Origin of the sequence: Streptomyces sp. PTY087I2, assembly GCF_001687325.1 — a bacterium.
Taxonomy (GTDB): domain Bacteria; phylum Actinomycetota; class Actinomycetes; order Streptomycetales; family Streptomycetaceae; genus Streptomyces.
This window is the reverse complement of sequence record NZ_LZRD01000020.1, coordinates 56,852-111,099: the sequence shown is the minus strand read 5'-3', so window position 1 is coordinate 111,099 and position 54,248 is coordinate 56,852. Positions and strand designations below refer to the sequence as shown.

Sequence of the window (54,248 nt, the reverse complement as noted above, 5' to 3'; positions counted from 1 at the left end):
TCCTCAAACTGCTCGCCGACACCGACCACGGCCTGACCGTCACCGAACTGTCCAACAAGCTCGGGGTCAACCGGACCGTCGTCTACCGGCTGCTCGCCACCCTGGAGCAGCACGCCCTGGTACGCCGTGACCTGGGCGGCCGCGCCCGGGTCGGCCTCGGTGTGCTGCGGCTCGGCAGACAGGTGCACCCGCTCGTCCGGGAAGCGGCGCTGCCCGCGCTGCGCTCCCTGGCCGAGGACATAGGGGCCACCGCCCACCTCACCCTCGTCGACGGCAGCGACGCCCTCGCGGTCGCCGTGGTCGAGCCCACCTGGACCGACTACCACGTCGCCTACCGGGCCGGCTTCCGCCATCCCCTGGACCGGGGCGCCGCGGGCCGGGCCATCCTGTCCGCCCGGCAAGCCACCGAGTCCGGCCACCCCGGGTACACCCTCACCCACGGCGAACTCGAAGCCGGCGCCAGCGGGGCGGCCGCACCGCTGGTCGGGGTCTCGGGCGTCGAGGGCAGCGTCGGTGTCGTCATGCTCGCCGACGCCGTACCGGAACGGGTCGGGCCCCGCGTACTCGACGCCGCCCGGGAAGTGGCGGACGCGCTGCGGTAGGCGGGGGCGGGTGCCCGCCCGTGTGCCCGCGCCTGCGTCCCCGCGCTTGCGTGCCCGTACGCCCGTACGCCCGTACGCCCGTGCCCGCACGCCCGTGCCCGTGCCTGCGCGCCCGTACGGCCTGTGCCCGCGCCTGCCGTGCCCGTACGGCCCGTATGCCTCCAGGGCGTGCGCGGTCCGGAGCGTGCCCGGCGGCGTACGCCTGGCGCGTTTCCGTTGTGGTGCGGCGGTTAGATTGGGTGCGTGCTCTCTCGTCTCTCGCGCCCCCGCGTCCTCGCCCTCTGCGCACTCCCCGTCCTCGCCCTGTTCGGTACGGCCGCCTTCGCGCCGCTGCCGTTCACCCTGGCGCGGCCCGGGGTGACCGCGGACGTGCTCGGCAAGGACGACGGGCGGCCGGTGATCACCATCACCGGCGCCGAGACCCGGCCCACCGACGGGCAGCTGCGGATGACGACGATCCTCGCCACCGGGCCGAAGGCCGACGTCCGCATCGGTGACGTCTTCGACAGCTGGTTCCGGACCGACCGGGCCGTCATGCCGCGCGACTCCGTCTACCCCACCGGCGGCTCCGAGAAGGAGATCGAGAAGCACAATCTCGACGACATGAAGGAGTCGCAGAACGTCGCCGTCGACGCCGCCCTGAACTACCTGGACCGCGAGCCCGGGTCGATGCGGGTGGAAGTCGACCTCGGCGACATCGGCGGCCCGAGCGCCGGGCTCTTCCTCTCCCTCGGCATCATCGACAAGCTCGACGGCAACGGCTCCGGCGGCGGTCTCACCGGCGGCCGCACCATCGCCGGTACGGGGACGATCACCGCGGACGGCAAGGTCGGCGCGGTCGGCGGCGTGTCCATGAAGGTCCAGGGCGCCCATCGCGACGGGGCCAGCGTCTTCCTCGTACCGAAGGCCGAGTGCCGTCAGGCGGAGGCCGAGCGGCCCGACGGGCTGCGGATCGTGCCCGTCTCCACGCTGAAGGACGCGGTCGGCTCGCTCAAGGCCCTGGAGTCGGGCGGGAAGGTCCCGAGCTGCTGACCCCCGGCGGCACCTGCGCCGGTACCTCCGCCTGCGCCTGCGGTACGGGCTCCGCCCCCGCGCCCGGCGCGTCCCGTACGGGCTCCGCCCCCGCGCCCGGCGCGTCCTGCACGGGCTCCGCCGCCTTGTCGTCCAGCGTCCGCCAGGACGGGAACACCAGCGGGCTCAGCGTCGCCAGGAAGTAGACCCCGCCCATCGCCAGCAGCGCCCCCGTCGCCCCCGCGCCCTCCACCAGCAGCCCGGCCGCGAGCCCGCCCAGCGGCATCGCGAACTCGCAGCCCGCCGTCAGCGCCCCCGACACCCGGCTGCGCAGCCGGTCCGGCACGCGCTCGTAGATCACCGTCGTCAGGATCGGGTTCAGCACGCCGCCCGCGATCCCGCCGAGCAGCATCGTCACCGCGAGCGGCAGCGTCGTCCCGGTCACCGCGGCGACCAGGAACCTCGGCGCGCCGCACAGGATCACGCACACCGTGAACACCGCCCGGCGCGGGAAACGGTGCCCCACCGCCCCGTACAGCAGCGCCCCGGCCAGCCCGCCCGCGCCGAACAGCGCGGTGAGCAGTCCGATGGCGGGCGCGCCGCTCAATTCTCCCTCGGCGTGCACCGGGAGCAGGACCGCGTTCCAGCCCTGGTCGGTGCCGTTCATGAACATCACCATGACCACGACCGACAGCAGCAGCCGGTTGCTCAGCAAGTGGGCGTAACCCTCGCGGAGTTCGGTGCCGTAGGCGCGTACGGAGACCGGGGCCTCCGCCTTCCGCGGCTCGGCCGCGCGGATGCCCCGTACCCCTGCGGCGACCAGCAGGGCGGACAGCCCGAACGTCGCCGCGTCCAGCAGCAGGACCGACTCCGCGCCGACGAAGGCGATGAGCACCCCGGCGAGCGCCGCGCCGACCATCCTGGCCCCGCGCGAGACCGCGTCGAAGAGGCTGGCGGCCCGGGCGAGCGTGGTCCCGGCGTGCTCGGCGAGGTCCGGGATGAGGACGTAGCGCGCGGTGTTGCCCGGGGTGTGGGCGAAGCCGTTCAGCGCCATCAGCGCGCACAGCATCCAGAAGTCGAGGACGCCGGCGTAGTGCAGCAGCGGGATGGCGGCGATGGCGGCCGCGCAGACGGTGTCGGACACGACGGCCGTCCGGCGGCGGCCGAACCGGTCGATGACCGGCCCGCCGATCAGCGCGGCGACGACGATCGGCAGGGTCGCGCAGAAGGCCACGACGCCGGCCCGGCCCGCACTGCCCGTGGTCTCCAGGACGAACCAGGGGACGCCGATCAGGGTCAGTGAAGTGCCTGCGGTGGAAATGGAGTTGGCCGCGAGCGTGGCGCGGTGAGCGGGGTGCGGTGCCCCATGGTTGTTCTCTCCCCCCGAGTCGTTGGTTACGCCGGATGGAAGGCGGTGGCGCGAGGCGTGGCCGCGGTCGCTTCCCGGCTCTGCGTTGTCAGTCGCAGGCCGACCTCGACCAGGGTCCAGCCGACCCGGGTGCGCAGACTGGTGCGGGGGAGGCGGAACTCGCCTGCTGCGGCGTGGAGTTCGGCGGATGTGACCGTGTGCAGGAGGTGGTGGACGTCGGCGTGCATAACGGGCTTCCCTTCAGGCGGTGGGGAGTTACGGTGTGCGGCGCGGTCATTCGGAGGGGCGCGGGAACGTGTGCAGATGGGTGCGGACGACGGCCGAGCCCTCGGTGCCCTCGGGGACGGTGCCCCGGTAGCTCTCCACGAGCTCGTGCATCTTCCGGGAGAGTTCCAGGGCGAGTTCCGGGGTGAGGCGGATCTTGAAGTCGCTCAGATCCCAGCTCTCCTGCCATTCCTCCGGCCATTCGTCCATCGTGCCCAGCCAGGTGTTGAGCTCCTGGGCGTGGGTGGTGGCCGTCTCGTGCAGGACGACGTCGATGGCTCCGCGGACCTCCGGGTCGTCGTGCGTCCGGAAGAGGGCGCTGTCGAAGGTCGAGCCGTCGTGGATCGCCCGCCACCACCGCTCCCGCCCCTTGCCCAGCTCCGGCGCGTCCTCGACCAGTCCGGACTCGGCCAGTTGGCGCAGGTGGTAGCTGGTCGCCCCGCTCGACTCGCCCAGCCGCTCGCCCAGCTTCGAGGCAGTCGCCGGGCCGAACTCGCGCAGCGCGTTCAGCAGGCGGATCCGCAGCGGGTGCGCGATGGCGCGCAGGGTGCGGGCGTCGACCGTGTGCAGCTTTCGGTCGTCGCCGCCCAGGTGGTAGGGGCGAGGGGCGGTCTCGCCCTGAGAGGCGTTCTCGTTCTCCGGCATGCCTCAACCGTAGAGATGCAAAGGGAACTTTGCAACACTTTTTTGCAACGAGATCTTTGCAGCGATCCTTTGCAACTCATCCCTCCTCGATGAACCCCTCCTCCACCAGCCACTCCTTCGCCACCTCGTGCGGATCCTCGCCGTCCACGTCCACCTTGGCGTTCAGCGTCTGCGCGACCTCGGTCGTCAGCTTCTTCGCGAGCGGATCCAGCAGCTCCGCGATCACCGGGTACTTCTCGAAGGTGGCCTCGTGGATGACCGGGGAGGCGTTGTAGTTGGGGAAGAAGTGCTTGTCGTCCTCCAGCACGTCCAGGTTCATCGCCTTGATCCGGCCGTCCGTGGTGAACACCTCGCCCAGCAGGCAGGAGCTGGACTCGGACACCTGGGTGTAGATGATTCCGGCGTCCATCTTCTGGATGTTGCCCGCCGGGATCTTCATCCCGTACTTCTTCTCCATGCCCGGCAGTCCGTCGTCGCGCGAGGCGAACTCGTTCTCCACGCAGATCGTCACCGCGCCCGGGTCCTTCTTCGCGAGGGCGGCCACGTCCGAGAGGGTCTTCAGCCGGTACTTCGCGTTGTTCTTCTTGCTGATCGCCAGCGCGTACGTGTTGTCGAGCGGGGCGGGCGGCAGCCAGATCACCCCGTTGCCCTTGTCCTCGTCCCGTACCGCCTCGTACTGCTTCTTCGGGTCGACGATCGGGTCCGCGTGGCCCAGGAAGGTGATCCAGCCCGTGCCCGTGTAGTCCCACTGGGCGTCGGCGTCGCCGTTGATGATGGCCTCGCGCGCGCTGATCGAACCCGGCAGGTTCGTCCGGTCCAGGACCTCCGCCCCGGCCGCCTTGAAGACCAGGCCGGTCATCTGGCCCAGGATGATGTTCTCGCTGAAGTTCTTCGACGTCACCGTCAGTGTCGCGCCCTTCAGCGGCTCGCCCTGCCCGACCGACCCCGGCGACACGTCGTCCACCATCGGGGAACCGCTCTTGAGCCCGCAGCCGCCCACCAGCAGCACCAAGGACGCGGCAACCAGGACCCGTACGCCGTACGTCGTCATCCTCACCGCTCCTCCAGCCCGCGCGGGGTCAGCGCCAGTTCGGCCAGCGAGGCCAGCCAGTCCACCAGCAGCGCCAGTACCACCGTCAGCACCGAGCCGATGACCAGCACCGGCATCCGCTGCGTCTGGATCCCCGAGGTGATCAGGTCGCCGAGCCCGCCGCCCCCGCCGAACGTGGCCAGCGTCGCCGTGCCCACGTTCAGGACCAGGGCCGTACGGACGCCCGCCAGGATCAGCGGCACCGCGAGCGGCAGCTCCACCTTCAGCAGGACGCCCCGGCCGGACATCCCCATGCCACGCGCCGCCTCGATCATGTTCGGCTCGATCGCGCGCAGGCCCGCCACCGTGTTGGAGAGCACCGGCAGCACCGCGTAGATCACGATGCCGATGATCGCCGTACGCGGGCCGATGCCCAGCCAGATCACCAGCAGCGCCAGCAGACCGATCGCCGGGGTCGCCTGCCCGATGTTGGCCAGCGCCGTGAACGCCGGGGCCGCCTTCCGCAGCCGCCGCCGGGTCAGCGCGATACCGAGCGGGATCGCGATGATCAGCACCCAGAACGTCGAGATCGCCGTCAGCCGTACGTGCTGCCACCAGCGCAGCTGGACGTTCCCGCCGGAGAGGGAGTTCTCCGCGATCGAATCCAGATGGATGTTGGTGATCCAGACGTACGTGATGACCAGGACGACGGCCAGCACCGCCGGCAGGACCACCAGTTTCCGCCAGGTGATCCGGCGCTGCGGCGTGGCCGGGGCGGGGGAGGGGTCGCTCTCCTCGTCGTGGAACGCGTGGCCCTTGACGTCGTGTTCGCCCGGCGGCCGGGTCGGGGCGGCCGGGCCCTTGCCGGAGCCTGACTGATGGCTGGGGCTCATACTCCGCCGCCACCCCCCTCCAGCTCCTGCTCCGTCTGGTGGACGCGCTGCTCCTCCAGCTCGTGCTGGTGCTCCATCGCGGTCAGCCGGTCCGCCTCCAGCAGCTCCTGCACGTTGTCCATCAGCGTCTTCATGTCCACGACCCCGATGAACTCGCCGCGCCGCCCGGTCACCGCCACCCGGCCCCCGCTGTCCGTGAGCACCGCCTCCAGCGCGTCGTGCAGCGTGGCGTCCCGGGTCACCGTGTCGTGCACCAGCTGCCCGGCCCGCGCCAGCGAACCGCGCGCCCGCATCAGATCGCCGCGCCGCAGCCACTTGTACGGGCGGTTCCTGCGGTCCAGCATCAGCAGCTCGTTGTGCGGGCCGTTGCGCAGCTTGTTGAAGATCGTCTGGAGCGGATCCTCGACCGTCACCGTCGGGAAGTCCGCGATGCCCACATCCCGTACGCGCGTGAGATTGAGGCGCTTGAGGGCCGCGCCCGCGCCGACGAAACCCGAGACGAAGTCGTCCGTCGGGTTGGTCAGGATCGCCTCGGGGGTGTCGAACTGCGCGATGTGCGACCGCTCCCGCAGCACGGCGATCCGGTCGCCCAGCTTGATCGCCTCGTCGAAGTCATGGGTGACGAACACGATCGTCTTGTGCAGCTCGTGCTGGAGCCGGATCAGCTCGTCCTGGAGGTGGTCGCGGGTGATCGGGTCGACCGCCCCGAACGGCTCGTCCATCAGGAGTACGGGAGGGTCGGCGGCCAGCGCCCGCGCCACGCCCACCCGCTGCTGCTGGCCCCCGGAGAGCTGGCGCGGATAGCGGCCGTGGAACTCGCGCGGGTCCAGGCCCACCAGGTCGAGCATCTCCTCCACCCGGTCCTTCACCCGGGACTTGGACCAGCCGACCATCTTCGGGACCAGGGCGATGTTGTCCGCGACCGTCATGTGCGGGAAGAGCCCGGAGGACTGGATCGCGTAACCGATCTTGCGGCGCAGCTTCACCGGGTCGATGTCCGTGACGTCCTCGTCGTCGATCCGGATCCGGCCCGAGGTCGGCTCGATCAGCCGGTTGATCATCTTCAGGGTGGTGGACTTCCCGCAGCCGGACGGGCCGACGAAGATCACGGTCTCGCCCGCCTTGATCTCCATCGAGACGTTCTCGACGGCCGGGTTCGGGTTCCCCGGATAGCTCTTGGTGAGGTTCTCCAGCTGGATCGTGGCCCCGGAGGTGGCCGCGGTCCCCTCCGCCGTCACGGCCTCGGTCTCGGTCTCAGGCACGGATCCCCCTCGGGATGGTCAGCCGTCCCAGCAGGACGTACGCGGCGTCGAAGAGCAGGGCGAGGATGACGATGCCGAGCGTGCCCGCGAGAACCTGGTTGATCGCGTTGGCGCTGCCCAGCGAGGCGATGCCCCGGAAGATCTCGTTGCCGAGACCGGGCCCGGAGGCGTACGCGGCGATGGCGGCGATGCCCATCAGCATCTGCGTGGAGACCCGGATCCCGGTCAGGATCGGCGGCCAGGCGAGCGGCAGCTCCACCCGGAGCAGCCGCGCCGTGCGCGACATCCCGATGCCCGTCGCCGCGTCGACCAGCGACGGATCGACGCCCCGCAGCCCCACGATCGAGTTACGGACGATCGGCAGCAGCCCGTACAGCGTCAGGGTGATCACGGTCGGGGCGACACCCAGGCCGACCAGCGGGATCAGCAGACCGATCGCGGCGAGGGACGGAATGGTCAGGATCGTCGCCGTGGAGGTGATGGCCAGCGAACCGCCCCAGCCGCTGCGGTAGCTCACCACCCCGATGACCACACCCAGCAGGGTGGCGATGACCATGCACTGGAAGACCGCGCTGACGTGCTGGAACGCGTCCGTCAGGAGCTGCTGGTGGCGGGTGTTCAGATACTCCCAGAAGCTCACACGGCACTCCCTCGGCTCCGTCGATGTCGCCGAGCCCGAGGGCTCAGCCGGTGTCCTCGGCCGCCTGCTCCACCAGCGGGATGATCCGCAGCGGAACCGGGTTCTCCATGACGATCGCCGTGGAGGCCCGGACAATGCCATCAAATCCGACAACCCGGTCGATCACCCGCTGAAGATCGGCGTTGGAACGGGCGACGAGCCGGCACAGCATGTCGCCGTGGCCGGTGGTCGTGTGCAGCTCCAGCACCTCCGGTACGCCGCCCAAATGCGCTCGTACGACGGCCCCTTGGCCCTGTTTGATCTCCAGCGTGGCGAACGCGGTGACCGGGTAGCCGAGCGCCGCCGGGTCCACGTCCGGGCCGAACCCCCGGATGACGCCATTCGACTGAAGGCGGTCCAGTCGCGCCTGCACGGTCCCGCGCGCCACCCCCAGCCGCCGGGATGCTTCGAGGACGCCTATGCGCGGCTCACGCGCGAGCAGCACGATGAGCCGGCCGTCCAGATGATCGATCGCCATGGGCCCGCCTCCGATGGTCAGCCTGTACAGATAGCCCGGCCATCATGGCCATCCACTGCACATATTGACCAGTGATTGCGCGAACTATTGCGCACCTTGCGATGCGGGGAGAGTCTTCGAACATGACTGAGACTCTGCACACCAGCCCCGACACCGCAGCGCAGGCCGACCGCTTCCCGGTCAAGGGAATGGACGCGGTCGTCTTCGCCGTGGGCAACGCCAAGCAGGCCGCGCACTACTACTCGACCGCCTTCGGCATGAAACTCGTGGCCTACTCCGGACCGGAGAACGGCAGCCGCGAGACCGCGAGTTACGTCCTCACCAACGGCGCCGCCCGCTTCGTCTTCACCTCCGTGATCAAGGCTTCCACCGAGTGGGGCACCTTCCTCGCCGACCACGTCGCCGCGCACGGCGACGGTGTCGTCGACCTCGCCATCGAGGTCCCGGACGCCCGGGCCGCGTACGCGTACGCCGTCGAGCACGGCGCGCGCGGCATCACCGAGCCGCACGAGGTCAAGGACGAGCACGGCACGGTCGTCCTCGCCGCCATCGCCACGTACGGCAAGACCCGCCACACCCTGGTGGAGCGCTCCGGCTACGACGGCCCCTACCTCCCCGGCTTCGCCGCGGCCAAGCCGATCGTCGAGCCGCCCGCCAAGCGGACCTTCCAGGCCATCGACCACTGCGTCGGCAACGTCGAGCTCGGCCGGATGAACGAGTGGGTCGGCTTCTACAACGAGGTCATGGGCTTCACCAACATGAAGGAGTTCGTGGGCGACGACATCGCCACCGAGTACTCCGCCCTCATGTCGAAGGTCGTCGCCGACGGCACGCTCAAGGTCAAGTTCCCGATCAACGAGCCGGCGATCGCGAAGAAGAAGTCGCAGATCGACGAGTACCTGGAGTTCTACGGCGGCGCGGGCGTCCAGCACATCGCGCTCGCCACCAACGACATCGTCTCCACGGTCCGCTCGATGCGCGCCGCCGGTGTGCAGTTCCTGGACACCCCCGACTCGTACTACGACACCCTCGGCGAGTGGGCCGGCGAGACCCGGGTGCCGGTCGAGACCCTGCGCGAGCTGAAGATCCTCGTCGACCGCGACGAGGACGGCTACCTGCTCCAGATCTTCACCAAGCCGGTCCAGGACCGCCCGACCGTCTTCTTCGAGATGATCGAGCGCCACGGCTCCATGGGCTTCGGCAAGGGCAACTTCAAGGCCCTGTTCGAGGCGATCGAGCGCGAGCAGGAGAAGCGCGGCAACCTCTGACCTGCGCGGACGGGGGCAGAACGCCGCCGCGGCCCGGGGCAGTACCCCGGACCGCGGCGGCGTTCGCCGTTCACGGCTTCCGCTTCACGGACTCTTCGACTCGGAGGGCGCTGTGGAGGGTGACCCGGTGGGCGACGGGGACGTCTCGGCGGCCGTACGGGACGGAGCCGGGGCCGGGGCCTCGGGCTTCTTCTCCTGCTCCGGCTTCGGCTCCCGCGTCGGCTCCTGTTCCGGCTTCGGCTCCGGGGCCGACGGCGGAGGCGGCGGCTGCATATCGCCCGGTCCGCCCGGCGGCGGCTCGCCCAGCGCGTCCAGCGCCTCCCGCGCCAGCGGCGCGGCGAGCGGCGAGAAGGCCGGGTTGGTGCGCACGGCCTGCTCCAGATTCCGGCGCGCCGGACCGTAGTCCGCCAGCTCCCGCTGGATCGCGCCGAGGTGGTACGCGTACGAGGCGTTCCGCACGCCCGTGTCGGCGGCCCGCTGCGCGTACTCCAGGCCCTCCTCCGACTTGCCCGCCCGGTGCAGCGCCCAGCCCAGCGCGTCCGCCACCGCCGCGCTGCGGTGCTGCCCCCGCCACTGGGCCCGCAGCAGCTCCACCGCCGCCTCCGGGTCCCCGTGGTCGGCCTCGAACCGGGCCAGCACCAGGGACTCGTCGACCCCGTCCTTCTTCGCCGCGGCCACCATCTCCCGCAGCTTCGCGTACTGGGTGCGGGCGTCCCCGTCCAGCCCCAGCGACGCGTACAGCTCGCCCAGCTCCAGCGCGTACTGCGGGCGCGGAAGCTGTTCCAGCGCCCGCTGGTACGCGGCCACCGCCTCGTCGGTGCGGTCCAGTGCCGCCAGGGCCCGGGCCCGGCCCGCCAGCGAGGCGTGCTGACCGGCGTCCGTGCGCAGCGCCGCGTCGAACTGCGCCACCGCCTCCTCCGGCTCGCCCCGCTCCCAGGCCAGCTCGCCGAGCCGGTGCAGCGCCTCGGCCTTCTCGGCGGGCTGCGTCGCCCGGTCCGCCGCCTCCCGGGCGGCGGCCAGCGCGTCCTCGCGCCAGCCGTTGCCCCGGTAGAGGTCGGCGGTGCGGGCCAGCGCGGGAACGCCCTTGCGCAGCTCGGCGAACTTCTCCGTCGCCGCGGTCGCCGCCTTCCGGTCGCCGAGCCCGGTGTAGGCGTCGATGAGGACCGGGTACACGCTCCAGGTACTCGGCTGCTGCTTCTTCACCGTCTCGCCCCACCGCTTCCCCGCGAGGAAGTCGTGCCGGGCGTTGGCCAGGGCCGCCAGACCCACCCACGCCTCCCCGTTCCCGCGCTCGCCCGGCTGCGCCTCCAGCGAACGCTTCAGGGCCTCTTCGGCCCGGGCGTAGTACGCCGTGTCCGCCGAACGCCGCGCCCACTCCACGTACGCCGTACCGAGCGTCGCCAGGGACGGGGCGTCCTTCGGGTGCGACTCCACCCACTTCTGCCGGTCCCCGATCAGCGCGGTGAGGTCCGAGAGCGAGGCCGGGGACCCCGCGGTCGCCGCCGCCTCGGCCCGCTCGACCGGGCCCGGCTCCTTCGGCCGCTCGTCCCCGTCGTCCACCGCCACCAGCGCCCCGGCCAGCAGCACCCCGGCGGCCACCGCGCCGACCGCGGCCCGGCGCAGCGTCGTCCGCAGGGTGGGCGGCGGCGGGGGCAGCGCGGTGGCGCCTTCGGCGGGCATCGCGTAAGGGTCCGGCGGGGACGGCTCGGGCGTCCGGCCGGAGTCCGGGTCCTGCTGCGGCATGACATCCATGGCCATCACTCTGCGTCAGTCATACGAGCACACCGCGCCTTGGGATCGCCCCCCGCCCACGGGTTCACACCATTGGCCCCGGGTGACACGCTTGGATCATGAGCGATCTCCTCGAACGGCTGCGCGCGGGACTGCCTCCCGAGGCGCTGATCACCGATCCGGACGTCACCGCGTCCTACGCCCACGACATGGCGAGCTTCTGCGAGGCCGGCACCCCGGCCGTCGTGGTGCTCCCGCGCACGGTCGAGCAGGTCCAGCACGTCATGCGCACCGCCACCGCGCTGCGCGTCCCCGTCGTCCCGCAGGGCGCCCGTACCGGCCTGTCCGGCGCGGCCAACGCCTCGGACGGCTGCATCGTGCTCTCCCTGGTGAAGATGGACCGGATCCTGGAGATCAGCCCGGTCGACCGGATCGCCGTCGTCGAACCGGGCGTCGTCAACGCGGTGCTCTCACGCGCGGTGAACGAACACGGTCTGTACTACCCGCCGGACCCCTCCAGCTGGGAGATGTGCACCATCGGCGGCAACATCGGCACCGCGTCCGGCGGCCTGTGCTGCGTGAAGTACGGGGTCACCGCCGAATACGTGCTGGGCCTGGAGGTCGTCCTCGCCGACGGGCGGCTCCTGACCACCGGCCGCCGCACCGCCAAGGGCGTCGCCGGGTACGACCTGACCCGGCTCTTCGTCGGCTCCGAGGGCAGCCTCGGGATCGTCGTCAAGGCCGTCCTCGCGCTCAAACCGCAGCCGCCGCAGCAGCTCGTCCTCGCCGCCGAGTTCCCCTCGGCGGCCACCGCCTGTGACGCCGTGTGCCGGATCATGGAGCGCGGTCACACCCCGTCACTCCTCGAACTGATGGACCGTACGACCGTGCGTGCCGTCAACGCGATGGCCTCCATGGGCCTGCCCGAGACCACCGAGGCGCTGCTCCTCTGCGCCTTCGACACCCCGGACCCGTCGGCCGACCTCGCCGCCGTCGGCGAGCTGTGCACCGCCGCCGGGGCCACCGAGGTGGTCCCCGCCGACGACCCGGCCGAGTCCGAACTCCTCCTCCAGGCCCGCCGCATGTCCCTCACCGCCCTGGAGACCGTCAAACCCGCCACGATGATCGACGACGTCTGCGTACCGCGCTCGCAGCTCGGCGCGATGCTCGCGGGCACGGCGGCCATCGCCGACGCGTACGACCTCACCATCGGCGTCTGCGCCCACGCGGGCGACGGCAACACCCACCCCGTCGTCTGCTTCGACCCCCAGGACCCCGACGAGTCCCGCCGGGCCCGCGAGTCCTTCGACGCCATCATGGCGCTCGGTCTCGAACTCGGCGGAACCATCACCGGCGAACACGGCGTCGGGGTCCTCAAGAAGGAGTGGCTCGCCCGCGAACTGGGGGAGACCGGCGTCGAACTCCAGCGTTCCATCAAGGCCGCCTTCGACCCGCTCGGTCTCCTCAACCCCGGCAAGCTCTTCTGATCCCCGCTTCTCGGGGAGGCCCTCACGCCTCACCGTCCTGGGACGGCGACTCGTCCGCCGCCCACGGGTCGCTCAGCCACAGGTCGTCGGCCGGCAGCGGGGCCAGCAGCTCCGCCAGCGCCTCGTCCATCCCGAGCCGGTCGCTCTCGGTGCCCGGCGGAACCACCCGCAGGGTCCGCTCCACCCAGGCGGCCACGGCGGCCGACGGCACCTCCAGCAGGGCGTTGCCGTCGGGGGACGTGAGGGCCACGCAGATGACGCTGCGGCCCGCGACCTTCGTCGGCCAGATCCGCACGTCCCCGTGCCCGCACGGCCGGAACACGCCCTCCACCAGCAGCTCCCGGGCGAACGTCCAGTGCACGGGCGACTCGGAGCCGATGTGGAAGGCGATGTGCACGGCGTACGGGTCGTTCGTGCGGTACGTCAGCCGGGCGGGCACCGGGATGGACCGCTCGGGGGACAGGACCAGCTTCAGCTCCAGCTCACGTTCCACGATGCTCATCATCGAAATGCACGACCTTCCGGTGCTCATGGGCCGGTCCCGTGACCGTCCCGCACAAGGAGAGAGCGCCCTCCCCGCCACCTATTACGCGACTTCGGGAAAAAACTTCGGGCAGTTCCGAAAGCCGTCCCGAACCCGTCCCGCAACCCGTCTCGAAAGGGGGCCCAAACAGGTGGACGGGCCCGGGGGCGGGCGGCTGTCTGATAGATGTGGACCCTTGTATTGAGGCCGTCCGCCCGCCCGGCGGGGACGGCCTGAGGCCTCGAAGAGATACGGGACCCGCTGATGAGCGCGCCAACTCCGGCACCCGGTGACGAAAGCCCCCGCGAGGGCTACTACCCCGACCCCTCCATCCCCGGCTACGTCCGGTACTGGAACGGCGCCTCCTGGGTCCCCGGTACGAGCCGGCCCGCGCCCGGGCAGACCGGACCGGCCGCGACCGCCCCCGCCCCGGCGGCCGGTGCGCAGAGTGCGCCGGTGGAGGAGACCGGGCCGATCTTCTTCGACGAGGAGGAGGGCCTCCAGGGCGGCGAGGGGGCCCCGCCCGGCTCCGGAGCACCCGCCGCGGGGCCCGCTGACGGCGCGTCGGTCTGGCAGGCGGACGCCGCGCGCCAGAACGGGTTCGGCGGCGAACGGGACCGCCGGGTCGAGTGGGGCGGACCGGCCCAGGAGCCCGCGGGCCCCGGTCCCGGGCACCCGTCGCCGCCGGCCGACCCGAGGGCGCCGCTGGCCCAGGACCCGACCGGCGGCGCGCTGCCGGGGATGCGGGAGGGCGGCGGCCGGCCCGCCGAGGAGTCCGGGGTACGTCCTCCGACGGACGGGACGGTCACGATCCGCGCGGTGGGACCCCGGTCGAACGCGGTACGGGGCGGCGCCCCGGCGGCCGGTGACGTACCGCCCGGTCCGGCCCCGTCGAACGCCGTTACGCCGCAGGGGCCGCAGAACGTGAGCCCGGCGCAGAACGTGAGTACGGCGCCGAACGTGAGCCCGGCGCAGAACAGCCTCGCGCAGGCCCCGACGCCCCACGCCCTCTCGGCGCAGGCTCAGCCGTCGGCTCCCGCGCCCGCCCCGGCTCCCGCCCCCACCCCCGTAACCACGCCGTCCCCCGACCCCGGGCCGTCGGCGGCCCTGCACACGCCCCTGACGCCCGGTCCGGGCGGCGGCTCGGCCTCCTGGGCGCAGCAGGTCCACCGACTCGCCCAGCCCGAACCGCAGCAGCAGCTGCCCCACCAGCAGCAGGGACCGGCGGCGGGCGCGGACCAGCCCGTCGTGCCGTGGAAGCCGCCGGTCGACGACCCCTTCCAGCAACTCGCCCGCAACCAGGCTTCCGCCCGCCCCGCCGGGCTCGGCAAGCGGTTCGCCGCCCGGCTCGTCGACAACCTCGTGCTCGGCGCGGTCGTCGGGGCGGTGGCCGTCCCGCTGTCGGTGCGGGCGCTCGACCACATCGACCGGAAGATCACCGCGGCGAAGGAGACGGGGGAGACCGTCACCGTCTGGCTGCTGGACTCCACCACCGGGGCCCTGCTGGGGGCGCTGCTCGCCGCGTTCCTGCTCCTCGGCTTCCTCCTGGAGGCCCTGCCGACGGCCAAGTGGGGCCGGACGCTGGGCAAGAAGCTCTTCGGGCTCGACGTACGGGACATCGAGTCCCATGACACCCCGTCCCTGGGAGCGGCCCTGCGCCGCTGGCTCGTCTACGGCGTGCTGGGGCTGCTCGTCCTCGGTGTGGTCAACGTCCTCTGGTGCCTGTTCGACCGCCCGTGGCGCCAGTGCTGGCACGACAAGGCCGCCCGTACGTTCGTGGCCGGCTGAGCGGGCCGAGCCCGGCTGAGCGGGGCTGGCGAACCGCGTTCCGCCGCTCACTTATCGGAAAAGCTGGCCGGGCGGACGGCGACATGCCGGTCTAGACTCGTATGCCGCCCCGTGTCCCCCGAACGCCCCTGAGCCGTTGCGGGCCCCGGTGGTGCGGGATGCACTGCCCCCATGAGCAACGACCAGCCGACGCCCGGCCAGCCGCCCGAGGACGACGATCCGTTCCTCAAGAAGCCGCAGGAGCCCCCGCCGCCGTCCGACGGTCAGCCGTACGGCAGTGCTCCGCCGCCCCCTCCGCCGCCGCCCCCGCCGAACGATCCGTACGGCAGCGGCGGCGGGTTCGGGGCGCCCGATCCGCTCGCCGGGATGCCGCCGCTCGCCGAGCCGGGCAAGCGGATCCTGGCGCGGCTCATCGACTTCCTCATCATCTCGATCCCGCTGTATCTGATCTCGCTGCCCTGGGGCGGCGCGGTCGACGTCAACGGGGACGGTGACGACGGGTTCGGCGACGCGGTCGCCAGCGGGTACAGCGGGCACCAGCTGCTCTGGTCGATCATCGGCCTGGTGGTCTACGTCGCCTACGACACCTACTTCACCCACAAGGACGGCCGCACGCTGGGCAAGCGGCTGCTGAAGCTGCGCGTGGCGATGCTCAACGACGGGCGGGTGCCCGACACCGGCGCGGCGCTGATGCGGGCGGTCGTGCTGTGGGCCCCGGCGCTGCTCTGCTGCCCGTGCCTGTGGTGGCTGATCAACATCGTGCTGATGTTCACCGACAAGCCCTACCGGCAGGGGCTCCAGGACAAGGCGGCCAAGACCGTCGTCGTGGTGGCCCGTTAGCGGTCTCCGGTCAGCGGCGCAGCGAGTGCTGGCCGGCCCGCGCCGCCGGACGCGCGGACGAACGCGCCGCCGGAACCCGCTCCCCGGCCCCGATGCCCTCCAGGGCGTGGTGCGTCCGGGCGGCGGCCGAGGCGGTCGTGGTCCGTCCGGTCCCCTCCGCCGTCCGGTGGCCGGGGAGCGGCAGGCGTACGGCGACCAGGAGGCCGAGGGCCAGCGCGATCGTGCCGGCGGCGGCCACGCCCACGCCGGACTCCGTGCGGAACAGCAGCAGCAGGGCGAGCGTCGTTGCGACGACGGTGGCCGAACCGTAGGCGAACTGTGCGGCAGTCGGACGCGGCATGACGTATTCCGTCCTCGGGACGTCGGATGGGCGGGCGGCGTTGGGCGCGGTCGTGCACGCCGAACGACCCTACGACGGTGGATGCCCGACCGGGACCGGTGGTAAGCGTGACCTAACACACGGTACCGGTGCACTGGGGGCGCACGGAGTCACGGCTCTCACCAACCGGACAGCGTGGCGCGCCTGTTGGAGCGTCCGGCCGGACGGATCCGGGCCGGTCGCCGTTCCTTTGCCGTTCCCATGCCCTTCTCATACCGTCCGTATACCGGAAGACCACTCCGCATAGTGCACTTGGCCTGTTCAAGTCAAGGTCTGTCTTTTCTCTCATAACTCCGATCGAATGTCGTCACTTGTGACGCGTTTACGCGCGCGGCCCTCTCCATACCCCCCTGGCCGCTGCGCGGACGCCCGGGGAGGACTGCTTCAAGTGACCAATCAGAGACGGGCGCTTCGCGCCGCCGCCGTTGTCGTGGCCATGGCCGCGACCGCTGCGACGGCGTCGACCTTCGCCACCGCCCAGGCGCATGACAGCTCATCAGGTTCCGGTGTCTCCACCGTCGACCGCCGTGACCCGGCGCCGGCCAAGGGGCATGTGGAGCACAACCTGGAGGGCCCCTTCAGCGAGCAGCAGGCCGCCCAGCGCGAGGCCGCGCTGGAGCAGGTGCTGGCCGGGGACAAGAAGGTGGCGAACAAGAGCGGCTCCAAGGTCGTCAAGCTCGGCGACAAGAAGTACGTGGAGCTCGGCCGGGAGAAGACCGACAAGATCTTCACCATCCTGCTGGAGTTCGGCGACGAGGTCGACGACACCACGATGTACGACCCGGACGGCGACGGTCCCAAGCCGCCCGTCAAGAAGTACGGCGGCACCCCGGGCCCGGCGCACAACGAGATCGCCAAGCCGGACCCGAAGAAGGACAACAGCACCGCCTGGAAGTCCGACTACAACCAGGAGCACTTCCAGGAGCTCTACTTCGGCGAGGGCAAGGGCGTCAACTCGCTCAAGACCTACTACGAGAAGACCTCCTCGGGCCGCTACTCGGTCGAGGGCGAGGTCTCCGACTGGGTCAAGGTCCCCTACAACGAGGCCCGTTACGGCTCCAACTACTGCGGCCAGTCCAACTGCGCCAACGTGTGGGACGCGGTCCGCGACGGTGTGAACGCCTGGGTCGCCGACCAGAAGGCCAAGGGCCGCACCGACGCCGAGATCAAGGCGAACCTGGCCGAGTACGACCAGTGGGACCGCTACGACTACGACGGCGACGGCAACTTCAACGAGCCCGACGGCTACATCGACCACTTCCAGCTGGTCCACGCCGGCGAGGACGAGTCGGCCGGCGGCGGCGCCGAGGGCGAGAACGCCATCTGGGCGCACCGCTGGTACGCGTACGGCACCAACGCCGGTGCGACCGGCCCCGAGAACAACAAGGCCGGTGGCGCCCAGATCGGCGACACGGGCATCTGGGTCGGCGACTACACCGTCCAGCCCGAGAACGGCGGACTGGGCGTCTTCGCCCACGAGTACGCTCACGACCTCGGTCTGCCGGACCTGTACGACACCTCCGGCGGCGGCGAGAACTCGGTCGGCTTCTGGTCCCTGATGTCGGCGGGCTCCTGGCTCGGCACCGGCAAGGGCGAGATCGGCGACCTGCCCGGCGACATGACCTCGTGGGACAAGCTCCAGCTCGGCTGGCTCGACTACGACAAGGCCAAGGCCGGCAAGACCTCGCTGCACAAGCTGGGCGTCTCGGAGTACAACACCAAGAACCCGCAGGCACTCGTCGTCGAGCTGCCGGAGAAGGCCGTCACCACCACCGTCGTCAAGCCCGCCGAGGGCTCGAAGCAGTGGTGGAGCGACATGGGCGACGACCTGTCGAACACCCTGACCCGCTCGGTCGACCTGACCGGCAAGTCCAAGGCCACGCTGGACCTTTCGGGCTGGTACGACATCGAGGCCGACTACGACTACCTCTACACCGAGGTGTCCGACAACGGCGGCACCAGCTGGACCGCGCTCGACGGCACCGCCGACGGCAAGGCCATCCCGCGCGACGCCAGTGACAAGCCGGCCCTGACCGACGTCTCGGGCGACTACAAGAAGCTCTCCTTCCCGCTGGACGCCTACGCGGGCAAGAAGATCGACCTCCGCTTCCGCTACCAGACGGACGGCGGCGCGGGCGGCAAGGGCTTCGCGGCCGACGAGATCACCATCACGGCCGACGGCGCCGAGCTCTTCGCGGACAACGCCGAGGGCGACGACAACGGCTGGACCGCCAAGGGCTTCTCGCGGATCGGCGAGTCCTTCACCCAGGACTACCCGCAGTACTACATCGCGGAGAACCGCCAGTACGTCTCGTACGACCAGACGCTGAAGGTCGGCCCGTACAACTTCGGCTTCTCCACCACCCGTCCGGACTGGGTCGAGCACTACGCGTACCAGACGGGTCTGCTGGTCTGGCTCTGGGACACCTCCCAGAAGGACAACAACACCTCCGTCCACCCGGGCCAGGGTCTGATCCTGCCGATCGACGCGCACGCCAAGCCGCTCAAGTGGAAGGACGGCTCGCTCCTGCGCAACAAGATCCAGCCGTTCGACGCCCCGTTCAGCTGGTACCCGAACAAGGGCTTCACGCTCCACAACGCGGACGTGCCGCTCTACATCAAGCCCAGCCTGGGCAACCCGGTCTTCGACGACCGCAAGGGCACCTACTGGTACAAGGAGAACCCCACGGGCAGTGTCAAGGTTTCTGACACGAACACCCGCATCTCCATCGTCCACGAGCCCCTGGACGGTCAGACCATGACCGTCCTGGTCAGCCCCTCGGGCCGCTGATCAAGTAAAACCGCAGGTCAAACCATGATCGGCCGTCGCCCTCTAGCGGGCGGCGGCCGATCGTGTTTAGGTGCGTCTTGTTCACATCCTTATTGACACGACGTCTCACGGGGGAGCGTGGAGCATGGCTGGCGGAGGTTTTTGCAGGTTGCCGAACGGCACGGTGGTGGTCGCCCTGACCCTCACCAGACCGGCCGACGGCACGGGATCCTGCGGCGGTACGGGAGCCGGGCCCGGGGCCCCGGTACGGGTGCTGGTGCACGCGGCGAACCGGGCGCGCGCCCTGACCAGGCTGCGCAATCTGGGGCTGCGGGCGGTCTATCTGCGCGGCAACGACCGGCCGCCGACGCCGGACGAGGTCACGGCGGTGCTGCACCATCCGGACGGCCTGCTGTGGCGGGCCGCCCCGCAGCCGGACGGGGCCGGTGTCCGGCCGCCGGCCCTGGGGCATCAGGCGGCCGCACCGGTGTCGTCGTGCCAGGAGCTGTGGCACCCGATCAGGGCGCTGCTGGGCCCCGGCGGGTACGCGGGACCGGCCCGCCCGGCCGCGTAGGGCCCGGACGGGCTCGGCCCGAGAGACTGGGTTACGACGCGACGACGGGCGTGCCGGAGAGCTTCACGCCCGCCGTACGCAGCTCCGCCAGGGCCCGTTCCGTGGTGGCCCCGGAGACGCCCGCGGTCAGATCGAGCAGTACGTGCGTGACGAAGCCCTCACGGGCCGCGTCCAGCGCGGTGGCCCGGACGCAGTGGTCGGTGGCGATGCCGACCACGTCGACCTCGGTGACCTCGCGGTCGCGCAGCCACTGGGCGAGGCCGGTCCCGTTCTCGTCGGAGCCCTCGAACCCGCTGTACGCGGCCGAGTACGCCCCCTTGTCGAACACGGTGTCGATGGCGCCGGAGGCGACGGCGGGCGCGAAGTTCGGGTGGAAGCCGACGCCCTCCGTACCGGCGACGCAGTGCACCGGCCAGGAGTCGACGTAGTCCGGGTTCGGCGAGAAGTGGTCGCCCGGGTCGATGTGGTGGTCGCGGGTGGCGACCACATGGCGGTAGGCGGGCTGGGCGTCACCGATCAGGTCGGTGATGGCGGCGGCGACGTCGGCACCACCCGTCACCGCGAGGCTGCCGCCCTCGCAGAAGTCGTTCTGAACGTCCACGACGATCAATGCGCGGTGCATGGCGGGTGTCCTTCGGTGGGGATGGAGCGGCGGGCCCGGCGGCCCCGGGTGTCCGGAGTCTCCGGGGTTCCCGGGGTCTCCGGGAGGGTGCCGAGGGTTCGAGCCTAGGCACTGGAACGTCACAATCAAGCCCCGTCCGCGAAACCCCCGGTTGCGGACCGGGCCGGTCCGGGGGCCGGGGCGTACCCGGACCGGCCCCGGCGCGTACCCGGTCCGGCCGTCGGGCGTGCAAGCGGGCCGGGCCCCGGGCGCGTACCCGGGGCGTAACCGGGCCGGCCGCCGGCCGGGCGGTGGTCCAGGACCAGCCCGGCGGCGGCCCGGGACCGGACTCCGGCGGTCCGCCCGGGCGGACCGCCGGGTCGGCGTCCGGGCGGGCGGGCCGCCCGGGGCAGGCCAGGCCCGGCTCAGGCGTACTCCGTCGGAATCACCGGCTCGCCCCGTGACAGCTGGATCGCTGACATCGGCAGTCCGGCGCGCGCGGCCACGTGCCGGTCCCGGATCGTGTCCAGCGGCTCCCGGGCGATCACCTCGCCGCCCCGCACCAGCTCCGCCAGCAGCTGCCGGTCGGCCAGCTCCTCGGGGACCGGGCCGGTGCCGATCACCTCGGCCTCGGCGACGCCGTGCTCGTCGGTCCGGCGCGCGGCCCACTTGCGACCGCCGACCGACGACTTCGCGCCGAGCGACTTCTTGGCCACCGGCACCAGCGGCGCGTCCGGCTCCGCCGAGCCGGCGCGGGCCACCAGCTTGTAGACCATCGAGCAGGTGGGGTGCCCGCTCCCGGTGACGAGCTGGGTGCCGACCCCGTACGCGTCCACCGGCGCGGCCGCCAGCGAGGCGATGGCGTACTCGTCCAGGTCCGAGGTCACCACGATCTTCGTGCCCGTCGCCCCCAGCTCGTCCAGCTGCTGCCGCACCCGGTGCGCGACCAGCAGCAGATCCCCGGAGTCGATCCGTACGGCGCCCAGCTCGGGCCCCGCGATCTCCACGGCCGCCCGGACCGCCTCGGTCACGTCGTACGTGTCGACCAGCAGCGTCGTGCCCCGGCCCAGCGAGTCCACCTGCGCCCGGAACGCGTCCCGCTCGCTGTCGTGCAGCAGGGTGAACGCGTGCGCGCTCGTGCCGACCGTCGGGATCGCCCAGCGGAACCCCGCCGCCAGGTCGGAGGTGGCGTCGAAGCCGCCGACGTACGCGGCACGGGCCGAGGCGACCGCGGACAGCTCGTGGGTGCGGCGGGCGCCCATCTCGATCAGCCGGCGGCCCCCGGCGGCGGCCGACATCCGCGAGGCCGCGGCGGCGATCGCGGAGTCGTGGTTGAGGATGGAGAGGATCACCGTCTCCAGCAGCACGCACTCGGCGAAGGACCCCTCCACGCGCAGGATCGGGGAGCCGGGGAAGTAGACCTCGCCCTCCGGGTAGCCCCAGATGTCGCCGCTGAAGCGGTAGCCCGCCAGCCATTCGAGGGTCGGCTCGTCGACGATCTCCTGCTGGCGCAGGAAGCCGATCATCTCGTCGTCGAAGTGGAAGTTCTCCACCGCGTCCAGGACCCGTCCGGTGCCCGCGACGACGCCGTAGCGCCGCCCCTCGGGGAGCCGGCGGGTGAACGCCTCGAAGACCGAGTGCCGGTCGGCGGTGCCGGCCTTGAGGGCGGCCTGCACCATGGTCAGTTCGTACTGGTCGGTGAAGAGCGCGGTTGACGGAACGCCGACCCGCCGACCGAGGTCCGCTGTGTTCATGGCTGGGATGCTACCCCCTATTCGTCAAAGTGACGAGATGTGGGGTCCGTTTGTGCGCCGGGCCCGCCCGGGTGGCAGCATGGGACAGGTGAGCGTTGCTACCCCGCTAGAGATCGAACGTCCCGATTCGGCCGAGGAGACCTTCGCGGTCCCCGAGCCGGACGTCCCGTGGGTGACGCTCGTCCACAACGACCCGGTCAACCTCATGAGCTACGTGACCTATGTCTTCCAGGCCTACTTCGGCTATCCGAAGGACAAGGCCCACCGGCTCATGCTGGACGTGCACCAGAAGGGCCGCGCCGTCGTCTCCAGCGGGAGCCGCGAGGAGATGGAACGCGACGTCCAGGCCATGCACGGTTACGGGCTGTGGGCCACCCTCACCCAGGACCGCAACTAGTCACCCTTCAGGGCCCTGCCCCGCCGCCTTTTCAGGGCTCTGCCCCGCCACCCGCCCCGTTCGACCCACCATCGGAGAATCCATGGCCGGCCATTTCGAGGCCACCCCAGGCGGCGGCGCGGCCGTCGCGCTCGACGAGGTCGAGATCTCCATCCTGCGCTCCCTCGCCGTCCAGCTGCTGGAGCTGATCGGCCCCGGCGACCAGCCCGCCGACGGCGAGGACCCGCTCGCCGCCCTCTTCGCCGAGGGCCCCAGCAAGCCGCCCACCGACCCGGCGCTCGCCCGGCTCTTCCCCGACGCCTACGGCGGCCCTGGCGGCCCCGGCGGGCCCGAGGGATCCGCCGGGGCCGGCAAGCCGGAGGAGGAGCAGGAGCTGCGCGAGCGGTCCGCCGAGTTCCGCCGGTTCACCGAGATGGACCTGCGCTCCGGCAAGCGCGACGACGCCCTCGCCGTCGTTCGCACCCTGGACGCGCTCTCGCCCGCCCCGGACGGCGGTGCCGTCCTCACCCTCACCGGCGACGAGTGCCTGAGCTGGCTCCGCTCCCTCAACGACCTGCGCCTGACCATCGGCACCCGGTTGGAGGTCTCCGACGAGGACCAGGGCGAGGAGGGCTCGCTCTACCGGCTCCCCGACACCGACCCGCGCAAGCCCATGGTGATGGCCTACCTCTGGCTCGGCGCCCTCCAGGAATCCCTGGTCGAGACCCTGATGCCGTAGGCAGCCTCCGGAAAAGAGGAGCCGCTCACCCAGCCCGGGTGGGCGGCTCCTGTTCGCTCAACGGACGCTCAGATCCGAGTAACGATCACCCCAAGTCATTCGGGTCATTCGTTCCCGGCAGGGCCTTTCATCCCCTTTTGCCTGTGATGTGCGCCACAAAATGTCCCACGGTGTCCCATGACGGCCGTGATAAATCTTCACGACCGCCCGGGGACGCCACCCCTGTTTCCCGGGGGCGCTGCACACCGGCCGAACGCCGGTCGCACTCCATCCATATCCGGGGGGATCAGGACCTGATCCGCAGCCTTGTACGGCGCGGATCGGCGTGGAGAAAGGCGCACCACCATGACATCGGCGCACGTCGACGAGGGACAGGTCGACAAGGGTCAGCCCGGCGGAAATGCCGGGGACGCCGGAACCAGTGGCGAGGGATACCAGCGCGGTCTGGGAGCTCGCCAGATTCAGATGATCGCCATCGGCGGAGCCATCGGCACCGGGCTCTTCCTCGGCGCGGGCAAAGCCATCGACCGGGCCGGGCCCAGCCTCATCCTGGCCTACGTCATCGCAGGTCTGGTCATCTTCTTCATCATGCGGGCGCTGGGCGAACTGCTCATGTACCGCCCGGTCTCGGGCTCCTTCTCGGAGTACGCCCGCGAATTCATCGGCCCGTTCTTCGGGTTCGTCACCGGCTGGACCTACTGGCTGTTCTGGGTGGTCACCGGAATCACCGAAGTCACCGCAGCGGCCACCTATATGACGTACTGGTGGAACATTCCGCAGTGGCTGTCCGCCCTGGTGTTCACCGTCATTCTCTACGGCGCCAACCTGATCTCCGTGAAGCTCTTCGGTGAGCTGGAGTTCTGGTTCTCCATGGTCAAGGTCACCGCCATCATCGGCATGATTCTGATCTGCGCGGGCGTTCTCACCGTCGGTTTCTCCGACGCCGGAGACACCGCGACCGTCTCCAACCTCTGGAACGACGGCGGATTCTTCCCCAACGGCATCACCGGCACCCTCATGACGCTCCAGATCGTCATGTTCGCCTTCCTCGCCGTGGAGCTCGTCGGCGTCACCGCCGGGGAGTCCAAGGACCCCAAGACCGTGCTGCCCAAGGCCATCAACACCGTGCCGTGGCGCATCGCCGTCTTCTACGTCGGCGCACTGATCATGATCCTGTCGGTCGTGCCGTGGTCCACCTTCAAGCCCGGCGTCTCCCCGTTCGTGAAGGCCTTCGAGGAGATGGGGCTCGGTATCGGCGCCGCCATCGTCAACTTCGTCGTCCTCACCGCGGCGCTCTCCTCCTGCAACTCCGGCATGTACTCCACCGGCCGCATGCTCCGCGACCTCGCCCTCAACGGCCAGGGTCCCCGCGCCTTCACCAAGCTGACGAAGAACGGCCTGCCGCTGGTGGGGACCACGTTCTCCGCCGCCCTGATGCTCGTCGGCGTGTGGATCAACTACCAGTGGCCGGGCGAGGCGTTCAACTACGTCGTCTCCTTCGCGACCATCTCCGGCATGTGGGCCTGGATCATGATCCTGATCAGCCAGATCCGCTACCGCCGCCAGGCCGACGCCGGTCTCCTGCCGCAGTCATCGTTCAAGGCCCCCGGCGCCCCGTACACGAGCTGGTTCGCGCTCTGCTTCATCGGCATGGTCATCGTGATGATGGCGATCGACAAGGACGCCCGGATCTCGCTCTACTGCGCACCGCTGTGGGCGCTCATCCTCTTCGTCTCCTACCGGGTGCTCCAGTCGCGCACCCCGGAGGAGGAGAAGGCCACGACCGAGACCCGCTGAGCCGAGGGCTCGCTGACGCGCTGCCCCGCAGACCCTGGGGCCGGGAGCCGGTCTCACCGGCCCCCGAAACCCCACCGACCCCGAGGGCGGGCCCCACGACCACCCTCCTCCCGGACCGCCCCCGGCCGCCCCAAAGGCCGACGGCGTCCACCATGCGGGCCCCCGCGTACCACCCACCGGTACGCGGGGCCCGCCTGCTTATCCTGGCGCCATGCTGACCATCACCCAGGCGCTCTACGACCAGATCGTCGCCCACTCCCGCGCCGACCACCCCGACGAGGCGTGCGGAGTGGTCGCGGGCCCGGCCGGGACGGACCGCCCCGAGCGCTTCATCCCGATGCTCAACGCCGCCCGCTCGCCCACGTTCTACGAGTTCGACTCGGCCGACCTCCTCAAGCTCTACCGCGAGATGGACGACCGCGACGAGGAACCCGTGATCGTCTACCACTCGCACACGGCGACCGAGGCCTACCCCTCCCGCACCGACGTGACGTACGCCAACGAGCCCGGCGCCCACTACGTCCTGGTCTCCACCGCCGACACCGACGGCTCGGGCCCCTTCCAGTTCCGCTCGTACCGCATCGTGGACGGCGAGATCACCGAGGAAGACGTGCAGGTCGTCGAGGCGTACTGAGCCCCCGGGCGCCGCGCGGAGCCCCCGGACCGGTCTGGCACACTGCACCCCGAACCCATCAAGGCGGCAGGAACCAGGAAGCCGGTGCGAATCCGGCACGGTCCCGCCACTGTGACCGGGCCCCCTCCCGTACGGACTCCGACTCCGTGCCGGAGGGCGGCCCGGAAGCCAGGAACTGGCCCGCCGCCTTCTCCGCATCGACCAGGGGACGCGGAAATCCCCCGGAGAGGCCCCGCCATGTCCCGGCGCACCCCCGCGCTCATAGCCGCCGCCGTGCTGCTCCCGCTCGCCCTCACCGCCTGCTCCACCTCCGAGAGCACCGACGCCAAGCCCGAGGCCGCGGCGAAGGGCGAAGGTTTCCCGTACACCGTCAAGAACTGCGGGGTCACCACGACGTACAAGGCCCCGCCGAAGCGCGTGGTCACCATGAACCAGCACGTCACCGAGATCATGCTGGAACTGGGCCTGAAGAGCTCCCTCGTCGGCACCGCCTACCTCGACGACCAGGTCCTGCCGAAGTACGCGAAGGACTACGCCGCCGTTCCCGTCCTCGCCAAGGAGTACCCCTCCTACGAGCAGGTCCTCGCCGCCAACCCCGACTTCGTCTACGGCGGCTACGGCAGCGCCTTCACCGCGGGCGACGGCCGCGGCCGCGAGGCGTTCAAGAAGGCCGGCATCGAGACCCGCCTCAACGCCGAGAGCTGCACCAAGGGCGACCAGCCCATGGACACCCTCTACGAGGAGATCCGCGAGGTCGGCCGCACCTTCGGCATCAGCGACCGCGCCGAGGCCTGGATCAAGCAGGCCAAGGCCGACAACGCCGCGACCGCGAAGAAGCTGGCCGATCTGAAGCCCGTCTCCGTCTTCGTGTACGACAGCGGCGACAAGACCGCCTTCACCGCGGGCGGCGAGGGCATCGGCAATGAGCTGATCGAACGGGCCGGCGGCACCAACGTCTTCGCCGACCTCGACAAGCCCTTCGGCGATGCCTCCTGGGAGAACGTCGTCGACCGGAGGCCCGAGGTCATCGTGATCTACGACTACGGCTCCACCACCGTCGGACAGAAGAAGAAGCGCCTCCTCACCGACCCGGCCCTCGCCGACGTCCCCGCCATCAAGAACAAGCGCTTCGCCGTCATGCCGTTGTCCGACGCGGTCCTCGGCGTCCGCGTCCCCGCCGCCGTCGACAAGCTCGCGGCCCAGCTCCACCCGGAGGCGGGCAAGGCGGCCACCACCCCGTGACCTGCCGCGCCACAGCTCCTCGGCGTCCGCTCGGTTACGTCCTGGTGCTCGGCGGCCTCGCCGCGCTCCTGGCCGTCTCCGTACTGGCCGCCCTCGCCCTCGGCTCCGTCCGCATCCCGCCCGGCCAGGTGCTCGACATCCTGACCGGGCGGGCGGAGGCGAGCCCGTTCCGCACGATCGTCCTGGACGTGCGGCTGCCCCGGGTCCTGCTCGGCATCGTCGTCGGCGCCGGACTCGCCGTCATCGGCACCGTCCTCCAGGCCCTCGTCCGCAACCAGCTCGCCGACCCGTTCCTCCTCGGCGTCTCCTCCGGGGCCTCCACCGGCGCGGTCCTGGTCATCGTCCTCGGCATCGGCGCGTCCCTCGCCACCACCATCACGATCCCCGCCGCCGCCTTCACGGGCGCCCTGCTCTCGCTGCTGCTCGTCTACACCCTGGCGCGCGGCGGGGGCGGCCTCACCACCAACCGGCTCGTCCTCGCCGGGGTCGCCGTCTCCTACGTCCTCTCCGCCCTGACCAGCCTGATCCTGGTCACCTCCGCCCGCGCCGACCACCTTCAGGAAGTCCTCTACTGGACCCTCGGCGGCCTCGGCGCGGCCCGCTGGGACATGCTCGCGCTCCCCGCGATCACCCTGGTCGCCGGCACCGCCGTCCTCCTCACCCTGGCCCGCCCGCTCGACCTGCTCCTGGTGGGGGAGGAGGGCGCGACCGTCCTCGGCCTCGACACCGCCCGCTTCCGGGCCGCCGTCTTCGTCCTCGCCTCCCTGATGACCGGGGTGCTCGTCGCGTACAGCGGGGCGATCGGCTTCGTCGGCCTGATGGTCCCGCACATGGCCCGGATGGCCGTCGGCGCCGCACACCGCGCGCTGCTCCCGGTCGTGGCGCTGGGCGGCGCGGTGTTCCTGGTCCTCGCGGACCTCGCCGCCCGCACGCTCGCGGCCCCGCAGGACATCCCGGTCGGGGTGCTCACCGCGCTGACTGGCGGCCCGTTCTTCCTCTGGATGCTGCGGCGCAAGCCCGAAGGAGCACCCGCATGAGGCGCGTACGCCCCGGCCGGGGGAGCACCCGCATGAGGCGCGCCGGAAGGAGCGCCCGCGTGAGGCCCTTTCCCGTCCGGAGCGCCCGCACCACGACCGTACGCACGGCTGAGGGAGCCCGCCCATGACCACCCTGCGCACCGAAGGCCTCTCGTACGGGACCGGCGAGGGCCGCCATCTCGTCGACGCCGTCGACCTCACCGCCGCCGACGGCGAGACCGTCGGCCTCGTCGGCCCCAACGGCAGCGGCAAGACCACGCTCCTGCGCTGCGTCTACGGCACCCTGCGCCCCACTCACGGCCGCGTCCTCCTCGACGGCGACGACCTCGCCGCCCTCCCCGTGAAGGCCCGCGCCCAGCGCATCGCCACCGTCCCGCAGGACGGCCACGCCGGATTCGAGCTCACCGTCGGCCAGGTCGTCGCGATGGGCCGCGCCCCGCACAAGCGGTTCTGGGAGGCGGACAACGCGGCCGACACCGAGCTCGTCACCGACGCCCTGGCCCGGGTCGGGATCGCCGCGCTCGAACCCCGTACGTTCGCCTCCCTCTCCGGCGGCGAACGCCAGCGGGCCCTGGTCGCCCGCGCCCTGGTCCAGCAGCCCTCGCTGATCGTCCTGGACGAGCCGACCAATCACCTGGACATCCGCTACCAGCTGGAGATCCTCTCCCTGGTCCGCGAACTGGGCACCACCAACCTCCTCGCCCTGCACGACCTCAACCTGGCCGCGTACTACTGCGACCGCCTCTATGTCCTCAAGGACGGCCGGGTCGTCGCCTCCGGCACCCCGGAGGAAGTCCTCACGGCGGAGCTGCTGGGCGAGGTGTACGGCGTGGCCGCCGAGGTCAGTACCCACCCGAAGACGGGCGCCCCCACGGTCGTGTACGTCCCGGAGGGCCCCGGACGCCCCGCGCGGTCCACATAGCGACCATCGACCATCCACGATGTGGGATCACACTCGGGTTTCCGTACAGGGAATCGATACGATGCCCGCATGGTTCCCCATGACGTGAGCAACAAGACGCCGGGCACGCTGCTCGTCGCGCGGCTGCACGTCGACCTGTGCAGGCTCGCGAGCGCGATCTGTCCCCCGCCCGCAGCCTGACCGCGAGCCGCACGGCCTGAGCCGCGGTCCGCGCGAGCCCCACCCGTACGCGCCACGCACCACACCCCCCGCGCGGGGAAGAAACGCGCGCCCCACGCCACCTCCTCCACGCTTTCGACAGGAGCCCACGCCATGGCCATCGAGGTCCGCATCCCGACCATCCTCCGCACCTACACCGACGGCGCGAAGGCCGTCGAAGGCAACGGGGACACCCTCGCCGACCTCTTCGCCGACCTGGAGAGCCGCCACACCGGCATCCGTGAGCGCATCGTCGACGGCGAACAGCTCCGCCGTTTCGTGAACGTCTACCTCAACGACGAGGACGTCCGCTTCCTCGACGGCATCTCCACCAAGCTCAGCGACGGCGACAACGTCACGATCCTCCCGGCCGTCGCCGGCGGCATGCGCTGATGCGGTACGACTCCCCGCTGGCGGCCGTGGGGAACACCCCCCTCGTCCGCCTCCCGCGGCTGTCCCCGTCCGAGGACGTCCGTATCTGGGCCAAGCTGGAGGACCGCAACCCCACGGGCTCGATCAAGGACCGCCCGGCGCTCCACATGGTCGAACAGGCCGAGAAGGACGGCCGGCTCACCCCCGGCTGCACGATCCTGGAGCCCACCAGCGGCAACACCGGCATCTCGCTCGCCATGGCGGCCAAGCTCAAGGGCTACCGCATCGTGTGTGTCATGCCGGAGAACACCTCCCAGGAACGGCGCGACCTGCTCGCCATGTGGGGAGCCGAGATCATCTCCTCCCCGGCCGCGGGCGGCTCCAACACGGCGGTCCGCGTAGCGAAGGAACTGTCGGCCGAGCACCCGGACTGGGTGATGCTCTACCAGTACGGCAACCCGGACAACGCGGGCGCCCACTACGCGACCACCGGCCCGGAGATTCTCACCGACCTCCCGTCCATCACGCACTTCGTCGCGGGCCTCGGCACCACGGGCACCCTGATGGGCGTGGGCCGCTACCTCCGCGAGAACCGCCCGGGTATCCAGATCGTCGCCGCCGAGCCGCGCTACGACGACCTGGTCTACGGCCTCCGCAACCTCGACGAGGGCTTCGTCCCCGAGCTGTACGACGCTTCGGTCCTCACCACCCGCTTCTCGGTCGGCTCGGCCGACGCGGTCACCCGCACTCGCGAACTCCTCCAGCAGGAGGGCATCTTCTCGGGCGTCTCCACCGGCGCCGCGCTCCACGCGGCGATCGGCGTGGGCAGGAAGGCGGTCAAGGCGGGGGAGAGCGCGGACATCGTCTTCGTGGTGGCGGACGGCGGCTGGAAGTACTTGTCGACGGGCGTCTACACGGCGGAGACGACGGAGGCAGCGATCGAAACGTTGCAGGGCCAGCTCTGGGCGTAGGCCCGAGCTGCACTGTCCGGCCCGCCCGGGCATTCTCAGCCTTTCCGGGCGCCAACCCAGCCCGTCCGGCGTTTGAGGACATCCTTCAAGCTCGGTCCGGGCCCTTCCAGCCTGTCCGGCGTTTGAGGACGTCTTTCAAGCCCCTCCGGCGATTGAGGAGCGGGGCCCGGGGCAGCGCCCCGAAAGCGCCCCGCCCCTCACCCCGCCCCCAGCTTCCGCACCCGCTTCCACAGCGACGGATCCACCGCACCCACCCTCCGCCGGAACCCGGCGACCGGTACCTCCCGCAGCTCATCCGTCTCCAGAAAGCTCTGCCGCCCCTGCCGGTCCCCGACCGTCCCGGCCGGCAACGCGATCACCCCGGGCCGCTCCTCGTGACGCTTGCTGGTGATCTTCGCGACCAGCGCCGTACGCCCGCGCCCCCGCCCCCGTACCGAGATCACCAGACACGGCCGGTCCTTCGACCCGGGCCCGTCCTCGTACGGCACATCGGCCCACCACACCTCACCCGCCCGCGGCACCCGCTCTCCCGGGCCCGAGGGCCGCGGACGCGACGGCCGGGACGGCGGCCGGGCCGACCCCACCGGCTGCCCCGGCCGACCCGGCCGCCGCCGGGACCGGGGCCCCCGGTCAGACCGCCCCCGCCCGTCCACCACCGCGGCGACGAGAGCCAGCAGAACCACGGCGACCAGCGCCACCCACCACAACGTGTCCATCCCCCGACCGTACCGGCGGGCGAAGAGGCCCCCGAGGGCCGGACCGTGGGCGCGCTTCCATCGAACCGGTGACAGAGCAGGTGAGTTCCCCCACAACGGAGGGCAGCGGAGGAGCGACGCGGAGTTTCGCGCCTTACGCTCGACGAACCGCAAAACCGATCCCGCAGGAACCACCATCAGGTTCCGGCGGCATCGCCCGAACCCTCCCCGTTCCCGCGCCCCGGAGGTTCACGCTCCATGAAGCTCACCGTCGTCGGCTGCTCCGGCTCGTTCCCGTCCAAGGGTTCGGCATGCTCGAGCTACCTCGTAGAGGCCGACGGCTTCCGGCTGCTCCTCGACATGGGCAACGGCGCCCTCGGCGAGTTGCAGCGCCACGTCGGTCTCTACGACCTGGACGCGATCTTCCTCAGCCATCTGCACGCCGACCACTGCATCGACATGTGCGCGTACTTCGTCGTGCGCTACTACCCCCACGGCGGCGACCGCCCCCGCCCTCTCCCGGTCTACGGCCCCGAGGGCACCGAGCAGCGGCTGACCGCCGCCCACGGCGACACCCCCTCCGACCGGGCGATGGGCGAGGTCTTCGACTTCCACACCCTCAAGCCGGGGTCCTTCGAGATCGGCCCGTTCTCGGTCCGTACGGAGAAGCTCTGCCACCCCGTCGACACCTTCGGCATCCGGGTCGAGCACGGCGGCTCCTCCCTCGCCTACTCCGGCGACACGGGGACCTGCGACGCGCTGGAGGACCTGGCCCGGGACGTGGACCTCTTCCTCTGCGAGGCGTCGTTCGTCGACGGCAAGGAGGACATCCCCGATCTGCACCTGAACGGCCGCGAGGCCGGCGAGGCGGCGGCCCGCGCCGGAGCGCGCCGGCTCGTCCTCACCCACATCCCGCCGTGGACCGACGCCGACCGCAACGCCGCCGACGCCCGCGCGGCCTACCCGGGCCCGGTGGAGCTGGCGGCCCCGGGAGCGGTGTACGAGCTCTGAGCACGACGGCGCCCCCGCCTTCCCTCTCGGGAGGCGGGGGCGCCGTCGTACGTACGGGTGAGGCGGGAGGCTACTTCGCCTCGGCCTTCTGGAGCTCGGCGAGCTCCTCGTCCGACTCCCGGCCCGGGGTCGGGAGGTTGAACTTGATGATCGCGAAGCGGAAGACCGCGTAGTAGATCACCGCGAAGCAGAGGCCGACCAGGACCAGCATCCAGGGCTTCGACGCGATGCCCAGGTTCAGCAGGAAGTCGACCAGACCGGCCGAGAAGCCGAAGCCGTCCTTCATGCCGAGCGCCCAGGTCAGGGCCATGGACACACCGGTCAGCACCGCGTGGATCGCGTACAGCACCGGCGCGATGAACATGAACGTGAACTCGATCGGCTCGGTCACACCGGTGACGAACGAGGTCAGCGCGAGGGAGAACATCATGCCGCCGACGACCTTGCGGCGCTCGGGGCGGGCGCAGTGGACGATCGCGAGGCAGGCCGCCGGGAGGGCGAACATCATGATCGGGAAGAAGCCGGTCATGAACTGTCCGGCGTCCGGGTCACCGGCGAGGAAGCGGGCGATGTCGCCGTGGGCACCGTTGTACTCGCCCGCCTGGAACCACGGGAAGGAGTTCAGCAGGTGGTGCATGCCGACCGGGATCAGCGCACGGTTGGCGACACCGAAGATGCCCGCGCCGACCGCGCCGGAGCCGACCAGCCACTCACCGAAGTTGTGCAGACCGGCACCGAGGACCGGCCAGATCAGACCGAAGACGATACCGACGAGGAGGCCCGCGAAGGCGGAGAGGATCGGGACCAGACGGCGGCCGCTGAAGAAGCCCGCCCAGTCCGGCAGCTTGGTCCGGTAGAACTTCTGGTAGATCAGGGCGACGATGATGCCCATCACGACACCGCCGAGGACACCCGCGTTGACCGGGGCGTCGTTCATGACGATCTTGCCGTCGACGACGCTGGCGACCTGCGGCAGGTTGCTGTCGGTGAAGGTGGCGAGCACCTTCTGGAAGACCAGGTAGCCGGTGACGGCGGCCAGCGCGGTCGAGCCGTCCGACTTCTTCGCGAAGCCGATCGCGATGCCGACGGCGAACAGCAGCGCCATGTTGTCGAGGATCGCGCCACCGCCCGCGGCCATGTAACCGGCCAGCTTGGTGACGACGGTCGGGAACGAGTCGCGGCCCAGCATGTCCCCGTTGCCGAGGCGGACCAGGAGCGCGGCGGCCGGCAGCACGGCGACCGGCAGCATGAGGCTGCGGCCGATGCGCTGCATGACGGCCATCGCGCCGGCGCCCTTCTTCTTCTCGGCCGCGGGTGCGGTCTCAGCCGTGGTCATCAACTTCCTCCATGGGACACGGTGCCGCCCAGGTCGTTGATGCGGGGAGGCGGCGACTCGGCAGACCCTGCGGCAGAGCGCCGTGGTCTGGACCACTCAGTGGTGTAGACCAGTTTTAGCACGGTGAGGGATAGATAAGGAACCTTCAATTCCCTATCTCATTCGCAGTAGCAGACTCGGCACGTTCGGTGACATGCCGAAGGCCCCCGGACCGGACGGTCCGAGGGCCTTGCGGGGGCCGGGGCAAAGCCCCGGTGTGCTGCTACTTCGTCAGATCCTTCTCGATCTCCTTCTCGATCTCCTCGGGTTCGCGCCCCGGTGTCTTGAGGTCGAACTTGGTGATCGCGAAGCGGAAGATCACGTAGTAGATCACGGCGAAGCACGCGCCGATCGGGAGGATCAGCCAGGGTTTCGTATCCAGATGCCAGTTGACGACGTAGTCGATCAACCCGGCCGAGAAGCTGAACCCCGCATGCACGCCGAGCAGCCAGGTGATGCCCATCGAGGCACCCGTGAGCACCGCGTGCACGCCGTACAGCAGCGGCGCGACGAACATGAACGAGAACTCGATCGGCTCGGTCACACCGGTGACGAACGACGTCAGCGCCACCGAGACCATCAGGCCCCCCACCTCCTTGCGGCGCTCGGGCCGCGCGCAGTGGGTGATGGCCAGGGCCGCGGCGGGCAGGCCGAACATCATGATCGGGAAGAAGCCCGAGGTGAACTGGCCGGCCGACGGGTCCTGGGCGAAGAACCGGGAGATGTCGCCCTGGACGGTCTGGCCGTCCGCCCCGGTGAACTCGCCCGCCTGGAACCAGAAGAACGTGTTCAGGAACTGGTGCATGCCGATCGGGATCAGCAGCCGGTTCGCGAAGCCGAAGATCGCCGCACCCCAGGAGCCGAGGTCGATCAGCTGCTTGGAGAACCAGGTCAGCCCGTCACCCACCGGCTGCCACAGCAGCCCGAACAGGACGCCGAGGATCACGCAGAGGAACGCCATCAGGATCGGCACCAGGCGCCGGCCGTTGAAGAAGCCGAGCCAGTCGACCAGCTTGGTGCGGTGGTAGCGCTGCCAGACTACGGCGGTCAGCAGGCCGATGATGATGCCGCCGAGAACCCCGGGGTTCTGCGGTTCGCCCTGCGGCAGCTCGTCCGTCACGGTGCCGTCGATGGGGAAGGCGGTCAGTACCCCCCGGTAGACGAGGAAGCCGACCACCGCTGCGAGCGCGGTGGACCCGTCCGCCTTCTTCGCGAAGCCGATGGCGACGCCGATACAGAACAGCAGGGGCAGGCCGAGCTTGCCGTCGAGGATCGCGCCGCCGCCGTTGAGGAGGACCGAGGCGGTCTTCTCCCAGAAGGAGCCGTGCAGATAGGACCCGAACAGGTTCCCGAGGCTGACGAGCAGGCCTGCCGCCGGGAGGACGGCCACCGGAAGCTGAAGGCTCCGCCCGACCTTCTGCAAGCCCTGGACCGGTCCGTTCCACCATTTCTGCTGCGGTGCCGCAGCGGCGCTCGAACTCATGGGCGTCCTCCCGGAACACTTCACGTTTGGCGGTCGTTGCAAACTGGTGTAGACCAGTTGCGTCACGGTCCGGGCCCCGCCCCTGAAGGCAGGGGACCGGTGATCGTCATCTTTCGGGATCGTCCGGTTACCCGCCCGCGAAGTTGGTCCAACCGTGCGTTACCGTGACGAAACGGACCCGCAGCGGGCGGCCGTCTGCGCGTGAAACAGGGAGAAGGACATGGCCACCAAGGCTGAGAAGATCGTCGCCGGGCTCGGCGGCATCGACAACATCGACGAGATCGAAGGCTGCATCACCCGCCTCCGCACCGAGGTCCACGACCCCGAGAAGGTCGACGAAGCCGCCCTCAAGGCCGCCGGCGCCCACGGCGTCGTCAAGATGGGCACGGCGATCCAGGTCGTCATCGGCACCGACGCGGACCCCATCGCCGCCGACATCGAAGACATGATGTGACCGGCTGACCCGACGCCGGACCCCGCGGCCGCGCCTCCCGAAGGCGCCCGCACCCGCAGGCCCCGTACCCCGCACCAGGGAACGGGGCCTGCGGCACATCCGGGAACGGCGACACCCACGCCCGGGCCCACCGCACCTGAGCACAGCCGCCACGGAACCTGAGCCACATCCGACCGCGCGTCCCCCCCCCCCGGGGCCCCACCGCACCCGAACGGAGCCACCCCCGCCAACGGATAAAGTCGGGCCATGTCTCGCATCGACGGCCGCACCCCTGAACAGCTCCGCCCCGTCACCATCGAACGCGGCTGGAGCAAGCACGCCGAAGGCTCAGTCCTCATCTCCTTCGGCGACACCAAAGTCTTCTGCACCGCCTCCGTCACCGAAGGCGTCCCGCGCTGGCGCAAGGGCAGCGGCGAGGGCTGGGTCACCGCCGAGTACTCCATGCTGCCCCGCTCCACCAACACCCGCGGCGACCGCGAAGCCGTACGCGGCAAGATCGGCGGCCGCACGCACGAGATCAGCCGCCTGATCGGCCGCTCCCTGCGCGCCGTCATCGACTACAAGGCGCTCGGCGAGAACACCATCGTCCTGGACTGCGACGTCCTCCAGGCCGACGGCGGCACCCGTACGGCCGCCATCACGGGCGCGTACGTCGCCCTCGCCGACGCCGTCAGCTGGGCCCAGGGCAAGAAGATCGTCAAGGCCGGCCGCAAGCCGCTCACCGACACCGTGGCGGCCATCAGCGTCGGCATCGTCGACGGCACCCCGCTTCTCGACCTCTGTTACGAGGAGGACGTCCGGGCCGAGACCGACATGAACGTCGTCTGCACGGGCGACGGCCGCTTTGTCGAGGTCCAGGGCACCGCCGAGGGCGCCCCCTTCGACCGCAAGGAACTGGGCTCCCTCCTGGACCTCGCGACCGCGGGCTGCGTCGATCTCGCCGCACTCCAGCGTGACGCACTCGCAACCACGCGGAACGCGTAGCGACGCGCCCTCCCCGGGTAAAGAAGCAACCAAATAAGCACGACACAGCGTCGTTACGAGCACGGGCGTACGGGTCGAACCGTGCGCCCGTCCACGTACCGACCCCCGGGGAGGGACCCGCTCCATGGCTTCGCGCCGCCACCAACGCCTCGCACTGGCCACCGCCGCCACCCTGCTGACGCTGACCACGGCCGTGGGCTGCGCCGGCCTCGACAAGGCCCTCGACTGCGTCCGCACCGCCGACGCCATCGCCACCAGCGTCAACAACCTCCAGCGGGCCGTCTCCAACGCCTCCGAGGACATCACCCAGGCCTCCGAGTCCCTGGACGAGATCGACCGCGAGCTGAAGAACCTCGACGACACCACGGACGACGCCGACCTCTCCAAGGCCGTCGACGACCTCCAGAAGGGCGTCACGGAGGTCCGCAAGTCCATCGAGGCGGGCGACGCGACCCCCGACATCACCCCGGTGACGGACGCGGCGACGGAGATCGGCAAGGTCTGCACCCCGTAGGTCGAGCGGCCCCGGGCCGACGGGGGCGCCGGCCCGGCGACAATGGCCCCATGAAGCGCCTGATCCTCGCCACCCGCAACGCCGGGAAAATCACCGAACTCCACGCCATCCTCGCCGACGCGGGACTCGACCTCGACCTCGTCGGCGCGGACGCGTACCCCGACATCCCCGACGTCAAGGAGACCGGCGTCACCTTCGCCGAGAACGCGCTCCTCAAGGCCCACGCCCTGGCCCGCGCCACGGGCCTCCCGGCCGTCGCCGACGACTCCGGCCTCTGCGTCGACGTCCTCGGCGGCGCCCCCGGCATCTTCTCGGCCCGCTGGGCCGGCACCCACGGCGACGACAAGGCCAACCTCGACCTGCTCCTGGCCCAGCTCGGCGACATCGACACCCCCCACCGAGGCGCCTACTTCGCCTGCGCCGCCGCCCTGGCCCTCCCCGACGGCACGGAACGCGTGGTCGAGGGCCGCCTGAACGGCATCCTCCGCCACACCCCGTCCGGCACAGGAGGCTTCGGCTACGACCCGATCCTCCAGCCGGAGTCCGAAACCCGCACCTGCGCGGAGCTGACCCCGGCGGAGAAGAACGCGATCAGCCACCGGGGGAAGGCGTTCCGGGCGTTGGTGCCGGTGGTGCGGGAGTTGGTGGGGTGAAACGTGGAGAAGGGGCCGTCCCGCTGGGGACGGCCCCTTCTCGTCGACGTGCGGCCGGTGGGATTCGAACCCACACAGGATTTCTCCCAGATGCCCCTAAAACACCCGCCGATACCAGTTTGGCTACGGCCGCGCAGCAGATCTCAGCTTACTGCCCTCTGCGGAGTGAGTGTGGGGGATATCAGGGAGAGATCCTCAGAGCCGAGTGACCTTGCCGCCCCTGCACCAGGTTCGGGTCACCGCGTGGCAGTTCGGGCACAGGAGCCGGAGATTCTCCCTGCGGTCGTCGCTCCAGTCTCCGTTGATGTGGTCCACCTCCAGTGTCATGGGCTTGCCCTGCCAGGACGCGGAGGTCCCGCACTCGGCGCACTCTTCCATGAGGCCGACCTCCCGCAGAGCCCGGCGCAATAGGGCCGTCTTCGTGCGGTGTGTGTCCTCGTGTTTCACAAGGATCTGTTCAGCGGTTCTGAGCGGGGTGGGTCCGGCGTTTCCCCGCTGGTGCCCCTGCCCGAGAAAGTGCGCGGTGGTGAGTCCGTCTTCGGCGATCCACGCGCGCAGGTGCTGCCGCTGGCTCGTGGTGTCCGCCCGACCCAGTCGCCTGAGCGTGTCAGCGATGGAAATGGCACCGGCAACGGCCTCCGAGAGTTCTGTGGTGGAGGGGCGCCCTCCGGCTCTGGTGCGGCGAGGAAAGTGGGACACGTCGATCCCGTAATGCTCGAAGCGAGCGAGCAGGTAGCGACTGAGCCTGCCGTAGGGGCGCGTGCCAAAAACGCGATGACTTCTTGGATGTCAGTGCACTGACGGGCTGCCTCGATCAGCCGCTCGCGCGTGTAGCCACTGCGGGTACTCATGGGGCCTCACTTCGTGCCGCGAGGCGGCGCCCCTTGCCGCGACCGCGATACGTATCGGTCGTCGAGTGGCAGTTGGGGCAGAGGAGCCGGAGGTTCTGCGGCTGGTTGTTCCGCCAGTTGCCGTCGATGTGATCGACCTCGAGCGGTAGCGGCCGGTTCCGCCACGTCCCCCCTGTGCCGCAGAGGGCGCAGCGTTCCGTGGTGCCCATGGCGATCATTGCTCGCTTGAGCCTCTCGCCGGGGATGCGGCGTGCGAGGTTCTGGCTCTGGTCGACCAGCAGTTCCTCTGGGCGCCTACGGCGGATCTCGCCGCTCCTCGATGGTGCCGAGAAGTGCGAGGTGTCGATCCCCAGAGCCTTTACGCGGCGGCTGATGTGGGTGTGCTGACCGCCGACCACCTCCAGGCCGAGGCGCCGCAGCACTTCGCACATGTTGGTGGAAGCCGCGACCGCCGCCTGGAGTACTTCCTTCGTCCAGCGCACTCCTTCGCTTTCGAAGTGGCCGGTGTCCACGCCAAGTTTCCGCATACGGTCCAGGAGGTACCGCCGCGTCGGACTCTTCGGATCCACGCCCAGCTCCGTCAACGCCTCCGAAAGCGTCCGCGACGACGCTGCCGCATCCGCCAGCCGCTCCCGCGTGTACGGGCTCTTTCCCATGCCTCTGCCCCCTCCGTCCTCGGCCGCATGTTCGCAGCCTCGTACGGAGTAACGACCCGTTTATCGGATGGTCACGTCCGTAATCTGGAGAGGGCACCCGGCGGGTGAAGGCACCAGCCCTCAGAACTTCGGCTCCGGGGCCTGCGCCTGGACCAGTTCCGCTGCCTCCTCGTCCGTCTCCACCGACGGCGGGGAGCCGATCAGGGGCTTCTGGGCGGTTTCCTTCATGCAGGCCACCGCGATCACGCCGATCAGGGCCGCCGCCATCGCGTAGTACGCCGGCATCAGGTTGGAGCCGGTCCAGCTGATCAGGGCCGTGATCACCAGCGGGGTCGTGCCGCCGAAGATCGACGCGGAGAGGTTGTAGCCGACGGAGAGGGAGCCGTAGCGGACGTTCGTCGGGAACAGGGCCGGGAGGGCCGCCGACATCGTGCCGAGCATGCAGACCAGCGAGAGGCCCAGCAGCAGCATGCCGATCGTGATCGGGAGGATGCCGTCGATCCGGATCAGGAGGAAGGAGGGGAGGGAGAGGAAGAGGAAGCCCAGCATCCCGGTCATCAGCAGCGGCTTGCGGCCGAAGCGGTCGGAGAGCTTGCCGATCCGGGCGATGATCGTCATCAGGAACACCATCACCGCCAGCAGGATCAGCAGCCCGTGCGTCTCGCTGTAGCCCAGCTCGTCGGAGAGGTACGTCGGCATGTACGACAGCAGCATGTAGTCGGTGATGTTGTACGCGCCGACCAGGCAGATGCAGAGGATCAGCGTCGGCCAGTACTGCCGGAAGATCTTCGCCAGGTCACCCTTGGCCGTGGCCTCGACTCCGTCCGCCGCCTCGCTCGCGTGCGCCGTGCCGCCCTCCAGCTTCTGGAAGGCCGGCGTCTCGTCCAGCTTCAGCCGCAGGTAGAGGCCGACCAGGCCCAGCGGGCCCGCGACGAGGAACGGGATCCTCCACCCCCAGGCCTCCATCTGCGCGTCGGTGAGGAGTGCGTACAGGGCTGTCACCAGACCGGCCGCACCGACGTAGCCCGCCAGGGTCCCGAACTCCAGGAAGCTCCCGAAGAAGCCGCGCCGCTTGTCGGGGGCGTACTCCGCGATGAACGTCGAGGCGCCCCCGTACTCACCGCCCGTCGAGAACCCCTGGAGCATCCGGAAGAAGATCAGCAGGACCGCGGCCCACACGCCGATCGTGTCGTGCGAGGGGATCAGGCCGATCGCGAACGTACCGACCGCCATCAGGATCATCGTCAGCGCCAGGACCTTCTTGCGGCCGACCTTGTCTCCCATCGGGCCGAAGAACATCCCGCCCAGCGGCCGTACGAGGAAGGCCACCGCGAACGTCGCGAAGGAGGACAGCAGCTGCGTGGTGTCGTTCCCGGACGGGAAGAACACATGCCCGATCGTCACGGCCAGATAGGAGTAGATCCCGAAGTCGAACCACTCCATGGCGTTGCCCAGGGAGGCCGCCTTCACGGCCCGCTTCACCGCGGCGTCGTCCGTGACCGTGATGTCCGTCCGGCGCAACCGCGGATTCTGGCGCTTCCGGATGGCCCGGAAGAGCGCGGGGTGGCGTTTGACCGCTGCTGGGTCGGCCGCCTGGTGGGGGTCGGGGGCCGCCATGGCCGGGGTCCTTTCCTCGAAGGGCGTTCCAGGAAAGGCTTCTGTGCAGAGATGGCGGTCGCAAACCGACTTCATGGGCCGATGCGATCTCCCTCACACGATCTCGACACGTCGTGGCGCGTACAGCCGCCATGGCCTTGAGATCGTGTGAGGGGCGTCTCGGGGCGAGACCGGTCAGATGCCCAGGTCCCTGATGATCTTCGCCACGTGACCGGTCGCCTTCACGTTGTAGAACGCGTGCTCGACCTTGCCGTCCTCGTCGACGACGACGGTGGAGCGGATCACGCCCGTCACCACTTTGCCGTAGAGCTTCTTCTCGCCGAAGGCGCCGTACGCCGCCAAAGTTTCCTTGGCCGGGTCGCCCACCAGGGTGACCTTGAGGTTTTCCGTGTCGCGGAACTTCGCGAGCTTCTCCGGCTTGTCGGGGGAGACGCCGATGACGTCGTACCCGGCGTTCGCCAGAAGGTCGAGGTTGTCCGTGAAGTCGCAGGCCTGCTTGGTGCATCCGGGGGTAAGAGCGGCCGGGTAGAAGTACACGATGACCTTGCGGCCCTTGTGGTCCGCGAGCGACACCTCGTTGCCGTCGGCGTCGGGAAGGGTGAGGGCGGGAGCGGTGTCGCCGGGCTTCAGTCGCTCGCTCATGTGGTTCTCCTCGGGTGGTGCGCTGGTCGGACGGGACCGAGGGTAATAGGGGTGCCGCCGGGTGTGCGGAGGTTCGAGCTGACAGACTGTCGACGAAGGTCTCAGACGAAGGTCTCAGACGAAGGTTCAACGGACGACGACCACGGAGGCGGCGCAGTGTCGGATGCCAGGACCCCTGCGCAGATCGAGGCGGACATCATCAGCAGGCGCGAGCAGCTCGCTGTGGTGCTCGACGAGATCGGGGTGCGCGTACACCCGAAGACGATCATCGGAGACGCCAAGGCGAAGGCGGCCCAGTCCGTGGACCGGACGGCCGGCCGTGCCTTCGTCGCGGTGAACCGCTCGGTGTCGGAGGTGAAGGCCCAGTTCGTCGCGGAGGACGGCTCGCCGCGGCTGGAGCGGGTGATCCCCGCGGCGCTGCTGGTGGTCGGCGTGGTGGGGCTGCTCACCGCGTCGAAGCGCCGCCGCCGCGCGTGATCCGAACCCGGAGGCGTACGGTCCGGCCCTCGGCAGGTAGGTTGCGGGCGTGAGCGAGAACACCACCCCCGGTAGCACCACCTCCGGTAACACCACCCCCGGCGCCCCGCACGACGACAAGCTGCCCATCCGGATGCTGCACGACCGCGTGCTCGTGCGGAACGACGCGTCCGAGGGCGAGCGGCGTTCCGGCGGCGGCATCCTGATCCCGGCGACGGCCGCGGTGGGCCGCCGGCTGGCCTGGGCCGTCGTCGTGGCGGTCGGCCAGAACGTGCGGACGGTGGAGCCCGGCGACCGGGTGCTGTACGACCCCGAGGACCGGGCCGAGGTCGAGGTGCGGGGCGTGGCGTACGTCCTGATGCGGGAGCGCGATCTCCACGCGGTGGCCGCCGACCGGTTCGAGGGGTCGGTGGATTCGACCGGGCTGTATCTGTAGAACCGTGCTGTTCAGGGCCTGGTGACCGGTGTCACCAGGCCCTTTCCCTGTTTCTTGCTACGGTGGAACCACCCCGACGAGACGCGCCGTACCGGGTTGGCAAAGACGACGCACCCGTGAAGTTGTCCGTGTGTTCGTCGTCGGAGGTTCTGTCATGGCCTGGGTTCTGCTGGTCGTCGCCGGTCTGCTCGAAGTGGGCTGGTCGATCGGGATGAAATACACCGAGGGGTTCACGCGGCTGTGGCCGAGCGTGTTCACCGGCCTCGGGATCGTGGCGAGCATGATGCTGCTGTCGCATGCGGCGAAGACGCTGCCGATCGGTACGGCGTACGGCGTGTGGGTCGGCATCGGCGCGGCCGGTGCGGCGGTCCTGGGCATGGTCGTGCTGAACGAGCCGGTGACCGCCGCGCGGATCTTCTTCGTCTGTCTGCTGCTGGTGGCCGTGGTGGGCCTGAAGGCGACTTCGGGGCACTGAGGCCTGGCCTGTCTGCCCTAGCCGTTTCCGTCCGGGACGGTGGTGACCGACCCCTCGTCTGTCGTGTTCCCGCCCGTGTCCGTGCCGGGCGTGGGCGGGGCGCTGCCGTTGGGCTCTGTCGAGGAGGACGGGTCCGTGCCCCCGTCGGCGTTCTCGTCGACCAGGAGCTCGTCCTCCTCGTCCGACCCCGGAGCCGTCCGCAGGTCGAACTCCTGGGCCGGGGACGAGCGCAGCGCCGCTTCCGTATAGGCGGCCCAGGTCTCGGCCGGGGCGCCGCCGCCGTTGACGCGGGACAGGCCGAGGGCCCCGTACAGCGGGGTCTGGGCGCCCGAGTCCGGGTTCTGGCCCATCACGGCGACGACGCTCGCGAGGTCCGGGGTGTACCCGGCGAACCAGGCGGCCCGGTCCTCCTCCGCGGTGCCGGTCTTGCCCACGGCGGGGCGGCCCACCGCCTGGGCGGCGGTGCCGGTGCCGCCCTCCACGACGCTGCGCAGGACGGCGGTCGTGGTGTCGGCGGCCTCACGGCTGACGGCCTGTTCGGTGGTGCGCTCCGGGAGCGCGATCTCCGTGCCGTCCTTGGTGACCTTCTCGACGAGAACGTACCTGCCGTGCCGGCCGTGGTCGGCGAGGGTGGCGTACGCCTCGGCCATGTCCAGGACGCTGGCGTTGGCGGTGCCGAGCGCGATGGAGGGGGCGGCGGTGAGGTCGGGGGTGTCGGCGGGGATGCCGAGGGCGATCGCGGTCTCCCGGACCTTCGCGGGGCCGACGTCCTGCGCCATCTGGGCGTAGACGGAGTTGACGGACTTGTCGGTGGCGACGCGCACGGTGATGTCGCCGTAGTCGACGTCGTCCTCGTTGGCGGGGGCGTAGTCGGTGGCCCCCTGCACGCCGACGACGGTGCGTTTGTTGGTGCCGTCGTAGACGGTGTTGGGGTTGATGGGCCGGCCGTCCTGGGTGGTGGACTCGTTGACGACGGCGGAGGTGAGGACGAACGGCTTGAAGACGGAGCCGACCTGGTAGTCGCGGCGGGTCGCGTTGCTGACGTACTGCTTCGTGTAGTCGATGCCGCCGTACAGGGCGACGACCTTCCCGGTCTCCGGGACGATCGAGGCGCCGCCGACGCGGACGTTGCGGTCGGCGGCGCGTTCGGCGCTGGTCCTGGCCGTCACGTTGTCGGCGACGGCTTTGACGAAGGCGTCCTGCTTGGCCTTGTCGAGGGTGGTGGTGATGCGGTAGCCGCCGGTGGCGAGGGTCTTCGCGTCGAGGATGCCGCGCCGGTTCAGGTACTCCTCGACGGCCTGCACGATGTAGCCGCGCTGCCCCGAGAGCCCGTTGGACGGTTTGGCCTCGCCGGGGGTGGGGAAGCGCGTCGCCTCCCGTTCGTCGGCGGTCAGCCAGCGTTCCTTGACCATGCCGTTGAGGACGTAGTTCCAGCGGCGCTGGGCCGCGGGTTTGTTGTCGGGGTGGGCGACGACGTCGTACGCGCTGGGGGCGTTCAGCAGGGAGGCGAGGTACGCGCCTTCGGCGGTGGTGAGCTCCTCGACGTTCTTGCCGTAGTACGCCTGGGCGGCGGCCTGGATGCCGTACGCGTTGCGCCCGAAGTAGCTGGTGTTGAGGTAGCCCTCGAAGATCTGGTCCTTGGACTCCTCACGGTTGAGCTTGACCGCGATGATGGCTTCCTTGGCCTTGCGCAGGACGGTGCGTTCCTGGCCGAGGTAGTAGTTCTTCACGTACTGCTGGGTGATCGTCGAGCCGCCCTGTTTGCCCTTGCCGGTGACGGTGTTCCAGCCGGCCCGGAGCATCGCCTTCACGTCCACGGCGCGGTCGTCGGTGTAGAAGTCCCGGTCCTCGGCGGCCAGGACCGCGTGCTGCACGGTCGGGGGGACCTGGGAGAGCCTGACCTTCTCCCGGTTCACGTCGCCGTCCCGGGCGATGACGCTGCCATCGCTGTAGAGGTAGACGTTGGACTGGGCGGTGGCCGCCGCGTTGGCGGCCGGGATGTCGACGAGCCGGTAGGCGGCGAAGACCCCGGCGCCGATGAGGACGATGAGGCCGAGGACGGTGCCGAGGGTCATCCGCCAGGTGGGGATCGCGCGCCGCCAGCCGGTGCGCCGGGGCCGCGCCTTCTTCCCGGGCTTCCCGGGCTTTTCAGGATTTCCGGCCGGCTCTCCGGACGCCGTAGGCCGGTGGTTTCCGGAGGAGGCTCCCGCGCCCGAGGAGTCGCGGGGGGCCCAGCTCTGTGGCTCGTCGCTCATGTCGGTGGGGGCTCCTGAGACGTGGTCAGTTCTCCCATAGTGCCCGGTTCGTCAGCAAATCTGCGTTTCTTACTGTCCCGTTCCCTCCTCCGGTCGTCGGCCCGTTGCTCTCCGGCCGGTCGGAAAAGAAGTCGCAGCGGCCCTCGCGCGTGCACTAGGGTCGTGCGCTTTGGTGCCGGGAGCCGGTGGCGGCGGGGGAGAGGGGCGGGCGTGCGGCTGTACGCAGTGGTGGCGGCGGGCGGGTTCCGGCGCTACGCCACCTACCGGACGGCGACGGCGGCGGGGGTGTTCACCAACACCGTCTTCGGCTTCATCATGGCGTACACCTACATCGCCCTGTGGGACGAGCGTCCGCAGCTCGGCGGCTACGACACCTCCCAGGCGCTGACGTACGTCTGGCTCGGCCAGGCCCTGCTGATGACCAGCGCCCTGATGGGCGGCGGGTTCGAGAGCGAGCTCGTCGAGCGGATCCGTACGGGGGACGTCGCCGTCGATCTGTACCGGCCCGCCGACCTCCAGCTGTGGTGGCTGGCGGCGGACCTGGGCCGGGCGGCGTTCCACCTGCTGGGGCGCGGGGTGGCGCCGATATGCCTGGGGGCGCTCGCCTTCGACCTGGCGCTCCCCGGCTCGTTCTGGACCTGGCCGGCGTTCCTGCTGTCGGTGTTCCTGGGCGTGGTGGTCAGCTTCGCGGTGCGCTATCTGGTCGCGATGTCGGCGTTCTGGCTGCTCGACGGCGCGGGGGCGATGCAGATGGCGATGCTGGCGGGGCTGTTCTTCTCCGGGATGCTGCTGCCGCTGAACCTGTTCCCCGGGCTGCTGGGCGAGGTGGCACGGGCGCTGCCGTGGTCCTCGCTGCTCCAGGTGCCGGCCGATGTGTTCCTCGGCAAGCACACCGGGTGGGGGCTGGTGGAGGCGTACGTCTTCCAGGCCGGCTGGGCGGTCGTGCTGCTCGGGGCGGGCCGCCTGCTCCAGACCGTGGCGACCAGGAGAGTGGTGGTGCAGGGTGGCTGACACGGTGGCGGTACGGGCCGGCGGCGAGGAGTGCGAGCCGGCCGGGTTCGCCTTCGAGGACCGGCCCCGGCCGCTGGAAGGGGTCCGGGCGTACGGGCTGATCATGGCGATGTGGGTGCGCTCGACGATGGCGTACCGGGCCTCGTTCGCCATGACCCTGTTCGGGAACCTCGCGGTGACGGCCTTCGACTTCGTCACGATCCTGCTGATGTTCACGCACATCGACGCGCTCGGCGGCTACTCCCTGCCCGAGGTCGCGCTGCTGTACGGCCTGTCGGCGACGGCGTTCGGGGTGTGCGACCTGCTGCTGGGGTCGATGGACCGGGTGGGCTCCCGCGTCCGGGACGGAACGTTCGACACCCTGCTGGTGCGCCCGGTGCCGGTGCTGGCGCAGGTGGCGGCGGACCGGTTCGCGCTGCGAAGGCTGGGCCGGATCACGCAGGGCCTGCTGGTGCTCGGCTACGCGTTCGTCACCCTCGACATCGTCTGGACGCCGCTGAAGGTGCTGATGCTGCCGATGACCGTGATCAGCGGGGCGGCGATCTTCGGGGCGGTCTTCATCGCGGGAGCGGCGTTCCAGTTCGTCGCGCAGGACGCCTCGGAGGTGCAGAACTCCTTCACGTACGGCGGGACGACGCTGCTCCAGTACCCGCCCACGGTCTTCGCGAAGGACCTGGTGCGCGGCGTGACGTTCGTGGTGCCGCTGGCCTTCGCGAGCTGGCTGCCCGCGCTGTACGTGCTGGGGCGGGAGTACCCGGTGGACCTGCCGCGGTGGGTGGCCTTCCTGCCGCCGCTGGTCGCGGCGGGCTGCTGCGGTCTCGCGGGCCTGGCGTGGCGGGCGGGCCTGCGGTCCTACCGGAGCACGGGCAGTTGAGCGACCACAGGGACCGCATGAACCACAGCAACCACAGGGCCAGGCGCCGACCGGGTCGGACAGGACTACGCGGGAGAGCACGGACATGGCGGACGACGGGATCATCGGCCTCGGCGGCGACGACGGATTCATCGGCACCGGCGGCAACGACGGGTTCATCACCCTCGACGGCGTCGAGAAGGTCTTCGAGGTCCGCCGCCGGGCGGGCCTGCTGCGCCGGGAGCGCCACGAGGTGCGGGCCGTGGACGGGATCAGCTTCCGGGTCGCGCGCGGCGAGATGGTCGGCTACATCGGCCCGAACGGGGCCGGGAAGTCGACCACGATCAAGATGCTGACGGGCATCCTCACCCCGAGCGGCGGCCGGCTGCGCGTCGCGGGAATCGACCCCTCCCGCGAACGTACGCGCCTGGCGCACCGCATCGGCGTCGTCTTCGGGCAGCGAATGCGCTCACGAAGCAGTGGGACGGCCCCCAGTCTACCCCTGGGGAGCGCTCCGCAGTAGGGGCGCACCGAGGCCATAGCCCCAGGTCAGCGGCTTCGTGGGCTAGTAGAGACCCCGTCCGTCAGTTGCCGGGTCCAATGAGGGCACCTTGACCGTTCGAGCCGTCCGCCTCACGATGTGCGAGAACGGTTCGCCAAGTTTCGAGCAAGGGAGGGCACCATGCGTGCTCGGTTCCTCGGTAAGGACCCTGAGTCTCAGATCGGCAACTCTCCGACGCTGTTCGCCACCGACCGCACCGACCGCGTCACCTACATCGCGCAGGGTTGGAAGGTGACGGACCCCCAGGTGCTGGCCGACGTCGGCGAGGTCCCCGACCATGAGACGCTGATCGAGATCCCGGAAGACGTGCTCAAGATGTACGCCCGCCGCTACATGGAGGAGGGAGAACACTGAGCTTTCTGACCGGAGAAGAGTTCGGCAAGCTCTTCCAGTCGTTCGAGCACACGGCGTTTCGCCTGGAAGTACGCGACCGTTACGACGCGGACTACGAGAACGAGTCGCTGCGGAAGTTCCTCGCGCAGGAGAAGGACGACCTGCCGTGGATGCAGGACTGGCTGACCATGATCCGTGACGCTACGTCCAAGGGGCGACGCTTCACACGTGTGCGGGTGGTCAGCTTGCCGCTCACCGACTACAGCCGGTTCGGTGTGTGGTGTGCTCAGTTCACCAACGGGGCGGGCGAGGACATCCGCTACCTGACGCGTGACCGGGCGGACGCCGGACAGCTCCCCAATCACGACTACTGGCTGTTCGACTCGCGCAAGCTGGTGCGGATGCACTTTGATGACGCCGATGCCTTCCTTGGTGGCGAGGTCATCGAAGACGCCAGCGAGGTCGTGCAGCATAACTACTGGCGTGATGCCGCTTGGCACCACGCCATCAGGCGGGATGACTTTGCCACCGAACAGCACCTCGGGTTCGTCTAACGTCCACGAGGCCAGGGACGCCCTGGGCAAACGACTCCGCGAGCTTCGCCAAGCCGCCGACATGAGCGGCAGGCAGCTCGCGGAGTCGTTGTCATGGCCGCCTTCCAAGGTGTCCAAGCTGGAGAATGGGCGTCAGACACCCACTGACGACGACATTCGTAAGTGGGCCACGGTTACGGGAAGCGCGGGCGAGGCCGAAGCCCTGCTTGCTTCGCTGCACACGCTGGAGGTGCAGCACGCTGAGTGGCAACGCATCCTCCGTACCGGCTTGAAGCCTCACCAGCAAGAGCTGATCTCATGGGACCAGAGGACCCGACTCTTCCGTGCCTTCGAGGCAACCGTGATTCCCGGCCTCCTCCAGACACCCGAGTACGCACGTGCCCGCTTCGCTGAAGGCATCCGCCGGCTGAAGTTGCCCAACGACATCAACGAGGCCGTGGCCGGGCGGGCAAGACGCCAAGAGATCCTGTACCGACCGGACAAGCGATTCCACTTCGTTCTTACCGAAGCGGCGCTCAGGTTTCGACTCTGTACGCCGGACGTCATGATTGGTCAGCTTGACCGGCTGGTTTCACTGTCGCAGCTCCCGAACGTACGTCTCGGCATTATCGACTTCGAGACTCAGTACGCCACCTCGCCATGGCATGGCTTCTGGATCTACGACAACGAGCGGGTACTCGTTGAAACGCTGTCGGCTGAACTTGACCTCCGTCAGCCGCAAGAGATCGAGCTGTACGGCAGCGCGTTTGAGCAGCTTGCGGCCGTTGCCAGCTACGGCAGGGCAGCGCGGGCGATCATCAATCGGGTGATTGAAGACCTCGTTCCCGACGCCTCGGAAGATAGCTCCTGATTGCGCGCCGCCTCCCCTGGCGAGTGAGTTGCTAGAAATTCCGAGAAATTTTCTATCCAGAGGGAAATTGCACCCCTACGCTCCCAATGGAGCGCGTCACTCCGCGCTCCTCCGTCCCCGGACATGGGAGGCCGTCAGGTGCCTGTCTCTGTGCAGCTTTTAACTCGGGATCAGATAGAGCGGATGCCCGAGCGTGCCCGCGAAGTCGTGGAGTACCGCAAGAGCGGGCTCAGCCTGAACCACATTCAGGGGTGTCCGCTGGACTGCGCGTACTGCATCCGGCACACCTATGGTCTGTGGGACCAGCGTGTGCCCCGTGCGCTCATGAGCGACGCCGAAGCCGTCGAAGAACTGGTCGGTCATCGGTACTTCCAGCCGCACGTCACGCCGGTGCAGGTGTTCAACCGCGCCACCGACCCGTTCTTGCCAGTGGTCCGGCCGCACACCCTTGCTGTGCTGGACGACCTGGACGCCCGGAAGCTGACGAACCACGTACTCGTCATCACCAGGCACCAGATGAAGCCCGAGGACATCGACCGGCTCAACCAGCTCCAGCACATCAAGCTGACACTGCTGTTCACGTACTCCGGCATCGACAACAAGGACATCGAGCCCTACCCGTCGCACGTCGCCGCCGAGTCCTTGAAGCTCATGAGCGCGCCGCGGGAACGCCGGTACCGCACGGTTCTCTACTGGCGTCCGCTGGTGCCTGGTCTCAACGACTCACCGGAACACCTCGACCAGGCGTACGAGCTGAGCAAGCACGCCGACGCGACGGTCTTCACGGGGCTGTTCTACCGTGACCAGATCGCGGACTACTACAAGGCGAACAACCTGCCCGAGCCGTACGACGAGACGGCCCGGCGCAAGATCGTGCCGGAGACGCTGGAAAGGCGCGTCCTTTCAACCTTCGCCGGCAGCGACTCCTTGTTCCGCAAGACCTCGTGCGCCGTGGCCTACGCCCATGAACTGCCGGACTACAACGGCCACTACGGGGTTCCTGAACTCTGCGACATCTGCCCGCTGGCGCAGCTCGACCGCTGCAAGGATGCACACCGCGTCCCGACCGCGAAGCGGCTGCGGGAAGTCGCCGCTGACCTTCCGGAGGCTCGTGGTCTGGTGGTCGTGGACGTCACGGAACACGCGGCTATCGTCTCCGGGCTGGAGACGGAGCAGCCGCGCTACTACCTGCAACACGCCCTCGGATTCCAGGTGCACGACGTACGGCACCCGCACCGGGAGCGGCGGCATGGCCGAGCAGAAATCGGCTGGAAGGACGGCGCGCAAGATGGCTGACTGGACGGAACTCTCCTACGCGGTCGTTGACGTGGAAGGGAACGGTCACCAGCCGCCCGACCTCGTGGAGCTGGCCGCCGTCCCGATCATCGGCGGCGTCATCGGGGAGCCGATGTCGTGGTTGATTCGTCCCGACCAGGCGATCACACCGATGGCGCAGCGCGTTCACGGCATCAGCAACAAGGCCGTGGCCGACGCCCCGCTGTTCGCGGACATCAAGGACGACGTTCTCAAGGCGTTGGGCGTCTCGGCCTTCGTGGCGCACAACGCCCACGTGGACGCCAACGTTCTTCGGCGCAAGATGCCCGGCTGGACGTGCCCCGAGGTGTTCGACACGCTCAAGCTCGCACGGCGCTTCGTGCCTGACCAGATGAGTTTCCGGCTCGGTTCGTTGGTCGAGGCGCTCCAGCTTGCCGAGGGGCTGCCGCATGACATGCGCCCTCACCGAGCGGGGTACGACGCCTTGGTTACGGCCCGTCTTTTCGTCCAGCTCGCCACGGTGGCCGGCTCGTTGGAAGAGCTGCGCGGTCTACCGCCGGAAGGGGGTACGGATGAAACTCCGGCCCTTTTCTGACCACGACCGAGGCATGTTCGTCAGCGTGGACGGCCCCAGCGGCGCAGGCAAGAGCACCATCGTTCACCACCTGGCCCAGATGCTCGTTGCGGCGGGCGAACAGGTGCACGTGACTGCCGAGCCGTCCACCGGTCCTATCGGTCAGCTCTGCCGCGAGTTGACCGAGACCGTCACCGGTCACGCCCTGGCGTGCTTGTACGCGGCGGATCGCTACCACCACGTGGAGACGGAAGTCCGCAAGCACACCGAGGCGGGGCAGACGGTCATTAGTGACCGCTACCTTCCGTCCGCCTTGGTGATGCAGCGGTTCGACGGGGTGGACCCGGCGTTCCTTTGGAACCTCAACGCCGAGGTGGAACGTCCCGACCTCGCGGTCATCCTCGAAGCTGACCCCGAGGTCATCTCGGAACGGCTGCACGACCGGGGAGCGCATAACCGCTTCCAGCTTTCGCCGGGCAGCAGCCACGTCGAAGCGCACTTCTACCGCCAGGCCACGGAGCGGTTGGTACAAGCGGGCTTCGATGTCCTGCGGGTGGACTGCAACCAGGGGCCGCCCGAGAAATCGGCCGCGTTCATCCGTGACCGCCTCCTGAGCTTCTTCGCTCCGAGCGAGACGTAAGCGGCGTGACTGCAACGACCGCTCCCGAGCGCCTGGCCGTAGAGCGCGATGGACTCAACGCGCTTGCCACGGTGGTCGTGAACGAGCACACCGACGACCACGGCCTGTGCGCCGTGTGCGGCTGTGCCTTCCCGTGCCAGCGAGTCGCCCTCGCTGAGCGCGTCCCTGCGCGCTGAGACGCGCCAAAGAACCGGTCGGGCCTGTGGCGGTGACTCCGCTCCTGCCACCGGCCCGACCTTCCAGCACGGAGACTCCGCCGTGAACGCACCGACCACCGAACGTCCTTCCTTCCTCCTGGTCTCCAGCCTCCGTCTTGCGGCCGTGTTCACGGCGGTGAGCTGTTCTCGAATGTTCGTCCGGCACATGCTGGACTGCTGGAAGCTACCCGACTACATCGACAACGCCGAGCTGGTTGTCAGCGAGCTGGCGACCAATGCCATCAAGGCAACCGGCCTCACCGACGCCGAACCCAAGTGGGAAGACATCAAGGCGCACCACATCATCGCCGTACAGCTCCGCGTCATAGACACGCGGCTGTACATCGAGGTGTGGGACGGCAGCGCCGATGTACCCGAGAAACAAGACGCGACCGCGGACGCCGAGAACGGGCGGGGACTTCCACTGGTCGAGGCGCTGAGTGAAAGGTGGGGCATCTTCCAACCGCCGGCGGGCGGCAAGATCGTCTGGGCTGAGTTCGAGCTTTCCTCCCCGCCGCACTCGATGCCCAGCTCACCCGCGTTTCCGAAGCGAGTGCCGAAGGCGGTCCGACCGCCCAAGGACGGGCCGTTCAAGTTGGTCGAGACGGCTCTTCTTGAACGTGTCCTCGTCGGGCTGCGCGAGCGGCTGTGACTGCTCCAAGCGTCCTCTCATCCACCGACGTCCCAGGAGCAGGCATGGGCACCTCGAAGACGTTCCGCTTCCGCAACTACGACATCCGCACCGATGACACCGCCGAACCGACCTACAGCGCCGAGTGCGTCACCGGAGACGATGCCGACTGCGGCGCGCGGTCGGGCGAAGAAGTCGAGAGAGACAAGCTGAATAAGTGGATCGCGGAGCACGTCCGCGACACCGGTCATGAGCGCTTTCGTGTAACGACGGCGAACTACGCCGTGGCGACGCCGGGAGAGTGGCAGTGATGCCGCCTTACGTGTCAGACGACCCTTGAAGGTCGCCACCTACGGCGACAGCACAAGTTCAAAGCCCCACAACGAAGAACACCCCGACCGCGCAGCGGACACGGGGTGTTCTTCGCTTGCGCGGGGTCGGGGTGGCGGTTGTCGGGACTCAGTCGTCTGGGATCAGGCTTACACGCAGAAGATGTCGCCCTCCGTCGTGCCGCTCGTCGGGATGATCTGGGCGTACATCTCTACCAAGTCGGAGTCGTCGGGACGATCTCCGCCGTAGTAGACGTACATGCGGACGCGGAGGCCCTGGGCAGTGGCCGTGGCTATGCCGTCGTCCACCCAGCCCTCGATGTACCAGTCCGGGTATGGGTAGAAGGCGACCGGGCCGTGGTAGTCGTCATCGTCCATCGTCATCAAATCGACGGCGTAGCGCGGCTCTGCCAAGGAAACGGCGACCTTCACGGTGCGCCCCTCGGGCAGTGCGACCGGCAGGGTCTTCGGATCGCGGTACGTCGAACTGAAGAGTGCCGTCTTGAGGTCATCGAGGGTGAAACCGCACCTCTGGTCGACGACGACAGTTCCCGGCTCGAAGCCGAGATTGCGCAGGTCGTTCTTGCGGTGGGGCTTTCCGGTGTCAGAAGAAATGAGTTCCGACATGTTGTGTACCTCGTTGGCTCGATTCGGGTGGGGCACACTGTCAGCCAATTAGGTAGACAGGGTGCCGCATCCGAAGAGTTGAGGTACAGGTGCGACCGCTAAAAGCGATTCTTCTTATTTATAGCACATTTAGACTATTTGGTCAAATGTATTGAATGCAGCATCTCAATGAAAGCGAACGCGGCAGCCGCACCACCAAGGAAGGGAAGTCCTATAAGCGTCGCAAAGAAAAAGAGGCGCTCTCCTCGCGTCAGATGGTCTGCCACCATGTCGAATCTGTCGAAGTAGTCTCCTCTTCTGCTGTTGATCCAGCTCTTCATGCGGTTAAAGCGCGATCCCGAGGGGGTCGCATTGGTAGGCAGAGGGGAAGCGGTGTCAGGTTCCCTTTCTGGGATGGTTGCGACTACGGGGCTGAATGGCTCGACATGACCTGCCGAGTTGAGGTTACGGTGAGCCTGCGCTTGGAATGCATCTTTTTCAGCTACGGCTCTGCGGTGCAAGATAAGGCGAGCAAGGGCAGGGAAGCCGTTGTCGTCCTCCCAGCGGTTATGCGTTCGAGGTATGCCGCCTGGAAAGAAGCATTCCCCTCTGGGTGCGTAGGGCTTCACTCCGCAGGCCCAGTCGCGGCGGGCTACTAGAGTTCCGTGGGACGCGAAGTCCTTTCCGTCATCGTCAGTACCGATTGCGAGGGCTACGCCAACCGCCTTAGCGACCGCTCTTTTACTTCTATGACGGCTAAAGTCACCGACAATTGAAGCGGACTCTTCACTTGGGATGGCTTCAATCAACGCGGCGAGCACGCCGAGCCCGGCGTCTGGGTCGCCAGGAGTCAGCAGCAGGTCGAGAAGCCAACCACCCTCGTAGTCGCTCAGCTTCTCCGGAGTCAGCCCCATGTCGTTGCGGAGCGCCTTGAACGCCGCCACCAGCTTCTCAACGTCGCTCACGTGGCTCCCTCCGAACTAGCGCATCAGTGCTGGTCAGTATCCCATGACAGCACG

At 69.6% G+C, this 54,248-nt stretch carries 58 protein-coding genes, 1 tRNA gene, 2 pseudogenes and 2 riboswitches (1 of these 63 cut by a window edge); of the genes and pseudogenes, 37 read left to right on the top strand and 24 right to left on the bottom strand.

Going from position 1 to position 54,248, the window contains the following annotated elements:
- On the top strand, positions 1–602 hold the 3' portion of the coding sequence (locus A3Q37_RS22890) for an IclR family transcriptional regulator (protein ID WP_030591826.1). 43 nt of this gene lie to the left of the window's left edge; the window shows 602 of its 645 coding nt (coding positions 44–645); its start codon lies beyond the left edge, outside the window; it ends in the stop codon at positions 600–602.
- Between the two features lie 243 nt (positions 603–845).
- Complete coding sequence (locus tag A3Q37_RS22885) at positions 846–1,634, top strand: S16 family serine protease (protein ID WP_065487501.1); 789 nt, start codon at positions 846–848, stop codon at positions 1,632–1,634.
- Here A3Q37_RS22885 and A3Q37_RS22880 read toward each other — a convergent pair.
- The 8 genes and pseudogenes from A3Q37_RS22880 to A3Q37_RS22845 all read right to left on the bottom strand — a co-directional run bounded on the left by A3Q37_RS22880 (position 1,594) and on the right by A3Q37_RS22845 (position 8,233).
- Positions 1,594–2,981, bottom strand: a pseudogene (locus A3Q37_RS22880) (MFS transporter). The gene A3Q37_RS22885 and the pseudogene A3Q37_RS22880 overlap by 41 nt on opposite strands.
- Positions 2,982–3,008: 27 nt before the next feature.
- Positions 3,009–3,209 carry a hypothetical protein gene (locus tag A3Q37_RS22875; RefSeq protein WP_065487500.1) on the bottom strand — a complete coding sequence of 67 codons (201 nt, stop codon included), beginning with the start codon at positions 3,207–3,209 and terminating at the stop codon, positions 3,009–3,011.
- Between the two features lie 46 nt (positions 3,210–3,255).
- Positions 3,256–3,891 (bottom strand): transcriptional regulator, encoded by a 636-nt coding sequence (locus A3Q37_RS22870; RefSeq protein WP_065487499.1) that lies wholly within the window; start codon positions 3,889–3,891, stop codon positions 3,256–3,258.
- A 76-nt stretch (positions 3,892–3,967) separates the two neighbouring features.
- Positions 3,968–4,942, bottom strand: coding sequence for a glycine betaine ABC transporter substrate-binding protein (locus A3Q37_RS22865; protein ID WP_065487498.1), 975 nt, complete (start codon positions 4,940–4,942; stop codon positions 3,968–3,970).
- Positions 4,943–4,944: 2 nt separating this feature from the next.
- A complete protein-coding gene (locus A3Q37_RS22860) occupies positions 4,945–5,814 on the bottom strand; it encodes an ABC transporter permease (RefSeq protein ID WP_065487497.1) in 870 nt (289 codons plus the stop codon).
- The gene (locus A3Q37_RS22855; protein WP_065487496.1) at positions 5,811–7,076 is read right to left on the bottom strand and encodes a betaine/proline/choline family ABC transporter ATP-binding protein; all 1,266 of its coding nucleotides are present in this window, start codon (positions 7,074–7,076) and stop codon (positions 5,811–5,813) included. The genes A3Q37_RS22860 and A3Q37_RS22855 overlap by 4 nt, the downstream gene beginning before the upstream one ends.
- Entirely contained in the window at positions 7,069–7,716 is a 648-nt protein-coding gene (locus tag A3Q37_RS22850; RefSeq protein ID WP_065487495.1) for an ABC transporter permease, read from the bottom strand. The genes A3Q37_RS22855 and A3Q37_RS22850 overlap by 8 nt, the downstream gene beginning before the upstream one ends.
- A gap of 43 nt (positions 7,717–7,759) precedes the next feature.
- The gene (locus A3Q37_RS22845; protein WP_032785294.1) at positions 7,760–8,233 is read right to left on the bottom strand and encodes an Lrp/AsnC family transcriptional regulator; all 474 of its coding nucleotides are present in this window, start codon (positions 8,231–8,233) and stop codon (positions 7,760–7,762) included.
- 122 nt (positions 8,234–8,355) lie between these two features.
- Between A3Q37_RS22845 and hppD the strand changes: the two genes are divergently transcribed.
- Positions 8,356–9,501 (top strand): 4-hydroxyphenylpyruvate dioxygenase, encoded by a 1,146-nt coding sequence (gene hppD / locus A3Q37_RS22840; RefSeq protein WP_030591796.1) that lies wholly within the window; start codon positions 8,356–8,358, stop codon positions 9,499–9,501.
- 84 nt (positions 9,502–9,585) lie between these two features.
- Here the strand turns inward: hppD and A3Q37_RS22835 are convergent, their stop codons facing one another.
- Positions 9,586–11,253 (bottom strand): lipopolysaccharide assembly protein LapB, encoded by a 1,668-nt coding sequence (locus tag A3Q37_RS22835; protein ID WP_065487545.1) that lies wholly within the window; start codon positions 11,251–11,253, stop codon positions 9,586–9,588.
- A gap of 98 nt (positions 11,254–11,351) precedes the next feature.
- Between A3Q37_RS22835 and A3Q37_RS22830 the strand changes: the two genes are divergently transcribed.
- Positions 11,352–12,719: an FAD-binding oxidoreductase gene (locus A3Q37_RS22830; protein ID WP_065487494.1), complete on the top strand. Its 1,368-nt coding sequence runs from the start codon at positions 11,352–11,354 to the stop codon at positions 12,717–12,719.
- A 22-nt stretch (positions 12,720–12,741) separates the two neighbouring features.
- Here A3Q37_RS22830 and A3Q37_RS22825 read toward each other — a convergent pair whose 3' ends face one another.
- Positions 12,742–13,224, bottom strand: a complete 483-nt coding sequence (locus tag A3Q37_RS22825; RefSeq protein ID WP_065487493.1) for an SsgA family sporulation/cell division regulator — start codon at positions 13,222–13,224, stop codon at positions 12,742–12,744.
- Positions 13,225–13,506: 282 nt separating this feature from the next.
- On the opposite strand from A3Q37_RS22825, the gene A3Q37_RS22820 reads away from it, so the two are divergent.
- Positions 13,507–15,030 carry an RDD family protein gene (locus tag A3Q37_RS22820; RefSeq protein WP_065487492.1) on the top strand — a complete coding sequence of 508 codons (1,524 nt, stop codon included), beginning with the start codon at positions 13,507–13,509 and terminating at the stop codon, positions 15,028–15,030.
- Between the two features lie 171 nt (positions 15,031–15,201).
- Positions 15,202–15,870, top strand: coding sequence for an RDD family protein (locus A3Q37_RS22815; protein ID WP_065487491.1), 669 nt, complete (start codon positions 15,202–15,204; stop codon positions 15,868–15,870).
- A gap of 10 nt (positions 15,871–15,880) precedes the next feature.
- Here the strand turns inward: A3Q37_RS22815 and A3Q37_RS22810 are convergent, their stop codons facing one another.
- Positions 15,881–16,210, bottom strand: a complete 330-nt coding sequence (locus A3Q37_RS22810; RefSeq protein WP_065487490.1) for a hypothetical protein — start codon at positions 16,208–16,210, stop codon at positions 15,881–15,883.
- A gap of 427 nt (positions 16,211–16,637) precedes the next feature.
- Between A3Q37_RS22810 and A3Q37_RS22805 the strand changes: the two genes are divergently transcribed.
- Together A3Q37_RS22805 and A3Q37_RS22800 are read left to right on the top strand one after the other, a co-directional pair.
- Positions 16,638–19,040 carry an immune inhibitor A domain-containing protein gene (locus A3Q37_RS22805; protein WP_079137937.1) on the top strand — a complete coding sequence of 801 codons (2,403 nt, stop codon included), beginning with the start codon at positions 16,638–16,640 and terminating at the stop codon, positions 19,038–19,040.
- Positions 19,041–19,164: 124 nt separating this feature from the next.
- The gene (locus A3Q37_RS22800; protein WP_065487489.1) at positions 19,165–19,593 is read left to right on the top strand and encodes a hypothetical protein; all 429 of its coding nucleotides are present in this window, start codon (positions 19,165–19,167) and stop codon (positions 19,591–19,593) included.
- A gap of 31 nt (positions 19,594–19,624) precedes the next feature.
- Here A3Q37_RS22800 and A3Q37_RS22795 read toward each other — a convergent pair whose 3' ends face one another.
- On the bottom strand, positions 19,625–20,215 hold the full coding sequence (locus A3Q37_RS22795; RefSeq protein WP_065487488.1) for a nicotinamidase: 591 nt from the start codon (positions 20,213–20,215) through the stop codon (positions 19,625–19,627).
- 404 nt (positions 20,216–20,619) lie between these two features.
- Positions 20,620–21,948, bottom strand: coding sequence for a nicotinate phosphoribosyltransferase (locus A3Q37_RS22790; protein ID WP_065487487.1), 1,329 nt, complete (start codon positions 21,946–21,948; stop codon positions 20,620–20,622).
- Between the two features lie 79 nt (positions 21,949–22,027).
- On the opposite strand from A3Q37_RS22790, the gene clpS reads away from it, so the two are divergent.
- The 10 genes from clpS (at position 22,028) to A3Q37_RS22745 (ending at position 30,236) form a co-directional block, all read left to right on the top strand.
- Positions 22,028–22,345 (top strand): ATP-dependent Clp protease adapter ClpS, encoded by a 318-nt coding sequence (gene clpS, locus A3Q37_RS22785; protein ID WP_065487486.1) that lies wholly within the window; start codon positions 22,028–22,030, stop codon positions 22,343–22,345.
- An 82-nt stretch (positions 22,346–22,427) separates the two neighbouring features.
- Positions 22,428–23,063, top strand: coding sequence for a DUF2017 domain-containing protein (locus tag A3Q37_RS22780; protein ID WP_065487485.1), 636 nt, complete (start codon positions 22,428–22,430; stop codon positions 23,061–23,063).
- A gap of 345 nt (positions 23,064–23,408) precedes the next feature.
- Positions 23,409–24,860 (top strand): amino acid permease, encoded by a 1,452-nt coding sequence (locus A3Q37_RS22775; RefSeq protein WP_065487484.1) that lies wholly within the window; start codon positions 23,409–23,411, stop codon positions 24,858–24,860.
- A gap of 211 nt (positions 24,861–25,071) precedes the next feature.
- Positions 25,072–25,494, top strand: coding sequence for a Mov34/MPN/PAD-1 family protein (locus A3Q37_RS22770; RefSeq protein ID WP_065487483.1), 423 nt, complete (start codon positions 25,072–25,074; stop codon positions 25,492–25,494).
- A 71-nt stretch (positions 25,495–25,565) separates the two neighbouring features.
- Positions 25,566–25,672: riboswitch (cobalamin riboswitch) on the top strand.
- Between the two features lie 59 nt (positions 25,673–25,731).
- Positions 25,732–26,736, top strand: a complete 1,005-nt coding sequence (locus A3Q37_RS22765) for an ABC transporter substrate-binding protein (RefSeq protein WP_065487482.1) — start codon at positions 25,732–25,734, stop codon at positions 26,734–26,736.
- Positions 26,733–27,773, top strand: coding sequence for an iron ABC transporter permease (locus A3Q37_RS22760; protein ID WP_065487481.1), 1,041 nt, complete (start codon positions 26,733–26,735; stop codon positions 27,771–27,773). The genes A3Q37_RS22765 and A3Q37_RS22760 overlap by 4 nt, the downstream gene beginning before the upstream one ends.
- Before the next feature lie 124 nt (positions 27,774–27,897).
- Positions 27,898–28,695 (top strand): ABC transporter ATP-binding protein, encoded by a 798-nt coding sequence (locus A3Q37_RS22755; RefSeq protein ID WP_065487480.1) that lies wholly within the window; start codon positions 27,898–27,900, stop codon positions 28,693–28,695.
- A gap of 69 nt (positions 28,696–28,764) precedes the next feature.
- Positions 28,765–28,875, top strand: a complete 111-nt coding sequence (locus tag A3Q37_RS38360; protein WP_369691467.1) for a putative leader peptide — start codon at positions 28,765–28,767, stop codon at positions 28,873–28,875.
- Positions 28,876–29,007: 132 nt separating this feature from the next.
- Positions 29,008–29,286, top strand: a complete 279-nt coding sequence (locus A3Q37_RS22750) for a MoaD/ThiS family protein (protein ID WP_006124874.1) — start codon at positions 29,008–29,010, stop codon at positions 29,284–29,286.
- Entirely contained in the window at positions 29,286–30,236 is a 951-nt protein-coding gene (locus tag A3Q37_RS22745) for a PLP-dependent cysteine synthase family protein (RefSeq protein ID WP_065487479.1), read from the top strand. Before A3Q37_RS22750 ends, A3Q37_RS22745 begins: the two co-directional genes overlap by 1 nt.
- Positions 30,237–30,433: 197 nt before the next feature.
- Here A3Q37_RS22745 and A3Q37_RS35905 read toward each other — a convergent pair whose 3' ends face one another.
- Positions 30,434–30,952 (bottom strand): type II toxin-antitoxin system PemK/MazF family toxin, encoded by a 519-nt coding sequence (locus A3Q37_RS35905; protein WP_079137936.1) that lies wholly within the window; start codon positions 30,950–30,952, stop codon positions 30,434–30,436.
- A gap of 237 nt (positions 30,953–31,189) precedes the next feature.
- Between A3Q37_RS35905 and A3Q37_RS22735 the strand changes: the two genes are divergently transcribed.
- Entirely contained in the window at positions 31,190–31,942 is a 753-nt protein-coding gene (locus A3Q37_RS22735; RefSeq protein WP_065487478.1) for an MBL fold metallo-hydrolase, read from the top strand.
- A gap of 70 nt (positions 31,943–32,012) precedes the next feature.
- Here the strand turns inward: A3Q37_RS22735 and A3Q37_RS22730 are convergent, their stop codons facing one another.
- Positions 32,013–33,278: a PTS transporter subunit EIIC gene (locus A3Q37_RS22730; RefSeq protein WP_065487477.1), complete on the bottom strand. Its 1,266-nt coding sequence runs from the start codon at positions 33,276–33,278 to the stop codon at positions 32,013–32,015.
- 262 nt (positions 33,279–33,540) lie between these two features.
- Positions 33,541–34,800: a PTS transporter subunit EIIC gene (locus A3Q37_RS22725; protein WP_065487476.1), complete on the bottom strand. Its 1,260-nt coding sequence runs from the start codon at positions 34,798–34,800 to the stop codon at positions 33,541–33,543.
- 220 nt (positions 34,801–35,020) lie between these two features.
- Here A3Q37_RS22725 and A3Q37_RS22720 point away from each other — a divergent pair, with 220 nt between their 5' ends.
- The 4 genes from A3Q37_RS22720 (at position 35,021) to rdgB (ending at position 37,405) form a co-directional block, all read left to right on the top strand.
- Positions 35,021–35,254, top strand: coding sequence for a glucose PTS transporter subunit EIIB (locus A3Q37_RS22720; protein WP_003968866.1), 234 nt, complete (start codon positions 35,021–35,023; stop codon positions 35,252–35,254).
- Positions 35,255–35,500: 246 nt separating this feature from the next.
- Positions 35,501–36,238, top strand: a complete 738-nt coding sequence (rph, locus tag A3Q37_RS22715; RefSeq protein ID WP_030087643.1) for a ribonuclease PH — start codon at positions 35,501–35,503, stop codon at positions 36,236–36,238.
- Between the two features lie 124 nt (positions 36,239–36,362).
- Positions 36,363–36,752, top strand: a complete 390-nt coding sequence (locus A3Q37_RS22710; protein ID WP_065487475.1) for a hypothetical protein — start codon at positions 36,363–36,365, stop codon at positions 36,750–36,752.
- Between the two features lie 50 nt (positions 36,753–36,802).
- Entirely contained in the window at positions 36,803–37,405 is a 603-nt protein-coding gene (gene rdgB / locus A3Q37_RS22705) for an RdgB/HAM1 family non-canonical purine NTP pyrophosphatase (RefSeq protein ID WP_065487474.1), read from the top strand.
- A gap of 49 nt (positions 37,406–37,454) precedes the next feature.
- Here the strand turns inward: rdgB and A3Q37_RS22700 are convergent.
- The 5 genes and pseudogenes from A3Q37_RS22700 to bcp all read right to left on the bottom strand — a co-directional run bounded on the left by A3Q37_RS22700 (position 37,455) and on the right by bcp (position 41,171).
- Positions 37,455–37,538, bottom strand: a tRNA-Leu gene (locus A3Q37_RS22700).
- Positions 37,539–37,600: 62 nt separating this feature from the next.
- A pseudogene (locus A3Q37_RS22695) lies at positions 37,601–38,256 on the bottom strand (HNH endonuclease).
- Positions 38,253–38,912 (bottom strand): HNH endonuclease signature motif containing protein, encoded by a 660-nt coding sequence (locus tag A3Q37_RS22690; protein WP_065487473.1) that lies wholly within the window; start codon positions 38,910–38,912, stop codon positions 38,253–38,255. Before A3Q37_RS22690 ends, A3Q37_RS22695 begins: the two are co-directional and overlap by 4 nt.
- A 120-nt stretch (positions 38,913–39,032) precedes the next feature.
- Positions 39,033–40,529 carry a glycine betaine/L-proline transporter ProP gene (gene proP / locus A3Q37_RS22685; RefSeq protein WP_065487472.1) on the bottom strand — a complete coding sequence of 499 codons (1,497 nt, stop codon included), beginning with the start codon at positions 40,527–40,529 and terminating at the stop codon, positions 39,033–39,035.
- A gap of 174 nt (positions 40,530–40,703) precedes the next feature.
- On the bottom strand, positions 40,704–41,171 hold the full coding sequence (gene bcp, locus A3Q37_RS22680) for a thioredoxin-dependent thiol peroxidase (protein WP_065487471.1): 468 nt from the start codon (positions 41,169–41,171) through the stop codon (positions 40,704–40,706).
- A 156-nt stretch (positions 41,172–41,327) separates the two neighbouring features.
- On the opposite strand from bcp, the gene A3Q37_RS22675 reads away from it, so the two are divergent.
- The 3 genes from A3Q37_RS22675 (at position 41,328) to A3Q37_RS22665 (ending at position 42,559) form a co-directional block, all read left to right on the top strand.
- Positions 41,328–41,648 (top strand): DUF3618 domain-containing protein, encoded by a 321-nt coding sequence (locus A3Q37_RS22675; protein ID WP_065487470.1) that lies wholly within the window; start codon positions 41,328–41,330, stop codon positions 41,646–41,648.
- A 133-nt stretch (positions 41,649–41,781) separates the two neighbouring features.
- Entirely contained in the window at positions 41,782–42,084 is a 303-nt protein-coding gene (locus A3Q37_RS22670; RefSeq protein WP_042498713.1) for a co-chaperone GroES, read from the top strand.
- 44 nt (positions 42,085–42,128) lie between these two features.
- A riboswitch (guanidine-III (ykkC-III) riboswitch) is annotated at positions 42,129–42,199 on the top strand.
- 39 nt (positions 42,200–42,238) lie between these two features.
- Positions 42,239–42,559, top strand: a complete 321-nt coding sequence (locus A3Q37_RS22665; protein WP_065487469.1) for a multidrug efflux SMR transporter — start codon at positions 42,239–42,241, stop codon at positions 42,557–42,559.
- A gap of 17 nt (positions 42,560–42,576) precedes the next feature.
- Here the strand turns inward: A3Q37_RS22665 and A3Q37_RS22660 are convergent, their stop codons facing one another.
- On the bottom strand, positions 42,577–44,814 hold the full coding sequence (locus A3Q37_RS22660) for a transglycosylase domain-containing protein (RefSeq protein WP_065487468.1): 2,238 nt from the start codon (positions 44,812–44,814) through the stop codon (positions 42,577–42,579).
- 210 nt (positions 44,815–45,024) lie between these two features.
- On the opposite strand from A3Q37_RS22660, the gene A3Q37_RS22655 reads away from it, so the two are divergent.
- From A3Q37_RS22655 to A3Q37_RS22605, 11 genes are all read left to right on the top strand, one after another.
- On the top strand, positions 45,025–45,825 hold the full coding sequence (locus A3Q37_RS22655) for an ABC-2 family transporter protein (RefSeq protein ID WP_065487467.1): 801 nt from the start codon (positions 45,025–45,027) through the stop codon (positions 45,823–45,825).
- The gene (locus A3Q37_RS22650) at positions 45,818–46,699 is read left to right on the top strand and encodes an ABC transporter permease (protein ID WP_065487466.1); all 882 of its coding nucleotides are present in this window, start codon (positions 45,818–45,820) and stop codon (positions 46,697–46,699) included. The genes A3Q37_RS22655 and A3Q37_RS22650 overlap by 8 nt, the downstream gene beginning before the upstream one ends.
- A gap of 85 nt (positions 46,700–46,784) precedes the next feature.
- Positions 46,785–47,201, top strand: coding sequence for an ATP-binding cassette domain-containing protein (locus tag A3Q37_RS22645; RefSeq protein WP_255311909.1), 417 nt, complete (start codon positions 46,785–46,787; stop codon positions 47,199–47,201).
- 159 nt (positions 47,202–47,360) lie between these two features.
- Positions 47,361–47,594: a hypothetical protein gene (locus A3Q37_RS22640; RefSeq protein ID WP_065487465.1), complete on the top strand. Its 234-nt coding sequence runs from the start codon at positions 47,361–47,363 to the stop codon at positions 47,592–47,594.
- Positions 47,591–48,127: a DUF6879 family protein gene (locus A3Q37_RS22635; RefSeq protein WP_065487464.1), complete on the top strand. Its 537-nt coding sequence runs from the start codon at positions 47,591–47,593 to the stop codon at positions 48,125–48,127. Before A3Q37_RS22640 ends, A3Q37_RS22635 begins: the two co-directional genes overlap by 4 nt.
- The gene (locus A3Q37_RS22630; protein WP_369691466.1) at positions 48,060–48,977 is read left to right on the top strand and encodes a helix-turn-helix domain-containing protein; all 918 of its coding nucleotides are present in this window, start codon (positions 48,060–48,062) and stop codon (positions 48,975–48,977) included. The genes A3Q37_RS22635 and A3Q37_RS22630 overlap by 68 nt, the downstream gene beginning before the upstream one ends.
- Positions 48,978–49,160: 183 nt before the next feature.
- Positions 49,161–50,273, top strand: a complete 1,113-nt coding sequence (locus A3Q37_RS22625) for a radical SAM protein (protein ID WP_079137935.1) — start codon at positions 49,161–49,163, stop codon at positions 50,271–50,273.
- A complete protein-coding gene (locus A3Q37_RS22620) occupies positions 50,227–50,847 on the top strand; it encodes an exonuclease domain-containing protein (RefSeq protein ID WP_255311907.1) in 621 nt (206 codons plus the stop codon). The genes A3Q37_RS22625 and A3Q37_RS22620 overlap by 47 nt, the downstream gene beginning before the upstream one ends.
- 13 nt (positions 50,848–50,860) lie before the next feature.
- Entirely contained in the window at positions 50,861–51,466 is a 606-nt protein-coding gene (gene tmk / locus A3Q37_RS22615; protein WP_218064567.1) for a dTMP kinase, read from the top strand.
- A gap of 258 nt (positions 51,467–51,724) precedes the next feature.
- On the top strand, positions 51,725–52,315 hold the full coding sequence (locus A3Q37_RS22610) for an ATP-binding protein (RefSeq protein WP_065487459.1): 591 nt from the start codon (positions 51,725–51,727) through the stop codon (positions 52,313–52,315).
- Between the two features lie 44 nt (positions 52,316–52,359).
- Complete coding sequence (locus A3Q37_RS22605) at positions 52,360–52,605, top strand: hypothetical protein (protein WP_065487458.1); 246 nt, start codon at positions 52,360–52,362, stop codon at positions 52,603–52,605.
- Positions 52,606–52,773: 168 nt separating this feature from the next.
- Here A3Q37_RS22605 and A3Q37_RS22600 read toward each other — a convergent pair whose 3' ends face one another.
- Together A3Q37_RS22600 and A3Q37_RS36855 are read right to left on the bottom strand one after the other, a co-directional pair.
- On the bottom strand, positions 52,774–53,250 hold the full coding sequence (locus A3Q37_RS22600) for a hypothetical protein (protein ID WP_065487457.1): 477 nt from the start codon (positions 53,248–53,250) through the stop codon (positions 52,774–52,776).
- A 134-nt stretch (positions 53,251–53,384) separates the two neighbouring features.
- The gene (locus tag A3Q37_RS36855; protein WP_141693596.1) at positions 53,385–54,194 is read right to left on the bottom strand and encodes a hypothetical protein; all 810 of its coding nucleotides are present in this window, start codon (positions 54,192–54,194) and stop codon (positions 53,385–53,387) included.
- Between the last annotated feature and the right edge of the window lie 54 nt (positions 54,195–54,248).

What these genes read in the sequence shown, in the direction of transcription:
- A3Q37_RS22630 (WP_369691466.1), top strand. Translation starts at nt 48,060, where the DNA reads ATGCCGCTTGGCACCACGCCATCAGGCGGGATGACTTTGCCACCGAAC.
- A3Q37_RS22600 (WP_065487457.1), bottom strand. Translation starts at nt 53,250, where the DNA reads ATGTCGGAACTCATTTCTTCTGACACCGGAAAGCCCCACCGCAAGAAC.
- bcp (WP_065487471.1), bottom strand. Translation starts at nt 41,171, where the DNA reads ATGAGCGAGCGACTGAAGCCCGGCGACACCGCTCCCGCCCTCACCCTT.
- rdgB (WP_065487474.1), top strand. Translation starts at nt 36,803, where the DNA reads ATGAAGCGCCTGATCCTCGCCACCCGCAACGCCGGGAAAATCACCGAA.
- A3Q37_RS22625 (WP_079137935.1), top strand. Translation starts at nt 49,161, where the DNA reads ATGCCCGAGCGTGCCCGCGAAGTCGTGGAGTACCGCAAGAGCGGGCTC.
- A3Q37_RS22735 (WP_065487478.1), top strand. Translation starts at nt 31,190, where the DNA reads ATGAAGCTCACCGTCGTCGGCTGCTCCGGCTCGTTCCCGTCCAAGGGT.
- A3Q37_RS38360 (WP_369691467.1), top strand. Translation starts at nt 28,765, where the DNA reads ATGGTTCCCCATGACGTGAGCAACAAGACGCCGGGCACGCTGCTCGTC.
- A3Q37_RS22720 (WP_003968866.1), top strand. Translation starts at nt 35,021, where the DNA reads ATGGCCACCAAGGCTGAGAAGATCGTCGCCGGGCTCGGCGGCATCGAC.
- A3Q37_RS22875 (WP_065487500.1), bottom strand. Translation starts at nt 3,209, where the DNA reads ATGCACGCCGACGTCCACCACCTCCTGCACACGGTCACATCCGCCGAA.
- A3Q37_RS22770 (WP_065487483.1), top strand. Translation starts at nt 25,072, where the DNA reads ATGCTGACCATCACCCAGGCGCTCTACGACCAGATCGTCGCCCACTCC.
- A3Q37_RS22605 (WP_065487458.1), top strand. Translation starts at nt 52,360, where the DNA reads ATGGGCACCTCGAAGACGTTCCGCTTCCGCAACTACGACATCCGCACC.
- A3Q37_RS22825 (WP_065487493.1), bottom strand. Translation starts at nt 13,224, where the DNA reads ATGATGAGCATCGTGGAACGTGAGCTGGAGCTGAAGCTGGTCCTGTCC.
- A3Q37_RS22710 (WP_065487475.1), top strand. Translation starts at nt 36,363, where the DNA reads ATGGCTTCGCGCCGCCACCAACGCCTCGCACTGGCCACCGCCGCCACC.
- A3Q37_RS22790 (WP_065487487.1), bottom strand. Translation starts at nt 21,948, where the DNA reads ATGAACACAGCGGACCTCGGTCGGCGGGTCGGCGTTCCGTCAACCGCG.
- tmk (WP_218064567.1), top strand. Translation starts at nt 50,861, where the DNA reads ATGTTCGTCAGCGTGGACGGCCCCAGCGGCGCAGGCAAGAGCACCATC.
- A3Q37_RS22755 (WP_065487480.1), top strand. Translation starts at nt 27,898, where the DNA reads ATGACCACCCTGCGCACCGAAGGCCTCTCGTACGGGACCGGCGAGGGC.
- A3Q37_RS22765 (WP_065487482.1), top strand. Translation starts at nt 25,732, where the DNA reads ATGTCCCGGCGCACCCCCGCGCTCATAGCCGCCGCCGTGCTGCTCCCG.
- A3Q37_RS22645 (WP_255311909.1), top strand. Translation starts at nt 46,785, where the DNA reads ATGGCGGACGACGGGATCATCGGCCTCGGCGGCGACGACGGATTCATC.
- A3Q37_RS22745 (WP_065487479.1), top strand. Translation starts at nt 29,286, where the DNA reads ATGCGGTACGACTCCCCGCTGGCGGCCGTGGGGAACACCCCCCTCGTC.
- A3Q37_RS22815 (WP_065487491.1), top strand. Translation starts at nt 15,202, where the DNA reads ATGAGCAACGACCAGCCGACGCCCGGCCAGCCGCCCGAGGACGACGAT.
- A3Q37_RS22795 (WP_065487488.1), bottom strand. Translation starts at nt 20,215, where the DNA reads ATGCACCGCGCATTGATCGTCGTGGACGTTCAGAACGACTTCTGCGAG.
- A3Q37_RS22640 (WP_065487465.1), top strand. Translation starts at nt 47,361, where the DNA reads ATGCGTGCTCGGTTCCTCGGTAAGGACCCTGAGTCTCAGATCGGCAAC.
- A3Q37_RS22660 (WP_065487468.1), bottom strand. Translation starts at nt 44,814, where the DNA reads ATGAGCGACGAGCCACAGAGCTGGGCCCCCCGCGACTCCTCGGGCGCG.
- A3Q37_RS22845 (WP_032785294.1), bottom strand. Translation starts at nt 8,233, where the DNA reads ATGGCGATCGATCATCTGGACGGCCGGCTCATCGTGCTGCTCGCGCGT.
- A3Q37_RS22780 (WP_065487485.1), top strand. Translation starts at nt 22,428, where the DNA reads ATGGCCGGCCATTTCGAGGCCACCCCAGGCGGCGGCGCGGCCGTCGCG.
- A3Q37_RS22665 (WP_065487469.1), top strand. Translation starts at nt 42,239, where the DNA reads ATGGCCTGGGTTCTGCTGGTCGTCGCCGGTCTGCTCGAAGTGGGCTGG.
- A3Q37_RS22830 (WP_065487494.1), top strand. Translation starts at nt 11,352, where the DNA reads ATGAGCGATCTCCTCGAACGGCTGCGCGCGGGACTGCCTCCCGAGGCG.
- A3Q37_RS22810 (WP_065487490.1), bottom strand. Translation starts at nt 16,210, where the DNA reads ATGCCGCGTCCGACTGCCGCACAGTTCGCCTACGGTTCGGCCACCGTC.
- A3Q37_RS22820 (WP_065487492.1), top strand. Translation starts at nt 13,507, where the DNA reads ATGAGCGCGCCAACTCCGGCACCCGGTGACGAAAGCCCCCGCGAGGGC.
- A3Q37_RS22865 (WP_065487498.1), bottom strand. Translation starts at nt 4,942, where the DNA reads ATGACGACGTACGGCGTACGGGTCCTGGTTGCCGCGTCCTTGGTGCTG.
- proP (WP_065487472.1), bottom strand. Translation starts at nt 40,529, where the DNA reads ATGGCGGCCCCCGACCCCCACCAGGCGGCCGACCCAGCAGCGGTCAAA.
- A3Q37_RS22750 (WP_006124874.1), top strand. Translation starts at nt 29,008, where the DNA reads ATGGCCATCGAGGTCCGCATCCCGACCATCCTCCGCACCTACACCGAC.
- A3Q37_RS35905 (WP_079137936.1), bottom strand. Translation starts at nt 30,952, where the DNA reads ATGGACACGTTGTGGTGGGTGGCGCTGGTCGCCGTGGTTCTGCTGGCT.
- A3Q37_RS22725 (WP_065487476.1), bottom strand. Translation starts at nt 34,800, where the DNA reads ATGAGTTCGAGCGCCGCTGCGGCACCGCAGCAGAAATGGTGGAACGGA.
- A3Q37_RS22860 (WP_065487497.1), bottom strand. Translation starts at nt 5,814, where the DNA reads ATGAGCCCCAGCCATCAGTCAGGCTCCGGCAAGGGCCCGGCCGCCCCG.
- A3Q37_RS22835 (WP_065487545.1), bottom strand. Translation starts at nt 11,253, where the DNA reads ATGGATGTCATGCCGCAGCAGGACCCGGACTCCGGCCGGACGCCCGAG.
- A3Q37_RS22730 (WP_065487477.1), bottom strand. Translation starts at nt 33,278, where the DNA reads ATGACCACGGCTGAGACCGCACCCGCGGCCGAGAAGAAGAAGGGCGCC.
- A3Q37_RS22800 (WP_065487489.1), top strand. Translation starts at nt 19,165, where the DNA reads ATGGCTGGCGGAGGTTTTTGCAGGTTGCCGAACGGCACGGTGGTGGTC.
- rph (WP_030087643.1), top strand. Translation starts at nt 35,501, where the DNA reads ATGTCTCGCATCGACGGCCGCACCCCTGAACAGCTCCGCCCCGTCACC.
- clpS (WP_065487486.1), top strand. Translation starts at nt 22,028, where the DNA reads ATGGGACAGGTGAGCGTTGCTACCCCGCTAGAGATCGAACGTCCCGAT.
- A3Q37_RS22690 (WP_065487473.1), bottom strand. Translation starts at nt 38,912, where the DNA reads ATGGGAAAGAGCCCGTACACGCGGGAGCGGCTGGCGGATGCGGCAGCG.
- A3Q37_RS22775 (WP_065487484.1), top strand. Translation starts at nt 23,409, where the DNA reads ATGACATCGGCGCACGTCGACGAGGGACAGGTCGACAAGGGTCAGCCC.
- hppD (WP_030591796.1), top strand. Translation starts at nt 8,356, where the DNA reads ATGACTGAGACTCTGCACACCAGCCCCGACACCGCAGCGCAGGCCGAC.
- A3Q37_RS22670 (WP_042498713.1), top strand. Translation starts at nt 41,782, where the DNA reads ATGCTGCACGACCGCGTGCTCGTGCGGAACGACGCGTCCGAGGGCGAG.
- A3Q37_RS22870 (WP_065487499.1), bottom strand. Translation starts at nt 3,891, where the DNA reads ATGCCGGAGAACGAGAACGCCTCTCAGGGCGAGACCGCCCCTCGCCCC.
- A3Q37_RS22620 (WP_255311907.1), top strand. Translation starts at nt 50,227, where the DNA reads ATGGCCGAGCAGAAATCGGCTGGAAGGACGGCGCGCAAGATGGCTGAC.